We start from the raw sequence: 57,671 nt of genomic DNA on the forward strand, positions 1-57,671 counted from the left end.
CATTTCGTCTTGTCAAGAGCTTTTCGAAAATTTTTTGTTTTCTTTTCGCTCTTTATTGAGAAACGTAGCCTCTCAATAAAAAAAGCTTCCTGCCGGAAGCCTTTTGGATTTTGGTTGCGGAGGGAGGATTTGAACCTCCGACCTTCGGGTTATGAGCCCGACGAGCTACCGGACTGCTCCACCCCGCGATCCGTATTTCATCTCGCCATTGACTAGCGAGACTGTGGATATTAAAGAGGTTTCTTCTTGTTGTCAAGTCTTTTTCTCAAAAAACTTGAATTTCCTCTCGCCTCCTCTGGACCGTCCATATGTTTTTCCTTTCATTTCAGGCTGTTAGCTTCTGAGTCTTTTATTATCCCACCTCTTAGCACTCCTCCTTCAAGTCGGTTTTCTGCCGATTTTTTGCCCGATTTCAGCAGCCTCGGTAAAATTAAGGATTACGGTCGCGACCGATGCAATTGTTCGGCCTCTTATATAAGGAGGATGACGGAGAGCGGCGCGCCGCACACCTTTTTTCATCAACGGCAAATCTTCCAACAGGCAACAATGCTATACAAACTCGCCAAAAGCATCCTCTTTCAGATGCAGCCCGAGACCGCTCACCATGTCATCATGGCCAATCTCGATTGGATCACCACGCTCGGCTTGCACAAGCTTCTTACTCACACGCCTCCCGAAGATCCCGTTGAAGTCATGGGCATTCGCTTCCCGAACACCATCGGTCTGGCGGCTGGCATGGACAAGGATGGCGAACGCGTGAGCGCTTTCGGTGCGCTTGGCTTCGGTCACGTCGAAATCGGCACTATTACGCCCGTGGCTCAGCCCGGCAATCCCAAGCCCCGCTGCTTCCGAGTCATTCCTGCCGAAGGCATCGTCAACCGCATGGGCTTTAACAACGTAGGCTGTGAACAGGTTCTGCGCAACCTCAAGAGCGCCGACGCCTTCCACCTGCGCGGCGGTGTGTTGGGCATCAACATCGGCAAGAACGCCGTGACCCCCATTGAAAACGCAATCAGCGACTTCCGCATTTGTCTGGCAAAGTCCTACGACCGTGCCGACTACATTGCAGTCAACATTTCGAGCCCGAACACCAAGAATCTGCGCTCGCTGCAAGCCGAAGCCCCGCTGCGCGAACTGCTCGGCGCTCTGCGCGACGAACGCAACCGTATCATCGAAACGGAAGGAGCTCCCTACAAGCCCATCGCCGTGAAGCTTGCTCCCGACCTTGAAAACGACGCCATCCTGCGCGCCGTTGACATCATCGTCGAACACGAGATGGACGCCGTCATCGCCACCAACACCACAATCGATCACTCCTCCGTTCAGGGACTTCCCAACTGGAACGAAACGGGCGGTCTTTCCGGTCGTCCGCTGATGGCCCGCTCCACCGAGTGCCTCGCCATGATTACCGATCACCTCAAGGGCAAGCTCCCCGTGATCGCCTCGGGCGGCGTCATGTCGGGTGACGACGCCGTCGTGAAGATGCAGGCCGGTGCAAGTCTCGTCCAGCTCTATTCCGGCTTTGTCTACCGCGGTCCGGAACTCGTGACCGAATGCGTGGAAGCCATCGCACGCTGGCGCAAGCAACAGAACGCCTGATCAACTCGATTTTTCGTTCACAAAGCCGCTCTCTCGCAAGGGCGGCTTTTTTCATTCATTTTTTCACGCTGTGGAAATTGTTCAAAAATCGAGTTTGCCTTAACCGAGATCAAAAAAGTCGTTTCCGACCTCTGCAACTCATATTCTTGGCCGAAGACACGGGCTCTTTTTTGCGCTATCGTAGCGACCTTCGATTAAATCGCATCTCGCGCCTGATGAAAATTTTTAAAGCGACATGCGAATATAGCTAGCCATATAACAACAACTTTCAAACGTCATGCAAGACCTTACACCGCTGCGTCCCGCCTTCTGGAACGTTCCCCTGTGGGCGGAAATCGGCGTATACGTCATCGGCATTGCCGCCGTCGTGCTCTGCATCGCCGGCATCGTGCGCGCCGTCAAGCAACGTCAAGCCACAACTCAACCCGAACCCCTTGCCGATCGCAACGCCCGGCTTGGCCGCACTCTTCTTGAAGTGTTCTGGCAAAAACGCATTCGCGACACCGCCGCCGGTAAAAATCACTTCGTGCTGTTCTGGGGATTCATCTTTCTTTTCTTCGGTACCGCCATTGCTACCATCGATTGGGACATTGCCTGGCTTGTCTTCGGCAAACGCATCCTGTCGGGCAATATCTACCTTGCCTACAAATTCGTTCTTGATCTCGCAGGACTCCTTGCCCTCATTGCTCTTGGTTTTAGCTTTTGGCGCCGCTTTATTTCACACGACCCCAAAGTCGAAGCCAACTGGCGTTTCGCCCTGGTGCTTGGCAGCCTCGCCTTCATCATTCTCACGGGTTTTTTACTCGAAGCGCTGCGTCTTGCCGTTCAGCAGCCGCAATGGGCCGGCGTGAGCTTCGTGGGCAACGCCCTCGCACAGATTTTCATCGGCACTGACCCCGAAACGCTCAAGGTCTACCACACCTTCATCTGGGTTATTCACGGTCTGGCCTCCCTGGGATTTATCGCCTCCATTCCGCTGACCTATTACGCACACCTCTTCAAGACCCCGACTTCGATCTACGTCAAGAAACCCGAACCGCGCGGTGCGCTTGCCAAAATCGAAGACATTGAAGAACAGGAACGTTTCGGCATTTCCGAATTCAGCCAGTTCGGTCGCATTGATCGCATCCGCTTCGACGGCTGCACCGAATGCGGACGCTGCACCTCCGTGTGTCCGGCTGCCGCCTCGGGTGCACCTCTGGATCCCAAGGCTCTCATCTTATCGCTCAAGGCCCGCATGAACGGCATTGATGCCGACAAGCCTCTGATCGACGGCATTGTTTCCAAGGACGCCCTTTGGAGCTGCACCACTTGCGGCGCCTGCACCAAGGTCTGTCCGGCTCAGATTCCGACTCCCGACATCATCGTTCAGATGCGCCGTCATCTGGCGCTTGAAGAAGGCGACTTCCCCGAAGGTCTGGCTCAGGCTCTGGAAAACACTTCGAGCGTCGGCAATCCCTGGGGTATGGATCCCGGAAGCCGCCTGAAGTGGGCCAAGGGACTTGACGTTGAAATCGCCAAGCCCGGCGTCGAGTACGACGTGCTCTATTGGGTCGGCTGTTCGGCTAGTTACGATCGCCGTGCTCAGAAGATTGCGCGCGCTATGGTGGAAATTTTCCACGCCGCAGGCGTCAAGTTCGCCGTCATGAGTGAAGAGCGCTGCCACGGCGAATTCGCCCGACGAGCCGGCGAAGAATACTTGTTCCAAACGGCAGCGGCCGAAAACATCGAATCGCTTTCCAAGTACAACTTCAAGCAGATTGTGGCCGCCTGTCCGCACTGCTTCAACACGCTCAAAAACGAGTATCCGCAGTTTGAAGGCGGCACCTTCCCGGTCACGAGCCATGTGCAATTCATCGCCAAACTGCTCGAAGAAAAGCGCATTTCGCCCAAACTGGCGCAAGCCGGCAGCGTCACCTTCCACGACGCCTGTTATCTGGCGCGCCACAACGGAATCGGACGCGATCCTCGCACGATTCTCGAGACGATCGGCGTCAAGCTCAAGGACCCCGAAAAACGTGGCTGCAACGCTATGTGCTGCGGCGCAGGCGGAGCACAAATCTTCATGGACAAGCCTTCGCGCATCAACATCCTTCGTCTTGAGCAACTCAACAAAACCGGAACTGACGAAATTGCCGTTTCCTGCCCGCACTGCCTCACCATGCTCACGAGTGCACAGGCTCAAACCTGCGGACGGGACGAAACGCCCAAACCTGTACGTGACATCGCTGAAATCGTTGCGCAAGCTCTTACGCAATCGACCGTCAATCCCGAAAAGGAGTGCTAAGCCATGCCTTCCAAATCAGACAACGCTGAAGTTTCGAAAGCCTCCCCCAAGGACAAAATTAAGCAAGTGCAGGTGCTCGAGCGAGCACGCCGCATCCTGCGCACACTTGCCGATTGCCCGGCGCCGGTCAGTTTGCATGAAATTTCCGAGATGACCGAAATTCACATGTCGACCGTGCACCGTCTTCTGTGGAATCTCTGCCAGGACGGCCTCGTCGATCGCATGAACAACGGCCGTTGGCGCCTGGGGCTGACTTTCCTTGAATACGGCAGCCTCGTGCGCGATCGACTTGATATTCGCGAGAAAGCGATCGGCGTGATGCAGCTTTTGTTCGAGCGCACCGGTCAAACGATCAACCTCGCGATCCGCCGCAACGACTCGATCATGTACATTGAGCACGTTTATGCTCCCGGCACGGGCGTTCGTCTGGCGCGCCGCATCGGCGCCATGGCTCCCTTGCACTGCACAAGCGGCGGCAAGCTCTTTTTGAGCGATATGCCCCCCGAAGAAGTGAGCGCCTACATCAGCCGCACGGGACTGGCGCCGCGCACGCAGCACTCGATCTGCACACCCGAAAAGCTCATCATGGAAATCAACCGCGTCAAAGAGCTCGGCTGGGCCGACGACAAGGAAGAACTGGAAACAGGCATTCGCTGCATCGGCGCTCCGATTCGCGACAAGACCGGCCGCATTGTGGCCACCGTCACCGTCGCTTCGAGCATCGAAATGCGCCACAAGCCCGACTGGGTACGGCATCTTCTGAGCGCCGTCAACGCCGTTTCGGCTTCTCTGGGATGGCTTGCTCCGGACAACCGCATCTGACGTTCACAAAGACAAAACGGACGCCGGCTTTTCCGCTGCGTCCGTTCCACGATTTCAAACGGGAGTTTCTATGGCTCCCGTTTTCGTTTAAGCGTTCAGAGCACGCCGCGTTCGGCGGCTACTTCCTGCGCCACCTTCACCACGCGGCGGGCCAGAGCCGATGTCGGATCAATGATGAAGACTTCCTTGCCGGCAATCGTCATGAACCCCTCATCAAGGATAAGCGGCAGTTCGGTGCATCCCAGAATCAGCACATTGCAGCCATGCGTCTTAACGAGATACTCGGCCGCACTGCAGAGATCCTCGCGGCACACGCCGTCGGTAAAGCCCGCCTTGGCGCCCTGAGGTCCGTAAATGGCGGCCATCACGCGCGCCTGATGTTCGTCATCGGGCACGTACATGGGCATTCCCATGGCTTCGGCCTTCTGACCGTAGAGCCCGGAGCGCACCGTACCGGTCGTCGCCATCAAGCCGATCACAGCCTTGTCGCCGAACTTCTCCTGAATCTCCTGCATCGTCACCTGCTGCATATTGATGAAGGGAATGCCGACGAAGGGTTCGATCAAAGCCACAAAAGCGTGCGCAGTGTTGCACGGCACAATGATGCAGTCACAATCGTCTTCTTCAAGGCGCTTGGCACAGTTGTACATGGAAAGCGTCGGGTTGTCACCGCCTTCGAGCAAGCACTTCGTGCGATCCGGAATCTGAGGATTCTGTTCGACCACGAGCTTGAAGTGTTCCTGATCAGTCTTGGCGGGCGTCGCCTTGACAATCTTGTCGTACAGATCAACCGTCGCGGCAGGTCCCAGACCACCGATCATGCCCACTTTAAAGGGCTTGGGCAGCGGTGTGACGTCGGCGGTCAAAAGAGCCTGAGCGTACTCGGCGGCCGACAAGCGGCCCGAATCGCAGGCAGGGTCGATCAGACGCACAGTAAATTCCGTCTGCAGCTCCGCAAAGAAGCGATGAGGGCATCCGCAGGCAAAGCCGATCACGTCGGCGCCGGCTTTCTGCAGTCGCTTTACCGCATTGAAGTTGTTGATCTTGCGTGCCGCTTCCTTGAGCGCATCCGTCGCATCGGCGGGTGCCTCCACGAAGTCGCCTTCGTCGAGCAATACCGTTACGGATGCATCCTTGGCAAGAATCGCCGCCTTGATCTCAAGAGCCGTGTCGCAATGGTGGCCAACCACAAGACCGATGGTTTTCACTTTTTCTCTCCTCCAACTCTAAGAGCGCACAAACGCCGCCCGCACCCTCGTCGTCGGGCTTCGTCTGTATCCTACTGAAAGGATAACCGCTTCGCGCCGAACTGTCTTCAACGAGCTCTTCAAACTTAGAGCCTTCTTAGGGCTTCCCACTGTTTGGCGAGTCGCTTGACACTCACTGGCATCGGTGTGCGCAATTCTTGTGCAAACAACGACACGCGAAGTTCTTCAATCATCCAACGGAAATTTTCCAACCGCTCGTCGACGGAACCCTTACGGGCCGCCATCTCGCGAGCAAGGGGCACGGCAAGCTTTTGGATTTCGGCAGTGTGCCCCGCGTCACGCACCGGATCATTGCGCAGACGCTCCAGACGCACATTGATCGCCTTGACGTAACGCGGATAGTGCTTGAGGCGTTCAAACGGCATGTTCAGCAGGAAATGCGGCACAAAGAGTCCCTGCAACTGACTTTCGATGTCCTTGACCGCCTCCGGAAAGGCGCGCGCGGCCTGCAGTCTCTTGTTGAGTCCCGTGAGTTCGGCCGCCACGGTTTCCATCAGACGCAGGTACTCACCGCCGATGAGCGTCAGACGCGAGCGTGCCTCGTCCTTTTTCTGTTGAAACTGCAGCTCATTGACCGGCCAGTCGCCTTGCATCGCAGCGGTCTCGACGGCTGCTGCCGTCAAGTCCGAACGCAATTCTTCAAAGCTCTCAAAACGCTTGGCGATCGGCGCAATGACGGCACACTGCATCTGCACGCGCTGCAATCCGTTCAGATTGCGCTCCAAATAACGCACTTGTTCACGAAGTTGCAACTGAAAAAGCCGCCGCAAACCGGCGCGATGCGCCTTTCGAGCATCCTGCAAATCGTCAAACACGTCCAGAGCACACGAATCTCCCTTGTCCACCAAAGCCGGATGTCCTATCAGCGTGAGCCCCCGGCGGCGAATTTCCATGAGTTCCGGCAATTCCCCAAACGTCCAATTGGTAATGTTGTCTGTCAGGTCCGCCGAAACGGAAGCGTCGGCCTGAGCCACATTGCGGAAAGTCTCCTGCGCCTGAGTACCGAACTCGGCACGAAGCTCGGCCAAATTTCGGCCCATTCCGATCTGCCGCCCGTGTTCGTCAAGCACCTTGAAGTTCATAAACAGGTGCGGCTGCAACATTTCAAGCTTAAAGTCGGTGCGCTCGCAAGTCGTCCCGGTCTGTTCTCGAATGTCGGCAATCAACGCGTCCACTAGCGTTTTGGACTGTACCTGTACACCGCCCGTTCTCTCGAAAAATCCGTCGGCGTACTTGTCGATCGGCACACAATGGCGACGATAGCGCTGCGGCAGCGATTTGACGAGCGCTCTGACCTTTTCCTTAAGCATACCGGGCACCAGCCACTCGCAGCGCACAGCATCGATCTGATTGAGCGCGAAAATCGGCACGGCAAGCGTGACGCCGTCTCGGGGAGAACCTGGTTCGAAATGATAAGTGAGCGCCATTTCGATACCGGCAGCGCGGTAGGTCTTGGGATACCACTGCACGGTGACGCCGCTTGCGTCATGTCGCATCAGATCATCGCGCTTCATGAAGAGAACTTTCGGATTCTCTTTTTCCGCGACACGACGCCACTTTTCAAACGTGGAGCCACCCACGACCGATGCATCCAGAATCTTGTCGTAAAAGGCGTAGATCGTCTCGTCGTCAACGAGCACGTCCGGGCGACGCGTCTTGTTTTCGATCTCTTCGATTTCTCGCACCAAGCGCTTGTTGTGCGCAAAGAAAGGCGCACGCGTTTCGTACAATCCTTCGACCAGCGCCTGACGAATGAATATGTCGCGTGCCACGACCGGATCGTGCGGCGCAAATTGCACACGGCGATCGGTGTACACGGGCAAGCCGTAAAGCGTACCGCGCTCAAGCGCCACCACTTCGGCACGCGTCTTTTCCCAATGCGGCTCGCTCCAACTCTTTTTGATGAGGTGGCCGGCAGCCCTCTCAATCCATTCGGGTTCAATATCGGCCACACATCGCGCAAACAAGCGGCTTGTTTCCACCAACTCGGAAGCCATCAGCCATTTACCGGCCTTCTTTGCCAACGCAGAACCCGGCCAGACCCAAAAACGAATGCCGCGCGCTCCCAGATAGGGAGCCGCCCGCAGGTCGGCCGACAAATCACGCATACCGAGATTGCCCAAAAGCCCTGTCAGAAGAGAGGCATGCAAGGCCTCGTAGTCGGCCGGTTCCTCACTCGTCTTCCAGCCGATTTCTTCCGTGAGTTCCTTCAGTTGACGCCACACATCGCGCCACTCTCGCATACGACGAGGAGAAATGAAGTTGCGATGCAGCTTTTCGGTGAGCTCTCGATTGCTTGTCTTATTGGCGCGCTCGGTCTCGAACCAATTCCAAATGTTGATATAGCTCAGGAAGTCACTTGACTCATCGGCAAATCGTTTGTGCGCCTGATCGGCTTGCTGCTGCGCGGGAAGCGGACGTTCGCGCGGATCCTGCACGGCAAGCCCCGAAACCACCACCAATGCTTCCTTGAGTGCTCCGCGACGAGAGGCTTCGAGCAACATACGGGAAAGCTTCGGGTCAACAGGCAGGCGCGAGAGCATGCGACCGACGTCAGTAAGTTCTCCGTTTTTCTCCAACGCATGAAGTTCCGACAGAATGGCGTAACCGTCGGCAATAGCTTTGGGCGGAGGCGGCTGCACGAAATCGAAGTCACGTACGTCGCCCAACTTCAAAGCCTTCATGCGCAAAATGACGGCTGCCAGATTCGAACGCACGATTTCCGGATCGGTGTAGTCCGGGCGTCTGGCCCAATCGTTTTCGTCGTAGAGACGAATGCAGATGCCGTCGGCCACGCGTCCGCAACGGCCGGCGCGCTGATTGGCCGAAGCCTTGCTCACGGGTTCAACCAACAGCTGCTCGACCTTGTTGCGATAGCTATAGCGCTTGATGCGCGCAAGTCCCGTGTCAACCACATACCGAATGCCGGGAACCGTAATCGACGTTTCGGCCACGTTGGTAGCCAACACAATGCGCCGGACGCCGCCGCTTTTGAACACTCGTTCTTGCTCCTGCGCAGAAAGCCGCGCATACAGCGGCAATATTTCCACCAGTCCGGGGCGATTACGGGCACGAAGCACTTCGGCGGCTTCACGGATTTCGCGCTCTCCGGGCAAAAACACCAGAATGTCGCCGCGCCCGGCGATCTGCAGCTCATCACAAGCATCGGCCACGGCGTCCATCAGCGTCTTGTCGTCGGCCTCATCGGTATCGTCCACCGGACGCCAGCGAATCTGCACGGGATAGGTGCGCCCCGAGATCGTAAACACCGGTGCCGGTTTGCCGTTGATTTCAAAGTGCTTGGCAAAGCGTTCCGCATCAATTGTTGCCGAGGTGATGATGACCTTGAGATCCTTTCGCTTGGCAAGTACCCTCTTAAGGTAGCCCAAAAGAAAATCAATGTTGATGGATCGCTCGTGCGCTTCGTCGATGATGATCGTGTCGTAGCGCTTTAACAGAGGATCGGTCTGCGTTTCGGCCAGCAAAATGCCGTCGGTCATCAGTTTGATGGCCGCTCCCGGCATCGTCTTGTCGGTAAAGCGAACCTTGTATCCCACGATTTCGCCGACTTCGCTTTCAAGTTCAGCCGCAATGCGTTTGGCAATGGAACTCGCGGCAATGCGACGCGGCTGTGTGTGTCCGATCAAGCCTTTGGTTCCTCGTCCTGCCAAAAGACAGATTTTGGGCAACTGCGTCGTCTTGCCCGAACCGGTCTCGCCGCAAACGACGATGACCGGATTTTCCCGAATGGCTTTGACAAGTTCTTCTCCGTGCTCGCTCACAGGCAGACCGGGAGCAAGCGTCACGGGTTTCGTAATCGGATTGGGCGGCACAAAAGGTGAACGCCGCGTCTGGGCAACGGGCATCAATTCGCGGCGAGAGGATTCGTTCGCAGAGTCCGGCTGCACCGTTTTGAGTAGGCGCCTCTCCGATTTCATCCGCATCGGCTGTGCTTTAGATTGGTCCTTGACCTGCTGCGCTTTGCTGCTCGCACATTTCGATTCGTGTTTTCGCTCGATCAATTGTTTTTCCGGCATCTTCACAGCCTGCGGCTCACGACGCACGGCATGTGTGCGCTGCGCCGGCTTGGTTTCCGGCTTGGCAGCCGGCTTCTCGGACTCGGGTTCTTTACGGTTCTGCTGGCGTGTACTTTCTTCAAAAGCCTTCTTTACCGACGCGTCCGCGTATCGCAAGGCTGCTGCCGTAAGCTTTTTGCTGCCTGAGGAAGTGGGCACCCAAGCCTTAGTTTGAATCTGTCCTTTTTCAACAAGGCTTTTGAGTGCACCGAATGGATTGTCGTTTTGACTCATGTAGTTTGATTTTGACAGACCGCTTGAGGTCTCGTTTTTGCAATTGTTTTAGTGTGCAGACGAAGTCTACCGAAACGCCGATTCGCCTTACACCTCAACTTTAGATGCTCTTGTTTTTTTGTTAAACGTAAAACTTCGCTCAGCACTCTAAGTCTTTAGAATTTGGCAACCTAATTTCACCAATATGCTTTTTGGTTTTCACAAAAAGCGTTCGGAAACTGCCATGTCCGAAAAATACGAAACGATAGTCCCAAGCGAACCGGATGCCGGAGAGCGGCTGCAATGGGTTTCCTGGCTGCGAAGTGCAGCTCCTTATGTCCATCTGCATCACGGACGAACTTTTGTCATCAGTTTTGCCGGGGAAGTCGTTGCCGACAGGACGCTCCTCAATCATCTCGTGATGGACGTGAGCCTCATTGCCAGCATGGGAATGCGCGTTGTGCTCGTGCACGGTTCCCGCCCGCAGATTGAAGAGCTCATGAGTCTTCGCAAACTCGAAGGACAGTTTTATAAGGGTGTGCGCATCACCGGTCCTCAGGAACTTGAGTGCGTCAAGGAAGCGTGCGGCGAAACGCGCTTTGATATCGAAGCGGCCTTCTCTCAAGGTCTTCCCAATACTCCGATGCAGCACTCTCGAATCAAGGTGGTTTCGGGGAACTTTGTCACGGCTCGCCCCATGGGCATCATTGACGGGGTGGATTATCTGCACACAGGCGTTGTCCGCAAAGTGGATGCTGAGAGCATTCAGGATCTGCTCTCGCGCGGAAACATCGTTCTTGTAAGTCCGACGGGTTTTTCGCCCACAGGGGAAGCCTTCAATCTCACCACGGAAGACGTTGCTACGGCGATTGCCGTTGCAATACACGCCGACAAACTCATTTTGTCGGTCGGTGTCGACGGTGTGCGCATTCAAGGTGAAAAACAACAGGACCTCACGGCCCAGCAAGCGCAGGCCCTGATTCAGAGCAAACAAGTCGACGACGAAGACGTCTACAACCTCGGCTATGCTCTGCGGGCCATCAAGGGCGGCGTTGACCGCGTTCACATTGTGCCTTACGCCATGGACGGCGGCATTCTCACGGAACTCTTCACTCACGACGGCGTCGGCACCATGATTTCCACGGAAAACATGGAGTCGCTTCGCGAAGCCACCATTGACGACGTGGCAGCCATTGTCAAGCTGCTCGAGCCGTTTGAAGCCGAAGGCATTTTGGTAAAGCGCCCTCGCGAGAAAATCGAACGCGAAATCAGTCACTTCACGGTTCTCGAACACGACGGAATCATCTACGGCTCCGCCGCACTGTATCCTTACCCCGAAGCTGAAATCGGAGAGATGGCCGCCGTGGCCGTGCACCCGGACTATCAAGGGGCCGGAGACGGAGATCGATTACTGCGCCGTATCGAACAACGCGCTCGAGAAACCGGCCTCAAGCGCATTTTCGTACTCACCACGCGAACGGCGCATTGGTTCATTAAGCGAGGCTTTGAAGAGGCCACCGTAGAAAATCTTCCGATTGAAAAGCAACGGATGTATAACTGGCACCGCCGTTCTAAGATTTTTATAAAAACGCTTTAACAAAGAAGGAGCAAACGACTATGGCACGTACCGTGCATTGCGCAAAACTCAAAAAGGACCTCCCCGGCCTTGCCTATCCTCCCGTTCCTGGCGAACTCGGCAAGCGCATCTGGGCAAACATCAGCAAAGAAGCGTGGGACGAATGGGTAAAGCTTCAGACGATGATGATCAATGAATACGGTCTGAACTGCGCCGATCCCAATGTAAGAAAGCACCTTCTGAGCCAGTGCGAAAACTATCTTTTCGGCGACGGCGTGGATCCGATTCCCAACCACGTCCCTGTGGAATAAGCAAGACTCCGGCAAAAAGAGCGCCAGCCTGCACGGCGGCGCTCTTTTTTGCGTTCCGATTCGGATTGTTTCGATTAACGCGCCTTTTCGATCGTCTTGACGCCTTCGGACGTACCGAGCAGCAAAACGTCTGCACCGCGCGCAGCAAAAAGTCCCACGGTCACGACACCGGGCAAAGCGTTGATGGTTTGTTCCATCGCCTTGGGATTCTCAATCATGAACTGTCGGCAATCGAGAATACGGCAGCCGTTGTCGGTCGTGAAGTCACGTTCCACAGGATCGGCGCCGAGCTTACGAAGCGAACGGGCGACACTTGACACCGCCATCGGAATCACTTCCACAGGCAGCGGGAACTTACCGAGCATCTTGACGAGCTTGGATTCGTCGGCAATGCACACGAACATCTTGGCAACCGAGGCCACGATCTTTTCACGCGTGAGCGCTCCGCCGCCGCCCTTGATCATTTCGAAGTCATCGTTGATTTCATCGGCACCGTCCACATAAACGCCGATTTCCTCGACTTCGGAAAGGTCGATGACCTTGAAACCCAGTTCAAGGAGTTTCTTGGTGGAGCGCTCGGAGCTCGAAACACATGCGCTCGGGCGAATGTCGCTTTGCGCAAGCGCGTCGATGAAGCAGTCGACCGTCGAGCCGGTGCCGACACCGAGCACGTCGCCGTCCTTGACATAGTTGAGAGCCGCCTTGCCGACCAGGCGCTTGAGTTCGTTCTGATCCATTTGAAATTCTCTTTAGATGCTATGGGTGTGGATGCCGCCATTTTACCGTCCTCGAGCCTAGGTCTTTTACAATGGGAGCCTGCGGCAGCCGAAAGCAACCGGCACGTCCAATTTGTTGACAGCTTTTCTTCGTCCATGCTCAAGACCAGCAAAATCAAAGTCGACGACAAACTGCTTGAACTCATCAGCGCCGATAGTCTGCGCGTCAATCGCTTCGGCCTGTATGTGACGGTCGCGGCCATCGTCTTCATTCTGATCTTGTGCACGACGAGTCTTTGGTTTATCGACGACGAAAGCCGCAAGCTTGAAGCTTCCGCCCAGACTGCGGTCAACCAGTCGATCGCACGTCAGTTTGAAGAACGCACGCTCGCGCTTGCTCACAGCCTGGATGCACCCGCCAAACGCTTCTATCAAACAGAAGACTGCGAAGTGTTTGCCGTTGTCTTTGCGCTGCATCCGGCTCTCCGGGAAGTGGTCCTCGCACAACCCGACGGTTCCGTTCGTGCCGCCTGCCGAGGTCACCTCTACTCCGAAATGACGCCGCGCGCCGTAGGCACCAGCATTGCCGATCAGCGCGCCACTCAGGACGCCATTGCCTTCTCAATCATGAGCGAGCATCCGGTCTTCTCCGAACCGTACGTTCGACAGCACCGCATGACGACCTATGCTGACCTGGTGATTCCGATTTCAACCGGAGAAAGCGTCATCGCTTCGCTCTCGCTTACCCGTCTGCTGAGGGATCTCGTCGGCGAAGCCAATCTGCACACCGCTTACCGACTGGACATTCTGGTCGACGGCAGCAGTTTCCCGCCGAGCCTCTATGCGCCGATTCCCGAAGGCAGTGTCTCGGTCGAAACGCAGCTCTCGCCTTTACCCTACAACGTCTCCTTTATCACCACCAATACAGCGCCCAAAACCTTACTGGTGGATTCGACTCCCGCCAAAACCATCATCGTTCTCGCACTCGGACTCCTGTTTACACTCACGCTGCTCTTGCGCTATCAGATCCGTCAGATGCGCTCGGAAACGGAACTTCGCGCCCGAGTGGCCATTCAAAAAACTTTCAATGACTCGATTACGGATGGCCTGCTTGTTGTAGGGCTCACCTCGCGCGTGCTCTTTTCCAACACGGCCTTTGACAAGCTATTCGGCTACAAGGAAGAAAGTCCCGTGGGACTGTCGGTACGCGAAGCCATCGGCATATCGGTGGATGTAGTCGATCCGCAGCGCTTTCACGAGGGCAAAGTCGTTGAACTCGAATATACGGCTCGCCGCCGAGACGGCACCGAATTCGACTGCCATATTTCAGTGACGCCATTAAAACCCATTCAGGGCAGGACCAAATCCATGGGGTGGCTTGTTGCGGTAAGAGACGTTACCGAACAGCGCCGCGCTCGTCTGGCTTTAGCCACCGAGCACGAACGCACCGTGATGATGATCGAATCCATGAATGCAGCCGTAAGCGTCGTTCATCTGGAAGAAAACAACAACGAACTGTTGTACGCCAACGCGCTCTACTGCAAATACTGGGGGCAGAGTGTCGAAGGACACGTGCGCATCCGAGATCTCTTCAATCAGGCTTCCGCCGTCGGCCATACGGCCGAAATTCATGACAAGAAAAACGGTCGTTGGCTGTCGGTGACACGCAGCGTGCTGCCCTGGCCGGGCAAAGGCGCTTCGGAAATGCTCGCCGTCACGGATATCACCGACCGAAAGGAAGTCGAAAACCTGATGCAGGTACAGGCCAAGGCCGCCGAAAGCGCGTCTCACCTCATCACCATGGGCGAAATGGCAAGTTCTCTCGCCCACGAACTCAACCAGCCTTTGGCTGCGGTGCAGAACTACGCCTCCGCGACACTGACCATGATGCAAAAGGGCCGCACGAGCGAAGACCGCGTTGCCGAGGCGCTTACCAAGATCATCAACCAAACGCAGCGCGCCGCCTACATCATCCGCCGCATCCGAAGCTTTGCCAAAGCCAAAGGGGGTGAAGCCAACATCACGACCGTAACGGTCGACAAAATCGTTGCGGCCACCATGGAACTTGCCTTGATTCAGGCCAAGCGCTTCGGCATGAAAATCAAGGTTTGCGTCCTGTGTCCCGGTCACGAACTTGTGTGCGACGCCGTGATGATCGAGCAGGTTTTGCTCAATCTTCTCAAAAACGCGATGGAGGCCAGCCAGGAGACGGATTCCGAGACAGTGGAATTCACGGTGACGGCGACCGACACGCAAACCATCTTCGAAGTGGCCGATCACGGCTGCGGCATGCCGGTCGAACCCGATAAAGTCTTTACGCCATTTTTCACGACCAAGGTGACCGGCATGGGTATCGGTCTCAACATCTGCCGATCCGTAGTGGAAAGTCATCGCGGAAGAATAGTCATCTCTGAAAACGCGGGCGGCGGTACAATCTTCAGAGTGCTTTTGCCGAATTCCACCTTCGCCCCTGCCGAGACTGCGCAACAGAGCGGAGATTCAGGTACGGCAACCGATTCCAATTCGCAATAGCATATGACTGCAGCTATTGTTGCAGTCCCCGACATCAGAAACAGAAGTAAAAGAAGCATATGGCCTACTCCCCCTATCAATCCGATGCCGTCAAAACCCTGGGAACCGTTTACGTCGTTGATGACGATGAGGCGGTACGAGACTCCATCCGTTGGTTGTTGGAAGCAAGCGACTATCGCGTCGAACTCTACGACAGCGGCGAGAGCTTCATCGCAAAGTACGATCCGCGCGAAATCGCCGTGTTGCTGCTTGACGTCCGCATGAGCGGCATGAGCGGCCTGGAAGTGCAGGAACACCTCCTGGCACGTCGAGCCGATATTCCGATTATCTTCATCACCGGTCACGGCGACGTTCCGATGGCTGTCAACGCGCTCAAAAAGGGTGCCGTGGATTTCATCGAAAAGCCCTTTGATCCGGCCGCATTAAAGCAGCTCGTCGAACGCATGCTCAAGGAGGCGCATGATCGCCGTCGTGCTACCGAGCAGAAGAACCTCAACACGGCATTGCTGCGCAAGCTCACCACACGCGAACAGCAAGTGCTTGAGCGCATCACCGCCGGTCGACTCAATAAACAGATCGCCGATGACCTCGGCATCTCGATCAAGACCGTGGAAGCACACCGCGCTTCGATCATGGACAAGACCAATTCCGGCACCGTGGCCGACCTGATGCGCGTGGTGCTCGGTGCACAGACGGAAACCAGACAGGACTACTGATTTCCAGCGTAATCGACAACACAAGCAAACGGCGCAGCTCCAAACGGTTGCGCCGTTTTTGCGTCTCTCCGACAAACTCGAAATCCTCCTTCGGATTGCTAAAATGAAGCTCACTTACGAAACGCGCTTCAGAAACTGACTGCGCCTGCAACCCACGGTTTTCACCGCTTGCAGGCGTTTGTTTATCCATCTGTGAAGCGCTGATTTTTTTCGAGAAACACACGGAAGTCTGCGAGCGCAACACACAATGGCACAGGTCTACTTTTTAGTCCCCGGATTGATTCCCGGACCCGCAGCAAAAGACATAATTTCCGGCGCAACAATCGATCGCCTGCGCAAAACCATAGGCCGCTTGTCGGACGACCCCGTCCTGCAGCCGCTCGGATCCTCCGTCTTTGCCAAAAGCGTGCACCTGTCCTGGATGTGGTCGGTTTTGACACGTCGCGCCCTTCCCTTTACCTCCGCGCCTTATGCCTGGGCCGTCCAAAACGGTCCGATGCTCTCGGGCGACATCTGGTCCCTGACGCTTAGCAACCGACGCAAGGACGGTTCACTTGCCCCGGCAAATCTGTCTCACGACGACATGGAGGCCGCCTGTGCGGCGCTAACGCCTGTGTTGCTTGACATGGGCTTTGTGCTGCAACGTTGGGATCCGCACCTGTATCTGACCCGCAAGAAAAAGCTCGTGGCTGCCGCCGCTCCTTTTGACGTGGTTCAAACGCAAGACGCCAATCCCGAAACTTGGATTGAAGGGGCGGAAAAAAGCGAGTTGATCAAACTGCTTGGTGCCTGTGAAACGGCGCTTGCCGCCGTGGGCAGTCCCGCTGAGACGGTGTGGCTTTGCGGCGGAGGCGGCGCGTTTGACTACGTCTATCCGCCCACCAAGATCCGCTCGGTGCTCACCGACAACGAAGCTGTCAAAGGCTGGGCGTTAGCCGCAGGCATCCTTTTGCAGCGCATCGGCCATGTTACGGGAGCCGAATCGTGGCTCGAAGACGCTCCGCAGGGCGAATGTATCGCGCTCATCGAAAACCTTTACGAACCTTGGCTCAAGCAAGATTGGCAAACCTGGGAAGCGCGCATTCCCGAAGTCTGCGAACGCATTGATGTGCTGAGTGCCGCCTCCAAAAAGAAGGGATGCGACGCCGCGCTCATCGTTGGTACGGGCGACGGCTTTACCGTATCGTGTCCCAAGCGTCTTTCGTCTGCTCGCTCGCTTTTGGCGCGCCTTACCGGTTCGGACATGAATCCCGCTTCGATCCTCTTTCTGGAGAATGCTTCGTGAATACCCGCTTTTGTTTGCGTCCCTACGACAAAGTCGTCAGCGAGAAGCTTGAACACGCGGGCATTCTTCGCCCGATCGCACGCGCGCTTTCGGCGCGCGGCGTGAAGTCTTCCGACGATCTGCTCGAAGACTGGACCGCACTTTTGCCTCCTGCCTCGCTGCGGGGTACGCAGCAAGCCGCCGAGTTTCTGGCTGACGCCATTCAAAGCCACAAGCGCATCACGGTTGTTGCCGACTACGACTGCGACGGCGCCACAGCCTGCGCGATCGCCGTCCGAGGTCTTGCCATGATGGGCTGTCAGGCTCAATTCATCGTGCCCGATCGTTTCAAGCTCGGCTACGGTTTGACGCCCGCCATCGTGGATGCAGCCGCTCAAGCACACCACCCCGACATCATCATCACCGTCGACAACGGCATTGCCAGCGTCGAGGGCGTGGCACGCGCCACTGAGCTTGGCATCGACGTCGTCATCACCGATCATCACCTGCCGGGTGATCTCCTGCCCAAAGCCGCCTGTATCGTCAATCCCAATGTCAACGGATGCGATTTCCCAAGCAAGGCCCTCGCCGGCTGCGGCGTGATGTTTTATGTTCTCATGGCGCTTCGCACTGAGCTAAGAAACCGCGGCTTGTTCGATCGTGCGTCACAGCCTCGTCTGGACAAATTGAGCGATCTGGTTGCTCTCGGAACCGTCGCCGATGTCGTGCAACTTGACCACAACAACCGCGTCTTGGTCGCACAAGGTCTCAATCGTGTGCGGCGCGGTCAGGCCTGCCCCGGCATCAACGCGCTTTTTGAAGTCACCGGGCGTGATCCGGCCAATGCTACGGCGCGCGACTTCGCCTTCGGTATTGCTCCGCGCATCAACGCCGCAGGGCGACTCACCGAAATGGGCATCGGCATCGAATGTCTCCTCACGGACGACCCTGTCACGGCACAGGAACTGGCGCAAGAGCTCGATTCGCTCAACCGCGAACGCCGCGAGCTGGAGGACACCATGCAGCTTGATGCCAACGCTTTGGTAAGCCACATGGACTGGGAGCACCGCGCCACAGTCACGCTTTTTGAGCCTGATTGGCACCAGGGCGTAGTCGGTCTGGTCGCCAGCCGCGTCAAGGAAAAAATCAATCGTCCCGTCATCGCCTTTGCGCCGGACGATGAAGAAGGTTTACTAAAGGGTTCCGGCCGTTCGATCGAAGGCATTCACCTGCGCGACGCTTTGGATCATGTGAGCAAGATGCGCCCGGACATCATCGAGCGTTTCGGCGGTCACGCCATGGCAGCGGGCCTCACCATTAAACGTGACAACCTTGACGTCTTCATTGAACTTTTCGAAAAGGCCGTTTCAGAGTCCGTGTGTCCGGAGACGTTTGATCGCGTCATCTACACGGACGGTGCACTCGCTCCCGAGGAAATCACGTTCGGACTCGTTAATGCCCTTTCAGGCCGCATCTGGGGACAAGGTTTCGAGCGTCCGGTGTTTGCCAACGACTTCACCATTCTTTCGCAGCGCGTCCTAAAAGAAACGCACTTAAAGCTTGTGCTTGACATGGCCGGCAACCGCTTTGAAGGCATCTTCTTTCGGCGCAACGAACCGCTTGCCTCACATGTCAAGCTCGCTTACCGCCCCGAGATCAACGAATACCTAGGGCGGCGCTCCATTCAGCTTGTGATCGAAGCAGTGGAAGGCTAGGTTCTCATCCTTGCCGGAGCGTTCACTTTTTTACGTTCCGGTAAGGTGTTCGGCTACGGTCCCAAACTCGCAATGGGGACAACAAGGACACCGTCGTCACGTCGATAAGCAAAATCTCCCAACGCCGTCAAAACCATCAAAAATGACGGCTTTTGCATCTTTGTGGTATCCAGCTTATCTGCCAACGCTTTCAAGGTCCTGACACCGTCTGCAATGCCTTGTTCGCTTCCGAGCTTAATTTCTATGAGGCCATAGGTGCCGTTACGACGATGGATCACTGCATCGCATTCGAGACCGCTTTTATCTCGGTAGTGATATAGGTTACCGTCCAGAGCCTCGGCGTACACCCGTAGATCACGCACGCAAAGCGTTTCAAACACAAATCCGAACGTTTCCGGCGCCAACAGCAAATCCTGCGGTCCGATGCCCAACGCGCCTGCGGCGATGGAAGGATCAGAAAAGTAGCGGGTATCGGAGGTTCGAATGGCTGTTTTGGAACGCAGATTCGGATTCCATGCAGGCAAATCTTCGATGACAAAAATCTTCTTTAGAGCGTTCAAATAGCCGAGGATCGTTTTGTCCGATACGCCTCCTCCTTCGCCTCCTTCAATGTCTTTTGCCAATTCAGGCGCTGAAATCTGCTCTCCCTGATGCCTGGCATAGGCTCGTAACAGGCGACGTGTTGTTTCTTTATTACGCTTAACGTTGTCGGCTCGTGATATGTCAGCATGGATGATTGCCTCCACATAATTGAAAGCGTTGTCAAGCGCATACTCGGGTTCGAGCTGCAAGGCCGGCGGCCAGCCGCCGCGACAAGCACAAAAAGCCGTTTCTTCCAAAGAACCATTACTTGCGCATCCGATTCCATGCTTTCCGGCAAACAGTGCTGTCAGACTGACAGCTCCCGACGACTCTCCCGATTCGACCAATGTCATCGGCCGCATTTTGAGCCAGGCAAATCGACCTGTGCCACTGTGTTTCAGTAGAGCCACATCCACCGGCACAGCCGAACCCGTCAGCAGGAACTGACCTTTTTCTCCGTTTCGAGCATCCACCTCTCGGCGAATTGCATCCCAGAGATTCGGAGCAAGCTGCCACTCGTCAATCAATCGAGGGGTGTCCCCCTGCAAAATGAGCTTTGGGTCCAACCTTGCGAGCTCGAGTGTTCGCCCTGGCTCCATGTTGAGGACACTTGCAGCCTGCTGCATTGCCGTGGTTGATTTGCCGCACAATTTGGGTCCCTCAATCAGCACCGCTCCCATTGTCATGAGGCGACGTTTGAGCATCGTGTCGACAATGCGTTTTTTGTATTTAAATTTGCTCATTTTCCATTTGGCCGATTTTCATTTAACCAGTTGGCCAAATTTTACTTAACTATTTGGCCGATTTTCATTTAACCAGTTGACCAAAATTCATAGAAATCCGCGAGGAAACCTGCGGCTTTAGCCGCGGGTTGTTTACTTCAACTCATAGCGAAGCGGGATACGCAGGCGGACTGCATTTTGCGGCTGTCCCCAATGTGCCTGAGCCGACTCGACGGCCCGTTTGGCCATGTTGTCAAGCATCACCTGGCCTGAGCTCGTGTGGATTTCAAACGCATCCATCGACCCGTCTTTTCGCACGACAAACTGTACCGTCACCGTCCCCTCCAGACGCAGTTGTCGAGCTCGACGCGTGTAGCGCAACTCCGATTCGATGCAGCGCTTGACCTTGGCTAAAAACGGATCGTCTTTTTCACCAAAGACAAGCGTGGCAATGCCGCCCTGCGCAGAAGCCGTAGCAGCGCCTCGATCGGTTTGAATCGGCGCCGGGGCCAATGCTTTAGAGCTTTGCTGCACTTGACTCGATTCGGTCTGTTTGTCCGTCTTCGGAACAGTCTTCCGCACTTGCTTTTTGGGCTGCGACTTCGTCAGCGTATGCGGCTTTTTCTCCACCTTTTTTTGCTGCGCTTTTTTCAACGCAGGCTCGGGTTTGGGTTGAGGATTGACGATTTCCTTAGGCTTCGGTTCTGTTCGTACTTCCGGTTCAGGTTCCGGAAGCGATTCGGCAGCCGCTACTTCCGGTGTCGATACGCCTCCGCCGCTCATCTGCGCAAATGAAAGCGCAACCGTCTGCTCCTGTCCCGCCGCCTTAAACGTTGTCTCCGGTACGGAGTTCCAAGCAAACACAAACGCAGGCAGGTAGATGAAGCACGTCAGGAAAAACGAGCTTGTCAGGCGTTTTTTGTCTTTATGTTGCCTTGTGTTCTGTCGCAATTCGGAAGTTTTCATGGCGGTATTTCTTAAAAACATCAATCACCGTGATGAAATGCTCGAACTTGGAATCCTTATCGATGCGAAGAACCACGTTTTCCTGGCGAGACAGATTCTTAACGGCTTCGTCAAGTTCTTGCGCCGTCACGCTCTTGCCGTCCCAATAGAGAACTCCGGCGTTATCAACCTGCACCAGTCGGGAATTGTCGTTTGCCGTTACCTTCGCCCCTGCCTCGGAAGCAGGCAGTGAGATCTTGATTTCTCCCTTGGCGATGAAGGTCGAAATGGACAAAACCATCGCAAGCAGCACCAACATGATGTCGATGAAGGGCACGATGTTGAGCGGCTCCTTTTTGGGTATCTCGATCATTTGCCGTGCGCTTCCTTCCATTGTGTTGAAAGAACGTTGATCTTGCGCTGCAGCCCGTTGTAGACGATGAGCGTAGGAATAGCCACGGCCAAACCCAGAGCTGTCGCTTTGAGCGCAAGCGACAGACCGGTCATGATCTCGCCCGCGTTGATGTTCCCGGTCGTGCCCATGTCATAAAACGTGATCATGATGCCGAGCACGGTCCCGAGCAGCCCCACATAGGGTGCGTTGGAATAAATGATGTAGAGCGTTGTGAGATGGTCGGTGAGCGCCTTGTCGTACGAGTCCTGCGTGTCGTACTCTTTGGGATCGAGAGTGCGCAGGAAAATCAGGCGCTCGGCCGTAAGCCACACCGTGATGAACCCCATCAAACCGAGGATTCCGAAAACGAAGTAATCGACACTGTCTTTTAGAAATTCCACATCCAGCCTCGTGTGCGGCGGTGCGAACGGTCTTTCGGATACCGCTTCGCAACCAAAAACAGGTTATTGGCCAACTCCGAATGCGTTGGAGCCCTTATTTTACCTATCATCTCAATAAATGAGAACTATTCTCATTCTTAATTAAAGCATCTCCTTCCCGTCGGTTGACAGCTTATGCGGCACACTGCCGGCCTTGTGCTTCGGAAGCCTTGATTTTTCTGAAAAAAGCTTGGAAAGACGGCGCCGCTCAAGGTAAAATTGCGAGTTTTCAAATTTCTCTGAGGCGCCTGCCGACGACCGGATGTCTTCCGCACGGTTTCCGGCCGCGGGCTCTGTGCGCCCTTACAACGCAGACTTCAAAATGGAAGCCGAACGCATCAATCAAATTAACAATCTGTGCGACGACCTTGCTCACCGTCTTGCTGAGCTTAGGGGGTATCTTTGACGTCGACCGCAAGGAACGACGCTTAGAAGAAGTCAACCGCGAGGTTGAAAACCCGGCGCTCTGGGACGATCCCAAGCGCGCACAGGAAATCAGCAAAGAACAAAAACTTCTTGAAGACCTCGTCGGGAGCTTCAAGCGCTTGAGCGCGGGCATCACGGACGCCAAGGAGCTTTTCAACATGGCCATTGCCGACGAAGATTTCGACGGCGCCGAACTCGTGGCCGAGGAAGTCGAAACCTTCCGCCACGACGTGGAAAAGCTTGAATTCAAGCGCATGTTCAACAAGCCTCAGGACAGCGCAAACTGCTACATCGAAATCCAGGCCGGCGCCGGCGGCACCGAAGCTCAGGACTGGGCAAGCATGCTCGAGCGTATGTACTTGCGCTACGCCGAACGCGCCGGATTCTCCGCGAAGCTCACGGAAGAAACCGAAGGCGACGTCGCAGGCATCAAAGGCTGCACGATCTACGTTCAGGGCGAATGGGCCTACGGCACGCTTCGCACCGAAACGGGCATTCACCGTCTGGTGCGCAAGAGCCCCTTTGACGCCAACGCTCGCCGTCATACGTCGTTTGCCTCTGTGTACATCTACCCGGAAATCGACGACTCGATCGAAATCACGATCAATCCGGCCGATCTTCGCGTGGACGTCTTCCGCGCTTCGGGCGCCGGCGGCCAGCACGTGCAGAAGACCGAATCGGCCGTGCGCATCACGCACATTCCCACGGGTGTCGTGACGGTCTGCCAGGACGACCGCAGCCAGCACAACAACCGTGAACAGGCTATGCGTCAGTTGAAGGCCAAACTCTACGAGCTCGAACTTCGCAAACGTATGGCCGAGCAGGAAAAGCTCGAGGAAAGCAAGAGCGACATCGGCTGGGGTCACCAGATCCGCAGCTACGTGCTCGACCAGAGCCGCGTAAAAGATTTGCGCACCAACGTCGAAACCGGCAACACGGGTGCCGTGCTCGACGGCGACCTTGATCAATTCATTGAGGCAAGCCTCAAGATGGGCATCTGACCCGTCACAACAAGGATTAAAAAATGAGCGAAAACGAAAAGAAGCAGACGCCGGCAGCCGCTGCCGATACCGACGAAAACCACATCATCGCCGAGCGCCGCGCCAAGCTTGCCAAGCTGCGCGAAGAAGGCGTCGCCTACCCCAACGACTTCGTGCGCAAGGACCTCTTCGGGGATCTGCGCGCCGAACACGGAGAAAAGTCGCGCGAAGAGCTCGATGAAGCCGCCATCGAAGTGGCTGTCTCCGGCCGCATGATGCTCAAGCGCGTGATGGGCAAGGCAGCCTTTGCCACCGTGCGCGACTTCACGGGCGAAATGCAGTATTTCGTGACGCCGGCAGACGTCGGCGACGAAGCCTACGCGCTTTTCAAGAGCCTCGACTTGGGCGACATCGTTGCCGCCGAAGGCACGCTTTTCCGCACCAACAAGGGCGAGCTCTCGGTGCGCGTCAAGAAGCTTCGCCTGATGACGAAGTCCATCCGCCCGCTTCCCGACAAGCACAAGGGCCTCACCGACGTCGAAGCCTGCTGCCGCCAGCGCTATACCGACCTCATCATCAATGAAGAAAGCCGCAAGCGTTTTGCTACGCGCTTTAAGGCTGTAAGCGCCGTTCGCCGCTTCATGGAAGAGCACCGCTTCGTCGAAGTCGAAACGCCGATGCTCAACCCGATTCCGGGCGGCGCCAACGCCAAACCCTTCATCACGCATCACAACGCGCTCGATATCGATCAGTACCTGCGCATTGCGCCGGAACTCTATCTCAAGCGTCTTGTGGTGGGCGGTTTTGAACGCGTCTTCGAGCTGAACCGCTGCTTCCGCAACGAAGGCATCGACACACGTCACAACCCCGAATTCACGACGATCGAGTTCTACGCCACCTACTGGACGTACCGCGATCAGATCGAATTCACGGAAAACCTGTTGCGCTACGTTGCCCGCGAAGCCACCGGAAGCGAAGTGATCAACTATCAGGGCACCGAAATTGATCTCTCCAAGCCCTTCGATCAGCTCACCCCCGTTCAGGCGATCCTCAAGTACGCTCCGCAGTACACGGAAGAAAACCTCAAGGATGAAGCTTTCCTGCGTAAGGAACTCGCTCGCCTCGGCGCTCCGCAGCGCGATGACGTCGGAATCGGCGCTCTCGTAATGGCTCTCTTTGAAGAAACCGCCGAAAGCAAGCTCATCCAGCCGACCTTCATCGTCGACTACCCGGTGGAAATCAGCCCGCTTGCGCGCGCTTCCGACACCGATCCCACGATGACGGAACGTTTCGAGCTCTTCATCTTCGGTCGTGAAACCGCCAACGGCTTCTCCGAATTGAACGATCCGGAAGATCAGGCCCGCCGCTTTATGGCTCAGGCCGAAGCCAAGGCCCACGGCGACGACGAAGCCATGTTCTACGATGCCGACTACATCCGCGCTCTGGAATACGGTCTGCCCCCGACGGCCGGTTGCGGCATCGGTATCGACCGTTTCGTGATGTTGCTCACGAACGCTTCCACGATTCGTGAAGTGCTGCTCTTCCCTGCAATGCGTCCGGAAGGCTGCTAAAGAAAAACATCCGGCGACTCTTTTGAAGAATCGCCTTCAGTGACTGCCGACGGCAGACCCGGTTTTGTTGCCGTGGTCTGCCGTTTTCTTTCGAGAAGGATTTTCCCGTGCCCACCTCTCAGCAAATTGCCGAACTCAAGGCTAAGCTTCAAAACGTCATTTTTGAAAAAGAACCGGACGACACCGTTGTCGTCTTGACGGCACCGGGCAACCGTATCGGGCTGTTGCAACGCTCCGTTGCCGAACGCTTAACGAACGATGGGCGCTTTGCAGACGATTTCGCGCTACGGGGCGATTCACTTGTCGTTTTTCCGAAAATCAAAACGCCGGATCCCCAAGCATTAACCGAAGCCTTTGCCCGCGTGGCGCGTCCCTTGCACGACGCCGGTTACTTCGTGCAATGGCGCGATGAGCTCCTGAACGTATTCGATCTCGATTCAGGTCATTGCATAGCTTTGGCCGAACGAGGTCTTTTTCGCTTTCTGGGCATGCTCACGACATCTGTCTATGCCGTGGGTACCCGACGCGACGGCCGCGTATTCGTGAGTCTTCGAAGCCGAACGAAGCAAGTGGATCCGGGACTGTGGGATGCTCTTGCAGCCGGCATGATCTCCGCAAACGAATCGCGAGAAACGGCTGTGGAGCGGGAAATTGCCGAAGAAGCAGGATTGACCTGCGGCTACACGATTGACAGCGGTTGGACTTGTCTTAAAGTACGTCGTACCGTGCCTGAAGGCTGGATGGCCGAAGACGCTTATGTGTGCCGCGTAATCGTCGACGACACCGTGACTCCCCGCAACGTTGACGGTGAAGTAGAAGAAATTCAATGCGTCACCAAAGATGACCTCTTTGTCATGATTGAGCGCGGTCTAACGCCCGTTGATACGGGTCTCGTTTTTCTCAATTCGCTCTTGTGAGGATTTTGTCCCGTGAAAATCGCAACTTGGAACGTCAACAGCATTAAGGTGCGCCTCGAGCATCTCATCAAGTGGATGGATCTCGCCCGGATAGACGCCGTTGTTCTGCAGGAAACGAAAACCGTCGATGAGCTCTTTCCGCTTGCGGAACTTCAGGCGGCAGGGTTCGACGCCGTTTTTCTGGGACAAAAAACCTACAACGGTGTAGCGCTCGTCACGCGCAAGAACACGATCAGGTCAGTGTCCGACGTGGTCTACAACATCCCCGGCTATCCTGACGAACAAAAGCGCATGATCGCCGCCGACATCAAACACGTTTCCGGTACCAAATTGCGTTTTGCGGGCGTCTATGTGCCCAACGGCACCGAACTCGGCAGCAACCGCTACCTCTACAAGCTCGACTGGATGAGCGCACTGACGACCTGGGTGCGCGAGCAACTGCAGTCCAAGACGCCTCTGGTACTTGCGGGCGACTTCAACGTAGCGCCGACCGACGCCGACGTCTGGGATCCCGAGGCTTGGAAGGGCAATCTTCTGGTTTCTCCACCCGAACGCGAGGCATTTGAACGGCTGATCAAAGCCGGTCTTGTGGACACCTGGTCGCTCGGTCTGCACGCGCCCGAAACCTACAGCTGGTGGGATTATCGCCAGGCTGGTTTTGAAAAGAACCATGGCCTGCGCATTGACCACGTTCTCGCCTCCTTCGACATCGCCGAGCGTATCGGGGAAGTCACGATCGATACCGTGCCGCGCGCATGGGAAAAACCGAGCGATCATGCGCCGGTGGTCGTCGTCATTGATTAAGCTCTTAGTGCGCGAATTCCTTGAATACAATGGTCAACAGCCTCATTTTGTGCCGAAAAACGATATGTCCCAAGCGTTTCCCTCCCTTCCCCTGGGAACATCAACATTCTCCACACTTCAAGATCGACACTGGGGTTTTCGAAATCAAGTTTGCAAAAACACAATCCGAAATCCCAACTCTTCTCGACGAAGGCATCACCCAAATCCGAGACCGCCGTTATGGAAAATCGACACATGCTCCCATACTCAAACGCGCTGTTCTGGTCTTCGACCAATCCTCAAGACAATTTGCCGCATGGCAAGAAACTCCATAGCTTAGGAGCTCCCCTGATTGCCTTCTGTCTCGGTACAGTCGTCATCAGCGGCTGCAGCACTGTCGCAACCGAAACCGCACCGACGAGCAAGGCGTCTCAAGCGGCCATTGTGGCTTTAGAAAAGAAGTACGATGCCGCCATCGGCGTGTCACTTCGTGACGCAAAAGGCAAGGTGCTTTTGGAGTGGCGCAGTCGTGAGCGTTTCCCTCTCACCAGCACCGTCAAGGCTCTGGAATGTGCGCGCGTCTATGAACTGGGACTCGAAAACCACTACGCTCCGATCAAAACCACGCCCATCGTGCCGCATTCTCCCGTCTACGGAAAAGTAGATCCCGACACGCAGGTGACTTTGAAGGAAGCCTGCCGCGCCGCTCTGTCTCAGAGCGACAACCGTGCCGCCAACTTCATCTTTGTGCATACCGGCGGACCGAAGGCATTGACCGAGTGGCTGCGGCAAAAGGGCGACAACACCACCCGCAGCGATCGTCTGGAGCCGGATCTGAATCTGTCCGGCAAAAATGAATACCGCGACACAACGACACCGAGCAATGCATCGCTCAATTGGCAGCGGTTCGACTCAACATTGCCTCAGGCGGCTCGTGAGCAATGGCTGTCTGACCTTGCATCCAATCAGATGGCCGGCAATCTGTTCCGTTCGCGCCTCCCCGAAAACTGGACGCTTTACGACCGTTCCGGAGCAGGGTCCGATGAATACTGCGCGACCCGCGCCAATCATGCGATTTTGGTCACGGACAAAGGTGTTCGCTACTATGCCGCCGTGCATTTGAAAGCGCCTGCCGGAACCCCGATGGAAAAGCGCGACGCCATCCTGCAGCAGGCCATTGAGGTTGTCTACGCCCACTTGCAGAGCCGATAAGAATTGAGCGGCATCTCTGCCGCTCGCATTCGGTTTTAGCGCTCGTCGAGCCAGGCCTGGAGAATCGCCTCCAGAATCGGTTCATTGCTCTTTTCCGGATCGTCGTCGAAGTCGGGAAGAGCAAGCACGCGCTCGCGCAATTCGCTCAAGCGCAGCGTGACGGGATCCAGATCGGGCTCGTTGTCGTAGAGCTCTTCGGCGATGCGCTGCGCATCCTTCCACTTGAGCGTCATGGCCTAGTCCTCATGAACAAGATTTCGGTTGTTCTTCGGAATTTCTATCGTAATGTCTTCCGTACCCATCACCGTCTGGCAGGATAAACGAGACAGCGGCGTGCTGCCGAAAGCGTTGTCGAGCTGATCGTATTCGTCATCGTCGGGCTCGTTCAAAGAATTGAAGCCTTCCTTGACGATCACGTGGCACGTGGCGCAGGCGCAGTTGTATTCGCAGGCATGCGGAATCTTGATGCCGGCGGCGTTCAAAGCCTGAGCAAGCTTGGCGCCGGTCTTGACTTCGATGCGGGCGCCTTCGGGACAAAACGTTTCGTTGGGCAAAATAGTGACAATCGGCATTTTCTTATTTCCGAGTTTGCGTTACTGGCCGAGCACGTCGTCAACCGACTTGCCTTCGAGAGCGAGTCGAATCGAGCGGTCCATGCGTCGGGCGGCAAATTCTTCCGTGGACTTGGCAACGGCATCAATAGCCTGTTTGATCGCTTCGGTATCCGTTCCTTCACGCACCGTGTTGAGGTGACTCAAGGCATCGTCGACGACCTTGCGTTCTTCTTGAGACAGAAGATCGGCGTCGGCCGCCAAGGCCGAGTTGGTGGATTCGATGATGCGCAGCGCTTCGACTTTCTGTTCGCGCAGTTCGCGCTCGTGCATGTCCTCTTCGGCCGCACGATTGCCTTCCTGCAGCATACGGATCACATCCTCATCGGACAGACCGTAGCTCGGCTTGACCATAATCGAGCTTTCCACACCCGTTGTCATTTCGCGGGCGGAAACGGAAAGAAGTCCGTCGGCATCGATCTGAAACGTCACACGAATGCGTGCGGCACCGGCGGCCATCGGCGGGATACCACGCAGCTCGAACTTAGCCAAAGAGCGGCACTTGTCCACCACTTCGCGTTCGCCCTGGACCACATGAATGGCCATTGCGGTCTGACCGTCCTTGAAGGTCGTAAAGTCCTGCGCCATCGCCGTCGGAATGGCGGTATTGCGCGGAATCACCTTTTCAACCAGGCCGCCCATGGTTTCCAACCCCAGCGAAAGCGGCGTGACGTCAAGAAGCAGCCAGTCGTCACCCTCGGACGTGTTGCCCGCAAGCTTGTTGGCCTGCATCGAAGCACCGATCGCCACGACCTTGTCGGGATCAATGTCACAGAACGGTTCGCGGCCGAAGTAATCGCGAACGGCCTCGCGCACGCACGGCATGCGGGTCGAACCGCCCACGAGCACCACGCCCTTGACGTCGTCGGTGGAAAGCTGAGCGTCAGAAAGCACGTTTTTGACGGCGTCAATCGTCTTTTGCACCAAATGTGCCGTCATGGCGTCGAATTCGGAGCGAGTAAGCACTTCATCAAGCTTGCGGCCATCGGAAAGTTCCACCGTCACGCGAGTTTCCTGCACATCGGTGAGTGCTTCGCGTGCGGCCTTGACGGCAATCGTCAGGCGCTTTTTGTCCGAGGCCGTGAGAATGTCGGCATGCAGTCCCGCCCCCAGCTTCTCAATGGCCCAGCAAACCAGGCGATGGTCGAAATCGTCGCCACCAAGCGCCGAATTGCCCCCCGTAGCAAGCACTTCAAAGACACCCTTGGTAAGGTTCAAAAGCGAAACGTCAAACGTACCGCCACCGAGGTCGTAGACCAGATACTTGCCTTCGGCTCCGTTGTCCAGACCATATGCCAGTGCCGCAGCCGTAGGTTCGTTGAGAAGACGGAGTACGTTGAGGCCTGCCAGTTTTGCGGCGTCCTTCGTCGCCTGGCGCTGTGCGTCATCAAAATAGGCAGGGACCGTGATCACGGCGCCGACGAGCTCCGCACCGACGCGATGTTCGGCTCGTTCGCGCAGGACCTTCAGAATTTCCGCGGAGACCTCCACCGGGCTCTTGACGCCCTGGCGAGTCTGAATGCGCACCATGCCGGGCGCGTCTTCGAAGTGATACGGAACGATCACATTGCCCGTCACATCCTTCATGCCACGCCCCATCAGACGCTTGACAGAGCTGATGGTGTTCAGGGGATCTGACGCCAAATGCGGCACAGCGTCCCAGCCGACGGCGACGCCCTCTTCGGGCAAATAGCGCACAACGGAAGGCAAAAGGAAGTGCCCTTCTTCGTCGGGCAATACTTCAGGTGTTCCGTTTAAAACAAGCGCGACCAGAGAATTGGTGGTGCCCAGATCAATGCCGGCGGCAAAGCGCTCTTCGTGAGGCGCAGCCGACATGCCCGGTTCGGCAATCTGCAGAAGTCCCAGCATTTTGTTGTTCTTTTTAGAGCGCGGCAGCGGTGCTTCCCGCGCGGTGAATTTCTTTGAGAAGCTTTTCGATAAACATCAGACGGCGCACTTGACTGCGGGCGCCGTCGAAGTCGTGCTCGACGTCAATCAATCGCGTCAGCTGAGCAATGAGTTCGTCTCGGGAAGCTTGAACTTCCGTCGTCAAACGCTCGATCTTGTCCGTGTCGCCGTCGGCATCCTCGAGTGCCTCGCGCCACATCATCTGCTGCATCAAAAAATCGCCCGGCATGCGCGTGTCGGTTTCTCGGCCGACATCCACACCTGCGTTTTGCAGCAGAAGCGTTGCTCGAGACACCGGATCGATGAGTGCGTCGCGCGCTTCATTGATGCGACCGGCCCACTGCTCGGCCACACGCCGTTCGGCGGCAGGGCGAGAGGCAAACTTATCCGGATGCACCAGAGCGATTGCCCGGCGCCAGGCTTCCTCCACCTTGTCTTCGGAAAGCGCAAAGACAGCAGGCAGCGACAAAAGCGTAAACGCGTTTTGAGCCATTGCGACGCCTTAGACGTGGAAAGACTTGCCGCATCCGCAGCGTTCTTTTTCCTGCGGATTGTTGTACTTGAAGCCTTCCTGCAGACCTTCCTTGACGTAGTCAAGCTCGGTACCGTCAATGTAGGGCAGGCTCTTGGCATCTACCACGACCTTTACGCCGTGACTTTCCCAAACCTGATCGTCTTCGTTGACGACATCGGCAAACTCAAGCTTGTAGGCCATACCCGAGCAACCGCTCGTCTTGACACCAAGGCGCAAACCGATGCCCTTGCCACGCTTGGTCAAAAAAGCGGAAACGTGGCGGGCCGCCGCCTCGGTAAGAGTGACTGACATTGTGTTTTGTCCTCGTATAAAGCGTTGTGTTCGATTTACTTGGCGTGCTTGGCCTTGTAGTCGTCGATGGCGGCCTTGACGGCGTCTTCGGCCAAAATCGAGCAATGAATCTTCACCGGCGGCAGGGCGAGCTCTTCGGCAATTTCCGCATTGGAAATCTTGGCAGCTTCCTCAAGCGTCTTGCCCTTGACCCATTCGGACACGAGCGAGCTCGAAGCGATCGCCGAGCCGCAGCCGTAGGTCTTGAACTTCGCGTCCTCAATGACACCTTCGTCGTTGACCTTGATCTGAAGACGCATCACGTCGCCGCAGGCGGGAGCACCCACCATACCGGTGCCGACCGATTCGTCGTTCTTGTCGAGCGTGCCGACGTTTCGCGGATTTTCGTAGTGATCCATCAATTTTTCGCTGTAGGGCATTTTCCTGTCCTCAATGCAAACTTTTCAAAATTCGAGACAAATCAGTGAGCCGACCACTTCACTTCGGCGAGATCGATGCCTTCCTTGTGCATTTCCCAAAGTGGCGACAGTTCGCGCAGCTTGGCGACCTTTTCGGTGAGAAGCTTCACGGTGAAATCAATATCCTCTTCGGTCGTAAAGCGGCCAAGCGTGAAGCGAATCGAGCTGTGCGCGAGTTCGTCGTTGCGGCCGATGGCGCGCAACACGTAGCTCGGCTCAAGCGAAGCCGACGTGCAAGCCGATCCGGAGCTCACGGCGATGTCCTTGAGCGCCATCATGAGGCTTTCGCCTTCAATGTAGGCAAAAGAAATATTGAGATTCGTCGGAACACGGTGCTTGAGATCACCGTTGACGTACACATCAGGGATATTCTTCAAAATGCCGTCAAGCAGACGCTTGGAGAGCTTTTCGGCGTGTTCGCGATCCTTGTCGGCTTCAAGAAGCGCCAGTCGGTAGGCCTCCCCCATGCCAACGATCTGGTGTGTTGCAAGCGTGCCGGAGCGCATGCCGCGTTCGTGACCGCCGCCGTGAATCTGGGGCTCAATGCGCACGCGCGGCTTGCGGCGAACGTAGAGAGCGCCGATGCCCTTGGGGCCGTAGACCTTGTGCGACGACAGGCTCATCAAATCGATCTTGAGCTTTTGCGTGTCGATGATGAGCTTGCCCGGCGCCTGCGTTGCGTCGCAGTGAAAGAGCACGCCGCGTTCGCGGCAAATATTGCCGATGGCTTCGATGTCCTGCACAACGCCGATTTCGTTATTGACGGCCATCACGGACACGAGCGTCGTATCCGGGCGGATGGCTGCCTTGAGGTCTTCGAGGTCGATGAGGCCATTTTCCTGCACATCGAGGTAGGTGACTTCATACCCTTCGGTTTCAAGATGGCGCATGCTGTCCAAAACAGCCTTGTGTTCCGTCTTGACCGTGATGAGGTGCTTGCCCTTGTCGCGATAGAAATGCGCCGCGCCCTTAATGGCGAGGTTGTCGGATTCGGTTGCGCCCGACGTGAACACGATTTCGCGGGGATCGGCGTTAATGTAGGCCGCGATGTGGCCGCGGGCTTCCTCCACCGCCTTTTCGGCTTCCCAACCATAAGCGTGCGAGCGGCTTGCGGGATTACCGAACTTTTCGCACAGGTAGGGGATCATCTTTTCGGCCACGCGGGGATCGACAGGCGTGGTGGCCGAGTAGTCAAGATAAACAACGTGATGCTGCATTTTTGCGTCTCTTTACTGTTGTTGGCGCCCGCTCTCGACTCAAACAGCCCGAGAGCGCGCGCATTTTTAATTTGTTTCGTGCGGCAGTCCTTTTGTTCAGCTCTTCGGTTCGGTGATGTGCACAATGATCGGCTGTTCGCGCACTTCGCCGTGATGAGCGTGCTCCTTCAAACTTTTCTCCTTGATGGACTGCAGCGACTGGGCATTGAGAAATTCGGCCATCTTGGCGTTCAGGTCCGCCCACAGTCCGTGAGCCAAACACTGTGCACCTCCGCGGCATGCCGCACCGCCCTGGCACTGGGACATGTCCATGATGCCCTCGACGGCTTCGACAATTTCGCCGGCGCTGATTTCTGAGGCGTCGCGCCCGAGACGATAACCGCCGCCGGGACCGCGCACGCTTTTGACAAGCTCGGCACGACGTAGCTTCCCAAAGATCTGCTCCAAATAAGGAAGCGAAATCTTCTGCCGTTTGGCGATGTCAGCCAACCGCACCGGGCCGTTTTCGCTGTGCAGCGAAAGGTCAATCATGCTGGTGACCGCAAAGCGGCCTCGCGTGGTGAGTTTCACAGTCTTGCCTTCCGACGAAGTGGATTGCCCAACCGGCCCCAAAGGCCGATCTCTAGCGCTCTTCTCTAATAACCTAGTTTGCGAGTCAAGAATATTAATGAAAAATACCCAACAATAAAACATGGGTATTGGTCCAGTCGTCCGCTTGTATCTACACCATTGATCCGATCAATCGCAATACTCGACGCAACTGGCTTCATTTCAGATTTTTTTAAACTATACTTAATAAAAATCTAGATTTTTGTAAAGTACAACTAGCAATTATCTGAAATGGCATACATCGCACGTTCACTCACCGCTCTTCTTGAACGCACGCCAGCCGATAAAGCCATTGTGGTCTTCGGTGCTCGACAGACAGGCAAAACAACGCTGCTGGAGCACCTTTTCCAAGACCGGAAAGTGAAATGGCTCTCGGGCGACGAGCCTCAGGATCGAGAATTACTCACGTCGTTGTCTTCCAAAGCGGACATCTCGATTTTGCTTTCCGGTCTTGACGTTCTGGTGATTGACGAAGCCCAGCGCATCCAGGGCATCGGCATGCTTCTCAAACGTTTGGAGGACAGCAAACCTTCGTGCCTCATTTTTGCCACTGGTTCCAGTTCTTTGGAATTGGCCGGCGGTGTCATGGAGTCAGCCGCGGGACGTTTGTGGCCGATGACTCTTTTTCCATTGTCCGTGTCAGAACTGGCCGATCACAATAGTTGGCTTGACGTCATGGAGTCCTTGCCCATTCGATTGACAGTAGGCAGCTACCCGGAAATCGTGACTCACCCGCAAAGATCCAAGGCAACTTTAAGGTACCTCTTCGAGAGCATCGTTTTCAAAGACTTGTTTGCCATCGCCGGCATCCGCCGTTCAGAGCAGTTTCTGCATCTCGTTAGGCTTTTGGCGGCTAACATCGGCAATCCCTGCTCTTTCAGCAGTTTGGGTCAACAGTGCGGATTAAGTAGTCCCACCGTCGAGCGATGTGTAAGCCTTCTCGAGCAAAGCTTCATTGTGAAGACACTGCCGTGTTACTCCTCAAACTTCGCAACGGAACTAAAAAAATCCAAGAAGATTTACTTTTACGATCTGGGCATCCGAAACGCCGCTCTCGACAATTTCACGCCATTCTCATCTCGTAGTGATTTGGAACGCGGAGCTCTCTGGGAAAATTTTGTCATCATCGAGCGGCTCAAATGGCATCGTTATCGACAAGACGAAACACAACTCTACTTTTGGCGCGACCGCAACAAAAGCGAAGTGGATCTTTTGGAAGTCGACGAAGACGGTTCGCTTCACGCCTTTGAATGCAAATTGACGAATGCGCAAGCAAAAGCGCCGAAAAGTTTTGCGAGCAAATATCCCGATGCGTCGTTCGAGGTCATCACGATGCAAACGCTCCATCGTTTTTTCCAGTCTGAGACCTCGGACTTGTCTTAATTGGTCAAGTCCATAATGCACACCTTTCGAAGCAATTTTGCTCAATAGGTGCGGTTGCGCGAGTGCTTCGGTACAATGCGCAGAAATACGCGGCCGACGAGTGTTGAGACGCGCGTTTTTTCGCGCCCCTGCGTTCCCCCGTTAAAAGGATAAAAACACAATGGAATTTGATCTTTCCCTTATCACCAATTCTCTGCCTTTGTTGCTGCAGGGTGCCCTGGTGACTCTAGAGATCACGGCGATGGCCGTCGGTCTGGGTTTGGTGTTCGGCCTTTTAGCGGCTCTGGCTCAGTTGTCCAAGTTCACACCGTTGCGTCTGCTCGCCAAGATCTACGTCGACTTCATTCGCGGCACGCCGCTGCTGGTGCAGATCTTCATCATCTACTTTGCGCTTCCCGCGATCATCGGTCAGCGTATCGACCCGTTCGTTGCCGCTGTGGCCGCCTGCTCAATCAATTCGGGCGCCTACGTGGCGGAAATTTTCCGCGCCGGCATCCAGTCGATCGAAATCGGTCAGATGCGCGCCGGTCTGTCTCTGGGGATGACCTGGGGGCAGACGATGCGCTACATCATCCTGCCGCAGGCCTTCAAGCGCATTATTCCGCCTCTTGGCAACGAATTCATCGCGATGTTGAAGGACTCCTCCCTCGTGTCCGTCATCGGCTTTGAGGAACTCACCCGCACCGGTCAGCTCATCATTGCCGAAACCTACGGTTCGCTTGAAATCTGGACGTCGGTGGCCATTATCTACCTGGTGATGACGCTTACCATCACACGCTTGGTTTCCCGTCTGGAAAAGAAGTTCAAGGCAAGCGACGCCCGTTAGTCAGAACGCAGCTCCCAAGCCTTCGAAAAATGCCTCCCGCGCGGAGGCATTTTTCTTTTCAGCACAACTAAAGACGAGGTACAGCCGCCAGAAGCGTTTGGGTATAGGCGTGCTGCGGATGCGTGAGAACTTCTGCAGCTGTTCCGCTTTCAACGATGCGCCCGTGTTGCATCACCGCCACCTCGTGCGCCATAAATTCGACCACTGCAAAGTTGTGTGTAATGAACAAATACGACACGCCCTGCTCGGCCTGAATTTCCCGAAGCAAATTAAGAATCTGAGCCTGCACCGAAACATCCAGCGCGGAGGTCGGCTCGTCACAAACCACGATTTGCGGTTCAACGGCCAGCGCTCTGGCAATGGCAATGCGCTGACGTTGTCCGCCGGAAAATTCATGCGCCAGGCGATCGGCTGCCGCAGACGGCAGTCCCACACTGTCGAGAAGCTCGCTCACTTTCCTACGTGCATCTGCCTTGGAGAGCCCCGGACACAACGCCATGATTCCGTCGCTCACCAATTCCCCCACGCTCATGCGCGGATCAAGCGACGCAAACGGATCCTGAAACACGATCTGCGCGCAGCTTCTTAAATGCCGTTTAAAGCGTCCGCGTGCGTCAAAGGCCACCTCTCCGGCTATCTCCACGCTGCCGCTCACCGTAGCGTTTTCCAAAAGTCCCAAGGCGGCCTTGCCCAGCGTCGTTTTGCCGGACCCGGACTCTCCAACCAAAGCCAAGGTCTTTCCCCGGGCCAAAGACAGCGTTGCGTGACTGACCGCCTCAAAGGCCTTCTGTCGAGAAAAGAGACCGCCTCGGCTGCCGTACGTCACCGATACGTCCGTGAGCTTCAGTACCGTTTCTTCGGAACGCATCGTCTTTTGCAAGTGCGTTGTACTGCTTGTTACCGGCGAATCAGGATAGAAGCATCGAACCAAACGACCGGGAACCGTCGGCCGCATTGCCGGACACTTCTGCAAGCACGCCTCTTTGGCAGCCGGACAGCGCGGTGCAAAACGGCAACCTGAGGGCATCGCCGAGAGTTCCGGAACACTTCCCGCGATTCCGGTAAGGGTCTGCGCACTTTTATCGGCACTCGGCACCGCACTCAAAAGAAGACAGGCATACGGATGACTCGGGTTTTCAAAAAAATCGGAAACTTTGCTCTGTTCCACGATCTGCCCGGCGTACATCAGCGCCACCCGATCGGCATACTGACGCACCAGCGCCAGATCGTGTGTAATCAGCAACAGGGCTATACCGTGCTCTTTCTGCAGTTCCTTGAGCAAATCCAAAATCTGCGCCTGACGCGTTACGTCAAGCGCCGTCGTGGGTTCGTCAGCCACCACGACATCGGGACGACAAGCCAGCGCCATGGCGATCATGACACGTTGCTTCTGGCCCCCCGAAAGTTCGTGCGCAAACGCATCGAAACGCTTTTGCGGCTCGTCCAGGCCGACGCGGGCGAGCCACTGCAGCGCCCTTTGCCTGGCCTCTTCCTTGCTGACACGCTCATGCAGTCGAACCGCTTCAACAATCTGCTCACCCACCGTCATCACGGGATTAAGGCTCGTGGCAGGCTCCTGAAAAATCATCGCGATGCGATCGCCTCTTACGGCCTGCATCTCGCGCTCGGTGAGTTCCAGCAAATCCGTTCCGTTGAGGCGCACCTCGCCGCGATCGATATATAAGCCGTCGGGCAGAAGACGCATCAGGGAAAGCGCCGTAAGCGACTTGCCGCAGCCCGATTCGCCCACAAGCGCAAAGCATTCCCCCGAGCGGATCGAAAACGACACGTCGTCAACGGCCGTCAGAGAAGTTTGGCCTCCGATCCGTACGCTCAGATTCTTGACGTTGAGAATTTCTGCCATCGCCGTTCCTTACGCTTTGCCGCCTGCGTTTCGCGGATCAAACGCATCGCGCACGCCGGAAGCAAACAAGTTTGCCGAAAGCACCAGCGTCACCATAAAGACAAAACTTGCCGCCAGATTCCACCAAATCACAGGCGAGCGGCTCATTTCGGAAGCCGCCGCATTGATCATCGAACCAAACGAATCGGTCACCGGATCCACACCCACGCCCACATAGCTGAGCACGGCTTCGTACAGAACAATGCCCGAGAAGTCGAGTACGGCGACAATGAGGACGATGTGTGCGACGTTGGGAAAAACGTGTCTAGCCATGATGCGCGTTGACGACACGCCGAAGGCCTTGGCAGCCGTCACGAAATCCATGGCGCTCACTTTCATCGTTTCGGCTCGCAGCAATCGGGCCAAACCCGCCCAGCTGGTGAGTCCGATGATCACCGCCAAGAGGAAAAGCCGCACATCGGCTCTCTCAAGCCCCGTGGCATACATCTCCGGATGCTTGTCGATGAAAACCTGAATCATCAGTACGGAAGCCGCAATCAAAAGTACCGACGGAATGGAGGATATAGTCGTGTAGACGTACTGAATCACATCATCGACCTTGCCCTTGAAGTAGCCGGCAGCAATGCCCAACGTCACGGCAAAGGGAAGCGTAGAAAAAGTCGCCAGCAACCCGATTGCAAAGGCCGTGCGGATGCTCTTTACCGCACTGTACAGCACGTCGTTGCCCGTGGCATCCGTTCCGAACGGATGCCAAACGGGCCAGACGAACACCAAAACGCAGCCCAGGAAAATAGCCAGCAGCCAAACCAAAATGGCCGGCCTCCACGGATTGCTTCGTGCCGTCACGGCAATCATCGCCCGCCCAAAGCCTTCCCGTCGCACACAGGCGGCAACCGCACCGATCAGAAGCCATGTTGTCAAGACCCCGACGGCTCCGGTCATCACTCCCATCTCAATCTTTCGAAAAAGCGACTGCAACGGCTTGTCTTCATTGACGCCTGCCCCCGCTCCCTTGAGTTTGGCGTGTACGCGCTTGGGCCCCTCTTCGGTCACCACGGTCGTCTTATCAAAGTCGTAAAGAGAAAACGGAGCCGAGTAGCTTCTTTCGCGCCCGGCGATCTTTTCACCCACCAATGCGTCCAAAAGCGACACGGTTTTGGTGTCCCAAGCGGCAACGGCTGCACCGTCGGTTGCGGGCAGAGCACGGCGATAGTGCACACTATCGGCTAAGGCCGCCGCAAAGAAAACCGAAAGAACTGCCGCGGCCGCCACCGCGGTTTTATTGTTGAGAACCTTGCGCCACTTGCGAGCAAGCTCCTCTGTTCGCAGCACGTAAACAACGTAGCCGATGAGGCCCAGCACCAAGAGCCACAACACGGCGTCCGTCCAGAGAAAAACAAACTTCACGTCAAACATGTCTTATTTCAACCGAATGCGCGGATCGGCAATCGTGTAGGCAATGTCCGTCAACAGCAGCCCCAGCACATAAGCCGCGGTACCCAAAAAAACCATGGCGCGGACAATGGAAAAGTCCTGCGCGTTGATGGCATCGATCGTGTATGAGCCCAGCCCCGGAATGCCGAAAAAGCTCTCCATGATGAGGCTTCCCATGAAAAGCATCGGAAACACTGCCACGGTACTCGTCAAAATCGGCAGCATAGCGTTTCTGAGCACATGCACGAACATGACGCGGGCGTGCGACGCCCCCTTGGCGCGGGCTGTTCTGACGTAATCTTTGCCAACTTCCTCAAGGAACATGGCGCGATACAGCAAAGTGTCGCTGCCCAGTCGCGAGAAGATGCCAATAGCCACCGGAAGAATCAAAAAGACCGCCATGCGCCAGCCGTCCATAAAACCAGAAACGGGCACAAGCCTGAGCGTTTTGGCAAAAAGCCACTGTCCGAGAATGATGTAAAAAAGGCTCGAAACGCTCATCACCGTGACCGCAAAGGCCACCGCCGCCCACTCAAGTTTGGTACGTCGCACCAGCACCACCATAAGGGAGAAGACGAGCATCACGAAAACGCCCAGCACAAATGTGGGTACGGCAAGTGCCAGCGACGGGCCTACGCGTTCGGCAATTTCCCGATTGATGCTTCGACCGGCATCCGACAGTCCCAGATCGCCCGTCAAAAGCGGAGCCGATCGCGTGTAAAAAACGGTCTTGGTAATCTTTTCGATGCCCTGCGCCTCATCGTTATAGACAAGCGGCAAATCGTAGCCGTGCGCCGTCTTCCAGTTTTCGATCGCTTCGGACGTGACGTATCGCCCGCCGATGGCCAAACGCGCCATGTCGTCGGGCGTGTTGACGGCAAAAAAGAGAGCGAAAGTGAGCGCGTTGACGCCAAGCAAAATCAAAAAGCCGTAGGCGATGCGTCGAAGGATGTAGCCGATCATGCACGATCCTCCCTATGAATTCCGCGCTGCAGACTGCGTTTGATCAGATGTCGCCGCACAAACCAAACAAGCGCCAAAATGGCCACCAGAATCAGAATTACAGGCCAGACAACGGGCGAATTCCACGCTTGAATCTGCGCCATACGCTCCTTACTGTCGATGCGGATGTACTGCACATTGTTGCGAATCATTTGAGTGGGTTTGGCGTTTTTCACCCAATGATGAAGCGCTGCTGCCGAAGTGGGAAAGTAGCCGAAACTCCAGGGGGCATCCTCCTGCACGATACGGATCATTTCGTCGATCACGTCGGCCTTGCGCGGACCGTTTTCAAGATTGCGAAGCGATTCAAACAATGCGTCAAACCGTGCGTTTTGATAGTTGCTTGCGTTTTCTCCCGCGCCGTTGACGGCTTTGCTGTTGGGACCGTACAAAAGCGTGAAGAAGTTTTCAGCGTCCGGATAGTCCGCCAGCCACCCCCAGTAGTAAATCTGCGCCGATCCCTTGGCCATCTTATCCTGGAAACGGTTGTAGTCGGTGGCTCGAATCTCAAGCTGAATACCGATCTTGGCAAACTGCCGCGCCGTCCAGTCCAAAAACGACTTGGAGCCGGCACTCGTTCCCTGCCAATCGAAATTCAACACCAATGGGCGTCCTGTTTGGGCATCCCGTCCGTCCGGATAGCCAGCTTCGGCCATGAGCTTTTTCGCCTCTTCTATCGAGCGGCGCTTGACGCGCCCGTCGCCGTCCTTTTTGTAAACGACGGGATTAAAGGCCGAAGGTCCGTCGTCACGCCATCCGAAAAGCCCCGGAGGCAGCGGACCGTGAGCAGTCTGCCCCTGCCCTTTTTCAAAAATCGCTATCTGTTCTTCCCAATCGAGCGCAATGGAAATCGCCTGGCGCAGCAGCTTGTTGCGGCGCGCTTCTTGCGGCGTCTTGCCGGCGCCGACCACAGGATCAAGCCAATTAAAGCCGATGTACCAAAGGTTGGCTTCGACAGCGGTCGGAAACTGCAGACGCTTTTCCTTGTAGAGCTTTTCCTTGTCGGGATCGTCCCCCATCGCCACAATGTAGCCCTGCCCCACGTCAAGACGCGTGATCTGAGGGCTGTCGTAATAGCCCTGCAGGAATTTCGACGTGGTCGGCACCGCCTCCTTTTCCATCGTCAGAACAATTCGGTCCACGAAAGGTGTCATTTTGCCGCAGTCGGCCAAAAAGCCGTTTCGGCGGTCTTCTTCGGAACCTTCACACGGATAGATCAGTCCGCGATAGTTGGGATTGCGCTCGAGCACATGCTCTCGGTTTTGCCGCGACACGGTGAGCATGTATGGGCCCGTTCCCACCGGCCAGGTGTCCAGGGAAATATTGTTTTCTGCAAAACCGGGATTGGCGTAAAACGCCTCGGCCTCCCAAGGCATCGGCGCAAAGAAGGCCATTGCCATCCAATTGTCGAATTGCGGGTATTTGCCGCGAATGGTGATCTGCAGCGTGTGCTCGTCGAGCGCCTTGAGTCCCTCGCAGTCAAACTTCGTGAGATCAATGCGCGAGGCGGAATCTCCTGCCTCTCTGGCCTTTTTCCATGCATTGCCGATCGCCTCACTGAGTTCGTCGAAACCGACGATATAGGCCCGCAGAATACCGAAAGCGGGACTGACGACGGCCGGCGACGCAATGCGCTTGATGCCGTAAACATAGTCATGCGCAGTAAGCTCTCGCGTACCGCGCTCGGTCAGCTCCAGGGGGCTGGAGAGCGCCTTGGCGCGTTCGGGATTGAGCGTCAGGCAAAGAGGTTCGCCCTTTTCATCCTTGGCAAACGCCGGATGCGGGGCAAATTGAATGCCTTTTCGGATCGGAATCGTGTAGACGGAGTACGCAATGTCCTTGCTGTCGGCCTCTCCGGACAGGACTTTTTTATCCGCATCAAGATACACGGGCTTGACAACTTTTTCGGCCGTCAGCGGCATCAGCGTATAGGGGCGCTTTAAGTATTCGTAGCCGTAAAGCGGTTCGTAGACGCCGTAGGTGTATATCGTCTCGTCGCTTGAGTAAGACACCTGCGGATCAAGCGTTTTGGGACTGCGTCCCGAAAAGGAGGTAAAAAGCGTGTTGGATACATAGTCCGAAAGCGCCCGAGGCGCGTTGACAGGATCCGTACAGCCCGAGGACAATGCCGCCGCAAGGAGTGTTGCAGCGCACAAAATCGGCCGTAATAGCGGCGTGAATTTTTCAACAGAAAGAAACACTTAAGTCCTTCTCAAAAAAGGCAATCCGTCTTTCGCGCACGATTGCAATCCAATATACTTTCGACTCGATGATTGCGCCCGCCCGAAACAGGGCTTTTGCCCGGAGGCGCAATGCCTAATTCTGACCGATTTTCGGCGTCCGCACCGAGCCGAGCGCGGACGCTTTGTTATATGACTGAAAAAATCTTTTCTTTTCCTGTTCGCATCTACTGGGAAGACACCGACGCGGGCGGCATCGTGTACCACGCCAATTATTTGCGTTACATGGAGCGCGCACGCACGGAATTTTTGCGCACGCTCGGTCTCGAGCAACGCAAGATGCACCTCGAAGGCGCTCCCGTCATTGTGGTGAGCACCATCGAGATGAAGTTCGTGCGTCCGGCCGTGCTTGACGATGCACTCACCGTGAAGACCCGCATCAAGCTTTTGCGCCGCGCTTCCGTGATTTTCGAGCAGACCATCGTGCGCGGTGAAGAAACCATCTGCACGGCCCAGGTGCGCTGCGCTTCCGTTGATATGAAGCTTGGCGTCCCCACGCAGGCCGATCCGCGCATTCTGGCCGCTTTGAAGTCCTACGCCCCCGACGATTCGATCTGATTGACCGTTTTTGCGAATTAAGACTATCCGAACATGACTTCCGCCGATCTTTCCATCATCACGCTCGTCATGAACGCTTCCATCGTTGTGAAGTGCGTCATGGGAATTCTTCTGATCGCCTCGCTTTCGAGCTGGGCCACGATCTTTTCCAAAATGCTCGTGCTCTCCCGAAGCCGCCGTCAAACCGACGACTTCGAAAAGCGTTTCTGGTCGGGCCTTGATCTTGCCAAGCTCTACGAGACGGCAAGCACGCGCCCGGAGCGCATCGGCGCTCAGGAACGCATGTTCGTGGCCGGCATGAACGAATTTCTGAAGATGCCCGATCGCCCCGCCGATGATGTTTTGTCGGGCGTACGCCGCAGTATGAACGCCACTTTTCAGCGTGAAATGGATGCACTCGAGCGCGGACTTCCGATGCTCGCTTCGATCGGCTCCGTTTCTCCCTATATCGGTCTGTTCGGCACCGTCTGGGGCATCATGGATGCTTTCACCGGTCTGTCAAGCCTTGAAAACGTGTCTCTGGCCGTCGTTGCTCCCGGCATTGCCGAAGCACTCGTTGCCACCGCCGTAGGCCTTTTTGCCGCCATTCCGGCAACGGCTGCCTACAACCTCTTTGCCAACCGCATTGAGCGCCTGAGCAACCGCTTTGACAGCTTCAGCGAAGAGTTCCTGAACATCCTCGCGCACCAGCGCTAAGAAGCACTCTTTGACAAGGAGAGTCGCTATGGCTTTGCGTAACCAATCCAGCCGAGGAAAGCGTCGCCTGATGAGCGACATGAACGTCGTTCCCTACATTGACGTCATGCTGGTGCTCGTTGTGATTCTGATGGTGGCCGCGCCCTTCGTGAATCCGTCCGTGGTCAATCTGCCGTCCGTGAAGAAGGCCGGCAAGGCCCCCACGGAAAACATCCAAGTGGTCGTGCACGCCGACAGCCGTCTGTCGATCAAGACCAAGTCCGGTCTGCACCCGGTCGACATGCCGCAGCTTGTCAACAACGTCAAGACCGCGCAGGCCGGTCTTAACACCCCGGTGGTGATCGCCGCTGACCGCGATGTGCGCTACGAACAGGTCATTGACGTCATGAAAGCTCTTCAGGGAGCCAATGTCGAGCGCGTCGGCCTGGCCCTTCAGATTGAGGGTGGCCGTCAATGAGCGAGAGCGAGAACCGAGGCCCGGTTCGTCCCGGCAACCAGAAGCCCTTTGACCTCCCGGCCGGCCTGGTAGCGGCCGTCGGGGTGCATGCGCTTTTGTTTGTGGGGCTATTTACCGTTTTTCAGTGGCGAACCGAACCCGAGTCGTTCTACGCCGAACTCTGGGCACCTGAAGACGCCTCCGGCGAAAGCGTTGCGGGCAAAGCACCCGAAACGCCCGACAAACCGTTGCCGAAAGACACCGAAGCCGCTCCTCAACCCGATCCTCAGGAGGAGGAAGCTAAACGTCTGGAAGAGGAACGTCTGGCTCAAGAAAAACTCGAGCAGGAGAAGCTGGAGCAACAGCGCCTGGAGCAGGAACGCCTCGAACAAGAGCGACTGGCTGAACAAAAGCGGCTTGAAGAGGAGCGTCTGGAACAACAGCGCCTCGAACAGGAGCGTCTGGAACAGGAGCGAATAGCCGAGCAAAAACGGCTTGAAGAGGAGCGAGCCGCGGAAGAAGCTCGCCGCGCCGAGGAGATTCGTCTGGCGGAAGAACGCCGCTTAGCAGAAGAAAAGCGTTTGGCAGAAGAGCGACAAAGACTCGAGGAAGAACGCAAACGCCTTGAGGAAGAAAAGCGGCTGGCAGAAGAACAGAAGCGCTTGGAAGAAGAACGACGCCTGGAAGAGGAACGCAAGGCTGAGGAAGCCCGGAAAGCCGAAGAGGCTCGAAAGGCTGAAGAAGCACGCAAAGCCGAAGAAGCCCGAAAGGCGAAGGAAGCGCGTCTGGCCGAGGAAAAGCGCCTCGAAGAAGAGAAAAAACGCAAGGAAGCCGAACGTAAAGAACGCATTCGCCGTGAGCGTGCCGAACAGAAGCGCATTGCCGATGAAATGCGGCGTGCGGAGCTGGCCCGCATCACGGGTGCGCCGCAAGTGCAGTCCGGTCAAGTGGGCAAAACCACCGGTACACCCGGAACGCGCGTGCGTAACGTTACCGGTACGGCTTCGGCAGAGTACGCGGCAAGCGTCATTGCCTGCATTCGCCCGCACATCTTCTATGCAGTGCCTCCAGGCATTGAGCGCGGCCAACATCAGGCCGTCTATCGCGTCAATCTGCTGCCCAATGGCGAACAAGCCGGCAACCCGGTGCAGCTCAAGAGCTCGGGACTGCCGGCATACGACCACGCGGTTGAAACGGCAATCCGTCGCTGCAAGCCGTTCCCGCGTCCGAAGGATCAAACGGCTACCGTACCGCGTTCCATGCAGATCACCTTCGATCCCGTGGACGACAACGCCAACAATTGACGCCAAAAGCTTTCGATGCCTCACCGCTTCGAAAGCTTTTTTCTTGTCCGCGGCCTAAACTCGGCTGTATCTCAACAAGCGCATCTCGGAGAAGTCGTATGCAGCTTACCGTCGTCGTGGAAAATCAAACGAGTTCGCAAAGCCTGCTTGCCGAATGGGGCTACAGCGCGTGGCTGCAAACCGAAGACGCCGTTGTTTTGCTAGATACGGGCGGCATTCAGCACACGCTGCAACACAATTTGACAGCACTGGGACTGGAAGCCAAGTGCATCACCGACCTGGTGCTCTCGCACGGTCATTTTGACCACACTTCCGGCGTCATGGACGTGCTGCGAATGGCACCTGACGTTCGTGTGTGGGCCGCTCCCGGCATAGGACGCGAACGACTCGGCGACGCAGACGCCAAACGGGCTTCAGGCGGCGGTTCAATGCTCACAGGTCTTGCCTTTTCGCCGATTGATCCGTTCGTTGAAATCGTGCCCGGCGTCATTGCGTTTACCGTCCCCGCCTCAGCACGCGACCCCCGATGGGTGTGCACTCATCATATGTTTGAACGCACCGATGCCGGTGAAATCGTTCCCGATACGTTTGCCGATGATGTTTCGCTCTTGGTGCAAACAGAAAACGGCGCCTCCGTGCTTTTGGGCTGCGCGCATGCCGGTCTTCCCAACATCCTGCGCTACGCAAGCCGCACCTTCGACATCGATCACTTCCACACTGTGCTCGGCGGCACGCATCTGAGCGGCGTCGCGCCGGCCGACTATCCCCTGTGGATGCAGGAACTGACACAGTACAAAGTCGAACATTGGCGTCCGTGCCACTGCACGGGCTTTAAGGCCGCCGCGCAGCTCGCATGTTGCTTTGACGACGTCGACTGGGCCTCCGCCGGAACTCGTCACCGTCTTTAGCGGTCCAGCTTTTCGAGCGAAATTGGCGCTTCGCGGGCGGCACTCAGATGGCGGGCTCGCAACTGCCCGCATCCCCCTTCTATATCCTGCGCCGCGCTGTCACGAAGCGTTGCCACGATGCCCTTGCGCCGCAAGAAAGTGATGAGATCTTCAATGTGATCCTGCGAGGGACGCTTGAAGTCGCTTCCTTCCGTCGGATTGACGGCAATGAAATTGACCATCGCATAGCGTCCGGCCACAAGTTCGGCCAGTCGCTCGACCTCTTGGAAAGTGTCATTGATGCCGGCCAGCAGCGTCCACTCGATCTGCGCCGGATACTTGGTCTGTTCGGCGTAGTCCAACGTACGCTGCAGCAGGTATTCGGGTGTCAGTGCAGGAGCGTTTTTCAAAAGCTTTTGCCGTTTCTCGAAATCGGTCGTGTGAAGCGACAAAGCCAAAGCGGGCTTTACCGACCAAGTGGGCAGCGCATCGAAAAGACGCTCGTCGCCTACGGTGGACACCACAATCTGCTTGTGCGCCAGCCCCGCTACGTCGCCAATGAACTCCACAGCTTCCTCAACTGCAGCCAAGTTGTGGGAAGGCTCGCCCATTCCCATCAGGACCACTTTTTTAATGTCAGGCTTTATGCGAGTGGCCGCCACGTACTGAGCTGCGATTTCTGCGCTTGAAAGCTGACGTTCAAGCCCGCCCTTGCCGGTCATACAGAAAGCGCACCCCACGGCACAGCCCACCTGCGTGGAGATGCAAAGCGCCTGTCGCGGCAAAAGAACCGCTTCCACGCACGCGCCGTCGGGCAACATCACCAGAAGCTTGCTGCTTTCAGCCTGCCGGCTCTCCTTAACGTTAAACCGAGCCAACGACTCGAGTTGACTTTGGATCTCCGGCAACTTTTCCTGCAGCGCCTTCGGATAGCTGGCATGTCCCTGCGACTGCCAGGATGCCAAGCCGAGCCATGCACGCCACAGGCGCCGGATATGCGTGGGTTTGGCGCCAAGTTCAGCGAAATCTCGTTCAAATTCACTTAAATGCAATGATCTGGGCATGACAAGCGTCAGAAGAAAAACAAAAAACTCAAATAAAAGTTGCTACAAAATAGGAATAGCAACTGCCCAGCGGCACGAAATCCTACCAAAATCTCCATTTCGATCTCTTCGCTTTCCGAACGATTTGTTGCATTTTCGATTGAGATCTCAGCCTGAGCCAAGTTTTTCCTGTCAAAATGCCGGAACTTTTCTTTGCGCCCTTTGTTCTGGCGACGCTTTTTCCCCAATCAACCGTAACGCAAAACATTCTTTAGAAATGGAACGCATGTTTGAACGTACTTTCTACGCCGCCCGATGGTTTCTAGCCCCCGTCTTTTTGGGACTATCGCTGGCGCTTATTGCTCTGGCAATCAAATTTTTTCAGGAAATCTTTCATGTCCTGCCGCACGTTCTGTCCCTCAGCGAAGGCGATTTGATCCTCTCTCTGCTGTCCTTGATTGACATGGGACTGGTGGGCGGCCTAATCGTCATGGTGATGTACTCGTCCTACGAAAACTTCGTCTCGCGCATGGACCTTGACGACGGCAAAGACGAAAAGTTGGGCTGGCTCGGAAAGATGGACGCGGGCTCTCTCAAAAACAAGGTGGCGGCAAGCATCGTTGCCATTTCTTCGATCCACCTGCTGCGCATCTTCATGGACATTCAGTCGATCGCCAACGATAAGCTCCTTTGGTATGTCGTCCTGCACCTGACATTCGTGCTTTCGGCCTTCGTGATGTGCTGCATCGACATCATCACGAAAAAGTCTCACTGATTTTTCAGCGCAGACCGAGTTCCTGAAGCTTGCGCGTGAGCGTGTTTCTGCCCACGCCAAGCTTCTGAGCCGCTTCAATCTTCTTGCCGTGCGTAAACGCCAGTGCTGTCTTGTAAACCGTCGTTTCAAACACGCGGTTGAGCTCTTCCATCGTTTTCGGCGTTCCGCGGTTTAGTAGCTCTCTCACCACCTCAGCCAACTGATCCGTCCAGCCTCCTGCACCCGTCGCCATGACATCGGAGGCCGTCTCGCCCGATGTCTGTCCGTTTCCCGTCTTGAATTCAAACGGCAGATCATCCGGCCGAATCCACTGCGAAGGCGCCATCACGGTGAGCCAATTGCAAAGATTTTCCAACTGACGGACATTGCCAGGGAACGGAAACCGTCGAATCACTTGCAACGCTTCGGGAGTCAGACGCTTGCGCTCGGTCTTCAGATTGGATGCCGCGGCACTCAAAAAGTGATCGGCGAGTGCCTCAATGTCTTCGGTTCGCTCGCGCAACGGCGGCAGCTGCAAATGAATCACGTTGAGGCGATGGTAGAGGTCTTCTCTGAAAAGTCCCTGTCGCACGCGTTCTTCCAAATTTTGATTCGTTGCGGCAATCACGCGCACGTCGGCTTTGATTGACTGCGTGCCTCCCACTCGATAGAAATAACCGTCGCTTAAAACGCGCAAAAGACGCGTCTGCAGATCGGCGGGCATGTCGCCGATTTCGTCCAGGAAAAGAGTGCCGCCCTTGGCTTGTTCGAAACGACCGTATTGCAGCTGATTTGCGCCCGTAAACGCCCCGCGCTCGTGGCCGAAAAGTTCGCTTTCAAGTAACTCTCGGGGAATGGCCGCCGTGTTGATCGCCACAAAAGGCGCTCGACTGCGCAGACTGTGCTGATGCAGGGCTCGTGCCACCACTTCCTTGCCGGTACCCGATTCTCCGGTCAGAAGCACCGTAACGTGGCTGTGCGACAAACGACCGATCGCACGAAACACCTCCTGCATGGCTCGCGACTGACCGATGATTTCCGTGCGACGTACTTCACCCTTTTCGTCAAGTTCGCTTGCGTCCGTGCTTTCGGCCACGGCGCTTTCTTCACGTGCACGGCGCAGCAGATCAATCGCACTGTTGATGTCAAAAGGCTTGGCGAGATACTCGTAGGCACCGCCCTGAAAGGCACTCACTGCGCTGTCCAAATCGCTGAAGGCCGTCATGATGATGACGGGCAGTCCGGGATACTTGTTCTTGACGAACGCCAAAAGATCGAGCCCGCTCATGTCGTGCATGCGAATATCACTCAGCAGCACCGACGGCGTGTCACGCTCAAAGGCCTTAACCACATCGGCAGCCGATTCGAACAGGCGAAACGGCATCTGAGCACGCGTGAGCGCCTTTTCCAGCACCCAGCGAATCGAACGATCATCGTCAACAACCCAAATCTGTCGCATCTTTCTTCTTTTTGTCCAGTTAATTGATCGGTTCGCCCAACGGGAAAAGCAGACTGAAGTCCGTGCAGCCGGGCCGACTGTCGACTTCAATCGCTCCGCCGTGCCGCTCCACATATGTCTGCACTATGGAAAGCCCCAAGCCCGTGCCGCCGTCGTGTCCCGTGACCAGCGGATAGAAAATCTTTTCGCGAATACGCTTATCAATGCCCGGGCCGTTGTCGATCACATGCACATTGACGGCAAGCCGATATCGCTTGCGCTGAATCGTGCATTGGCGAGCAATACGCGTCTTGATAGTGAGTTCCGCACGGCCTTCGGCTATCAAGGACTTTCCGGCCTCGGCCGCATTGCGCATGAGATTGAGAAAAACTTGAATGAGCTGCTCGCGATCACCCAGAATGGGAGGCACAGAGACGTCGTAATCGCGAAGCACGGAAAGTCCCGAACCGAATTCAGCGCTCACCAGATTACGCACGCGTTCGAGCACTTCGTGCAGATTGACTTCAGCCAGATGAGACTCTCGGCGATAGGGTTGCAACAGTCGATCAACCAGCCCCTGCAGTCTATCGGCTTCGGAAATAATGACTTCGGTATATTCGCGTTGCTCACGATTGTCGAGCTCGGCTTCCAGAAGCTGCGCGGCGCCTCGAATGCCGCCGAGCGGATTTTTCACTTCGTGGGCCAGATTGCGCAGGAGCGAACGCGTAGCCTCCCCCATGCCAGCTTCCTGTTCCTGGCGAACACAGTCCATGGCCTTTTGTACGGGCACAATTTCAAGCAGTACGCTGCTTTCGCTCTCGGCAATGCTCGAGAGCATGATTTGTACAGGTTCGGGTTCAGCCAAAGGCCGGCGTAGCTCGGTAACGGCTGTATAGGGAACAAGCTTTTTGTCTTTGTCGGAAAAGCGTTCGGCCCATTCGCGCACATGGGTGATCAAAAGCCCGATGTCCGTGCCTTTGAGATTTCGTCTCGAGCAACCGATCAGCATTTCGGCAGCCGTATTGCACCACAACACGCGTGCGTAACGATCGAGCACCACGACACCCGTGGATAACAAATCCGCCGCAGCTTGAAGCCGGGCGTAAAAACTGCTGCTGCCTCGGCTCATATTTGGCGACTCCTGCTGATGCTCGTCTCTTCAAAAGGAAAAGAAACCGTCGCACGGACATCCCGATATGAATTTGCCTCGGGATGCCGTACAGACAAACCTCACCGATGCCGACCAAAGCTCCTGCTCTCCGTCGGCATCCGGTGTTTACGGCATCAGCTCGCGAAATACAACTCGTATTCGAGCGGATGCACGGCGCAACGATAGCGATCGACTTCCTGGGCCTTGAGATTCAGGTAGGCGTCGATCAAATCGTCGCTGAAGACGCCGCCGCGGGTCAGGAACTCACGATCCTTGTCAAGGTATTCGAGAGCCTGGTTCAGTTCGGAGCAGACCGTCGGGATCTTGGCATTTTCTTCCGGCGGCAGGTCGTACAGATTCTTGTCGGCGGGTTCGCCCGGATGAATCTTGTTCTGGATGCCGTCGAGACCGGCCATCAGCATCGCCGAGAAAGCGAGATAAGGATTGGCCGTCGGATCGGGGAAGCGGACTTCGACACGGCGAGCCTTGGGACTGGCCACGTGCGGAATGCGCAGAGAAGCCGAACGGTTGCGAGCCGAATAGGCAAGCTTCACGGGTGCTTCGTAGCCCGGCACCAAACGCTTGTAGGAGTTGGTAGTCGGGTTGGTGAAGGCGTTCAAAGCGCGAGCGTGCTTGATGATGCCGCCGATGTAGTACAGAGCCAATTCGGAAAGACCGGCGTAGCCGTTGCCTGCAAAGAGGTTCTGATCCTCCTTCCAGATGGACTGGTGCACGTGCATGCCGGAACCATTGTCACCGAACATGGGCTTGGGCATGAAGGTGGCGGTCTTACCGTAGGCAGCTGCCACGTTCCAGATCGTGTACTTCATGATCTGCAGCCAGTCGGCGCGCTGCACGAGCGTGGAAAAGCGTGTACCGATTTCGCACTGACCGGCGGCGCCCACTTCGTGATGATGAACTTCGCAGGGAACGCCCTGCTGTTCGAGCAACGTCACCATTTCGGCGCGGATGTCGGCGAGCGTGTCAACCGGCGGAACAGGGAAATAGCCGCCCTTGAACGGAGCGCGATGGCCGAGGTTGCCGCCTTCGTACTCGATCTTGCTGGCCCAAGGACCTTCTTCGGAGAAAATCTTGAAGAAGGTGTTCTGGGGTTCGTTGGCGAACGTCACGCCGTCAAAAATGAAGAATTCGGGTTCGGGACCGAAGAAAGCTTTGTCACCGATGCCCGTGCTCTTGAGGTAGTTTTCGGCACGGCGGGCAAGAGAGCGGGGATCGCGCGCATAGCCCTTGCCGGTATCAGGCTCAAGAACGTCGCAAGTCAAAATGAGAGTGTTCTGTTCACGGAACGGATCCATGCGAGCCGTTTCGGGATCGGGCATCAGAATCATGTCGCTCGCTTCAATGCCTTTCCACCCGGCCATAGACGAGCCGTCAAAGGCTTGCCCGTCTTCGAAAGTGTCTTCGGTAAGTTGATGGGCAGGCACGGACATGTGCTGTTCTTTGCCGCGGGTGTCGGTCAAACGATAGTCAACGAACTTGACATCGTTATCTTTAACCATCTGCAGGACGTCTGCGGGCGAGGTCATGATTGGTTTCTCCTAGATTCGGAAAAGGTTTGTCTGTTGATGTTGGCGGTCCCTTTCGCCGCCCAACCACACAAAAGCAAAATTTATGCCAGTTTTCACACTCCAGTAAAACGGCCCCTGAGAACGTAATTCACGGCATATTCGCACCAAATTGTACGGCCTTGCGCCCTCATTTGGTGCATTAATGCTCGGTCGTGTTACAAAACGGTGCACCGAGACATACACACTTCGCGCATTTTTTCCTGCCTTTTCATGGCCTTTTTCCGTGGAAACGAATACAATGGCACTCCCTTTATGGGGGTGTTCCGGTTTCGACGGGGTGTAGGACGCCGTACGGTGCATGCCGAGGTCTAGTCTCCTCGATAAACAACTAGAAAAAAATAAACGCCAACAACGAGCGTTTCGCTCTCGCCGCTTAATGCCGCGAGCGATGCACTGAGTGGTCACAGGCTCAGGTCGGGTAAAACCGGCAGCATCGTCATTTCACTGTGACTGGAAGCGCACGGAGCCGTGACGTGCACTTCGAGATCCAAGCGGCTGGCCGTCTGGAGGCCCGTTTAACGGCAGGACAGACGGTGAGAACTCAAAATTGTTGAACTAAGCATGTAGATCCGACGGAAAAATCGCTTCGGACGCGGGTTCAATTCCCGCCACCTCCACCAAATTCAAATCCCGGACGCAAAAAACGTCTGGGATTTTTTTCATTGTTTGATTTGATATCAAACTAAATTCGAATTTTAGTGCTCCGCCTTCTCCAGTTGTGCACTGATTTTCCGCATAAGATCTTCCAAAGTCTCTATCTCATCAACCGACAGAGCGCCCCGGACAGCTTGATCCATGCGTTTGGAAATGGCCTCAAATTTCTGCCGGCAAGCGTTCCCTTTATCTGTCAGATCAACCAGACAGGAACGGCCATCGAGCGTATTGGCGCAACGCAGGACATAACCGAGACTTTCTAGTTTCTTGACCAGTACGGTGACGGTTGCTTTCGTACGATGCGAGCGACGAGCCAAGTCCGTCATGCTGGTCGACCCCTGCCGGTAGAGCACATTGAGAATATCGCCGTGCGCCGAATCGATGTCGTCAAACCCTTCCTGTTTCATTGCCTCAGTCAGTCGAGCTTTCAGAGCTCGAGACAATCGCGCGGTCAACTGCCCGACGTTGGTTGGTTCAGATGATTCAAGTGGAATCTCGTGCACTTCAGGCTCATCACCTGCCTGAAGTCCCGTTAATTTAGTTAGATATCGAAGGATTGCCATAAAATCATCTCCTCGAGTACCGCATCTTCGTGTCGTCTTAGTTTACCGAAAGAGAAAAACGTGCATTCATGTTCCATCCATTCCTGAACCGCCATTTAGCACTTCAGGATTTTTGCGGGCACAATTCATCCTGTGTCGTCGTTTCTTAAGCCTCTGAGGTCGCAGCGTGTCGTATCGGTCAATGCGGGTTGTTGCCAAACAGGTTGTCGGCTCTCCGTACAACCCGCGACTTCATGCTGTCTTCATCAAGACGACGCTTTCGGTAATGGCCTTCGCATGTGCACTGTCGGCCTGGGCGTTTGATGTCAGAGTCGACGGTCTGCAAGGAGAGCCCAAGGACAATGTTGAAGCACTTCTGACACCGATTCGTGAAAAAGCCTCTCCTCCGCGCAAGCACACTTATCGTTCTCAGGTCGATAAGGCCATCCGCCGAGGACTTGAAGCGTTGGGCTATTACCAGTACGAAATCCGTTACCGCTGGGTCAAACCCGATTCCGCGCAGACTCAGGCACAAGCATCTTCCAATAAACCGTCGATAACTGCTGACAATACTCCGCAGCCTCAACCCAATGTCGATCCGACCTCCGACAAAGCGAGCAAAAATGCCGAGCGCAAAGAAAAGACGTTACTCATTGCCCGCGTCAAACTCGGCGAACCCGTTCGCATCACGAAAGCGACGCTGACCATTGAAGGTGAAAAGAACTCGCGCCGATCGCACTTTCGCCGTCTGCAACGTCAGCTTCCCAAACCCGGCACGCAACTCAACCACGGGGAATACACGGATTTCAAAGCTGCCGTAGAACGCACCGCCATGCGCTACGGCCACTTTGACGGAACCTTTATTCAAAGCGAACTTCAGGTCGATGCCGAAAAGAATGAAGGCCAATGGCTGTTGGTGTTCGATCCCAAAGAACGCTATACGTTCGGTCCGGTCGATTTTTCAGGAAGCCAAATCCGCGAACCGATCCTGCAAAATCTCGTCCCCTTCAAGGAGGGCGAACCTTATTTCTCCGATAACATCGCCGAACTCAACCGCAGGCTGTCGGCAAGCGGCTGGTTCAATTCGATCGTCGTCACGCCCGACATAGTTGCCGGCCGCAAGAGTGAGTCCAAACAGTTGCCGGTTCACACTCGCGTTTCGCCCAAAATCAAAAATTCTGTGGAAACGGGACTCGGGTACTCCACCGACGTCGGGCCTCGAGGGCGTCTCATCTGGAAAAAGCCATGGTTAAACGATTCGGGTCATAGTCTTGAGGCTGCAGGTGACATCTCCAAGCTTGAGCAAATGCTTGACCTCACCTACAAACTGCCGCTTGAGGAAAATGCACTGGAGCAGTTCTGGATGTTCGGCGGAGGATACAAGCACGAAGACTTGAACGACACCAAGGCGGACTCTCTGACTTTTGCCGCCACTCGGCGTTGGGATCTCTACGAAGGCTGGCAAAAGGGCATTGCGCTGAAGTTCCGACTCGACGACTTCACGCAGGGGTCGCTTGACAACAAGACAATGATGGTCTACCCCGAGTTTTCACTCTCGCGTACGCGAAGCCGCGGAGGCCTGATGCCCAAGTGGGGCGACTCGCAACGTTACACCATCGGCTATGCCAACCAAATGTGGGGTTCGGACATTGACGCGCTGATGCTTGAAGCGCAATACACATTGATTCGTACGTTCGCCCGCAAGCATCGCTTCGTGCTGCGCTCTCACCTCGGATGGATTGAAACGGGCGACTTCAACGACGTTCCGCCGGATCTGCGCTACTTTGCCGGCGGTGACAGAAGCATTCGCGGCTACGACTACGAATCAATTTCGCCCAAGGATGAGAGCGGCGATCTGACGGGTGCTTCAAAAATGATCACCGGCAGCATCGAGTACCAACTGCGCGTCAAGGGCAAATGGTGGGGAGCCGTCTTCTTCGACATCGGCCGAGCTGACACAAACGTTGAGTTTTCCAACCTGAAAAAAGGCGCAGGCATCGGCGTGCGCTGGGAATCGCCTCTCGGTCCGATCAAGCTTGACATTGCAAAACCGGTGGGCGACTCCGAGGAAAACGGTATCCAGTTCTACATCGGTTTGGGGCCTGAACTATGACGTGGGCCAAAAGACTTTTCATCGGTGCAACCTCTGTGCTGGTCGTGCTTGCAGCCGTCCCCGGATTTCTGCTCGGCACTGAAACGGGCCTTCAAATCATCAAAGGCGCGCTCGAAAAAGCCGTACCTGGCCTGAGAATCGAATCGCTGAGCGGCTCTGTCTTCTCGCTTAAAGCCGACAATTTGCAGTACGACGTCCCCGGCCTGGCATTTCACGGAAATCTTTCATGGGACTTGAGTGTCGCCAAGCTCCTGTCTCGGCGCGTGGCTCTCCATGACTTTGAGATTTCAGACGCCTCACTCCTCGTTCGAACGCAGGAAATGGCGTCGTCGGCTTCAACGCCTGTCCCGAAATCGCCTACTCAAAAGCTTGACGAAACTCAGACCTCGCGGTTTAAAACACCGGTTGCCGTGATTGTCGAGCGCGTGGCAATCAAAAACCTGCAGGCTGACATTGACGGTAATGTTGTTAACGTTGGGCTTTTTCAGACACAGGCTGTTTGGACGAAAGATCGCCTCGACATTGACTCCGTGCGTCTGGAAGATTCAAGCCTTGCATCGGCCCAAACACCACCCTCCGACGAACCGCTCGGTGCCATGCTCAAGCGCACCTTCTCGCAACCCGTTGTGCCGGAAATCCCCACCGTCGACCTGCCGCTGGATGTTAATCTCAAACACTTTGAGCTTTCTCGCTTTGCCATCAAAGGCAATCCCGATCAAATCATCGAATCGGCTACATTTGCGCTCACCGCTCAAAACGGCGTCGCGACACTGGAAAACATAGCCGTCCGAGCCATGAACGCGGAGCTCACGGGACGCATGACGATGGGACTCGATGCCCCTCATGAAGTCAATCTTGAACTTGACGTCTCATCTCTCGTGCCCCGCGAAGCAATCCCAACCGGCACTGTGCCGCCGGTTGCCGAACCGACAACGGAAGACATTGAAAACTTCTACGAGCGACTCAAAGAGGTACGTGCCGAACGACTCAAGGCTGCCCAGGAACGTCGTGCCAAACATCGGGCTCAGGGTCAGGCCAGAAAACAGGTCGACATTAAAACTTTGTCGCGAGAAGAGCGTCGCGAACTCCGACGAAAAGCAAATGCTCGGCTCAAGCGCCGCATAGAACAATGGCGTGACAGCGTGCGCGGCCTATTGCCCAAACGGGAACCGCAGCCTCCCGTGACCGTAACGGCAAAAATCTCAGCTCGAGGCGCTCTTGCCGACACTGTCACTCTCAGCGGCCGTGTCAATAACGTCCCAGGCGTCGAAGGCGCTTCGTTTGTGCTGAAAGCTTCGCCCACGACAGTCGGTCTGCCGATGTCTGCGGAAATCAAAGCCGATAAGGTTGAAATTTCCGGTTCGGAAATCAGCGGCGTTTCCGTCAATCTCTCGGGCAAGGCCGTTGATTATGCGCTGCAAGTCTCCGCCAAGGCGACCTATCCCGTTGACGATAATCACAGCTTTACGGCTGACGTTCTCATCCGCGGCAAAGGATCGGAAGTCGCCGCGCATCTGACGGACTTCTCCGTGCAGTCCAACGTCGGACGCATTCAGATAGACGGGCAGGCCAACTGGGAGAAAAACGCCCGTTTCGCCGCTTCACTGAATCTTTCGGGTATCGATACCAAAGCCGTGCTGCCGCAAACGCCTCTGAAAATCGACGGCAGCTTCATCGTCTGGGGTTCTCGTCAGAACGGACGCTGGAAAGCCAAATTGCAGGACCTGACGGTTCTTGGGGAATTGCGCGGGCAATCGTTGGCGCTCACAGGCGCTGTCGAATCACACGGCAACGGAATTGTGGAAGCCCCTGAACTCTACTTTGCCGTCGGCGACAACACCTTTGAATTCTCAGGAAAGGCTGACTTTGCCAAAGACATCCCGGAACTGGACTTCAAGACCAAAATTGATGCTCCCGATTTCGGTTTGGTCGATCCCAACCTGCTGGGATCGGTCAAAGGCACATTGGCCGTAACGGGAACCACGAGGCTGCCCGTCATCAACGCCGATCTGACGGCACGCAATATTGACTATCTCGGCACAACACTTAAGCGCGGCCATCT

Annotated in this window: 48 protein-coding genes, 1 tRNA gene and 1 other RNA gene (1 of these 50 running past the window's edge); 25 read left to right on the forward strand and 25 right to left on the reverse strand. The window is 55.8% G+C overall.

Annotation, left to right across the window (positions count from 1 at the left end; all coding sequences use genetic code 11):
• Window positions 1–111 precede the first annotated feature (111 nt).
• A tRNA-Met gene (locus DW133_RS01840) sits at window positions 112–188 on the reverse strand.
• A gap of 358 nt (window positions 189–546) precedes the next feature.
• Here DW133_RS01840 and DW133_RS01845 point away from each other — a divergent pair.
• From DW133_RS01845 to DW133_RS01855, 3 genes are all read left to right on the forward strand, one after another.
• Window positions 547–1,599: a quinone-dependent dihydroorotate dehydrogenase gene (locus DW133_RS01845; RefSeq protein WP_118274696.1), complete on the forward strand. Its 1,053-nt coding sequence runs from the start codon at window positions 547–549 to the stop codon at window positions 1,597–1,599.
• A 277-nt stretch (window positions 1,600–1,876) separates the two neighbouring features.
• Window positions 1,877–3,886 carry a (Fe-S)-binding protein gene (locus DW133_RS01850; protein WP_118274698.1) on the forward strand — a complete coding sequence of 670 codons (2,010 nt, stop codon included), beginning with the start codon at window positions 1,877–1,879 and terminating at the stop codon, window positions 3,884–3,886.
• Window positions 3,887–3,889: 3 nt separating this feature from the next.
• Complete coding sequence (locus DW133_RS01855; protein WP_118274700.1) at window positions 3,890–4,708, forward strand: IclR family transcriptional regulator; 819 nt, start codon at window positions 3,890–3,892, stop codon at window positions 4,706–4,708.
• A gap of 95 nt (window positions 4,709–4,803) precedes the next feature.
• Here the strand turns inward: DW133_RS01855 and DW133_RS01860 are convergent, their stop codons facing one another.
• Window positions 4,804–5,916 (reverse strand): amino acid racemase, encoded by a 1,113-nt coding sequence (locus tag DW133_RS01860; protein ID WP_233542077.1) that lies wholly within the window; start codon window positions 5,914–5,916, stop codon window positions 4,804–4,806.
• 125 nt (window positions 5,917–6,041) lie between these two features.
• Window positions 6,042–10,286 (reverse strand): ATP-dependent RNA helicase HrpA, encoded by a 4,245-nt coding sequence (gene hrpA, locus DW133_RS01865; protein ID WP_118274702.1) that lies wholly within the window; start codon window positions 10,284–10,286, stop codon window positions 6,042–6,044.
• Window positions 10,287–10,509: 223 nt separating this feature from the next.
• Between hrpA and argA the strand changes: the two genes are divergently transcribed.
• Both argA and DW133_RS01875 read left to right on the forward strand, forming a co-directional pair.
• Window positions 10,510–11,862, forward strand: a complete 1,353-nt coding sequence (argA, locus tag DW133_RS01870; protein WP_118275172.1) for an amino-acid N-acetyltransferase — start codon at window positions 10,510–10,512, stop codon at window positions 11,860–11,862.
• Window positions 11,863–11,882: 20 nt separating this feature from the next.
• The gene (locus DW133_RS01875) at window positions 11,883–12,152 is read left to right on the forward strand and encodes an oxidative damage protection protein (protein ID WP_118274704.1); all 270 of its coding nucleotides are present in this window, start codon (window positions 11,883–11,885) and stop codon (window positions 12,150–12,152) included.
• A 74-nt stretch (window positions 12,153–12,226) separates the two neighbouring features.
• Here the strand turns inward: DW133_RS01875 and rpiA are convergent, their stop codons facing one another.
• Window positions 12,227–12,889 (reverse strand): ribose-5-phosphate isomerase RpiA, encoded by a 663-nt coding sequence (gene rpiA / locus DW133_RS01880; RefSeq protein ID WP_118274706.1) that lies wholly within the window; start codon window positions 12,887–12,889, stop codon window positions 12,227–12,229.
• A 135-nt stretch (window positions 12,890–13,024) separates the two neighbouring features.
• On the opposite strand from rpiA, the gene DW133_RS01885 reads away from it, so the two are divergent.
• From DW133_RS01885 to recJ, 4 genes are all read left to right on the forward strand, one after another.
• A complete protein-coding gene (locus DW133_RS01885; RefSeq protein WP_158571088.1) occupies window positions 13,025–15,400 on the forward strand; it encodes a PAS domain-containing sensor histidine kinase in 2,376 nt (791 codons plus the stop codon).
• 59 nt (window positions 15,401–15,459) lie between these two features.
• Window positions 15,460–16,116 (forward strand): response regulator transcription factor, encoded by a 657-nt coding sequence (locus DW133_RS01890; protein ID WP_118274709.1) that lies wholly within the window; start codon window positions 15,460–15,462, stop codon window positions 16,114–16,116.
• A 247-nt stretch (window positions 16,117–16,363) separates the two neighbouring features.
• Complete coding sequence (locus DW133_RS10155; RefSeq protein ID WP_233542078.1) at window positions 16,364–17,401, forward strand: hypothetical protein; 1,038 nt, start codon at window positions 16,364–16,366, stop codon at window positions 17,399–17,401.
• The gene (gene recJ / locus DW133_RS01895; protein WP_233542079.1) at window positions 17,398–19,095 is read left to right on the forward strand and encodes a single-stranded-DNA-specific exonuclease RecJ; all 1,698 of its coding nucleotides are present in this window, start codon (window positions 17,398–17,400) and stop codon (window positions 19,093–19,095) included. Before DW133_RS10155 ends, recJ begins: the two co-directional genes overlap by 4 nt.
• 53 nt (window positions 19,096–19,148) lie before the next feature.
• On the opposite strand, the gene DW133_RS01900 is transcribed toward recJ, so the two are convergent.
• The 4 genes from DW133_RS01900 to exbB all read right to left on the reverse strand — a co-directional run bounded on the left by DW133_RS01900 (window position 19,149) and on the right by exbB (window position 22,139).
• Window positions 19,149–20,420, reverse strand: a complete 1,272-nt coding sequence (locus DW133_RS01900) for an ATP-binding protein (protein WP_118274713.1) — start codon at window positions 20,418–20,420, stop codon at window positions 19,149–19,151.
• 132 nt (window positions 20,421–20,552) lie between these two features.
• Window positions 20,553–21,365: an energy transducer TonB gene (locus DW133_RS01905; protein WP_158571089.1), complete on the reverse strand. Its 813-nt coding sequence runs from the start codon at window positions 21,363–21,365 to the stop codon at window positions 20,553–20,555.
• On the reverse strand, window positions 21,325–21,717 hold the full coding sequence (gene exbD / locus DW133_RS01910) for a TonB system transport protein ExbD (RefSeq protein ID WP_118274717.1): 393 nt from the start codon (window positions 21,715–21,717) through the stop codon (window positions 21,325–21,327). Before exbD ends, DW133_RS01905 begins: the two co-directional genes overlap by 41 nt.
• Window positions 21,714–22,139, reverse strand: a complete 426-nt coding sequence (gene exbB, locus DW133_RS01915) for a TonB-system energizer ExbB (RefSeq protein WP_118274719.1) — start codon at window positions 22,137–22,139, stop codon at window positions 21,714–21,716. Before exbB ends, exbD begins: the two co-directional genes overlap by 4 nt.
• Before the next feature lie 361 nt (window positions 22,140–22,500).
• Here exbB and prfB point away from each other — a divergent pair.
• From prfB to DW133_RS01945, 5 genes are all read left to right on the forward strand, one after another.
• Window positions 22,501–23,605, forward strand: a protein-coding gene (prfB, locus tag DW133_RS01920; RefSeq protein WP_118275174.1) for a peptide chain release factor 2 whose coding sequence is annotated in 2 segments (ribosomal slippage) — window positions 22,501–22,581 and window positions 22,583–23,605 — 1,104 coding nt in all. Because the reading frame shifts where the segments join, the coding sequence is not laid out codon by codon here.
• A 23-nt stretch (window positions 23,606–23,628) separates the two neighbouring features.
• Window positions 23,629–25,155, forward strand: coding sequence for a lysine--tRNA ligase (lysS, locus tag DW133_RS01925; RefSeq protein ID WP_118274721.1), 1,527 nt, complete (start codon window positions 23,629–23,631; stop codon window positions 25,153–25,155).
• Between the two features lie 107 nt (window positions 25,156–25,262).
• Window positions 25,263–26,072, forward strand: a complete 810-nt coding sequence (locus DW133_RS01930; RefSeq protein ID WP_118274723.1) for an NUDIX domain-containing protein — start codon at window positions 25,263–25,265, stop codon at window positions 26,070–26,072.
• Window positions 26,073–26,084: 12 nt separating this feature from the next.
• The gene (xth, locus tag DW133_RS01935) at window positions 26,085–26,876 is read left to right on the forward strand and encodes an exodeoxyribonuclease III (RefSeq protein WP_118274725.1); all 792 of its coding nucleotides are present in this window, start codon (window positions 26,085–26,087) and stop codon (window positions 26,874–26,876) included.
• Window positions 26,877–27,110: 234 nt separating this feature from the next.
• Window positions 27,111–28,067, forward strand: a complete 957-nt coding sequence (locus DW133_RS01945) for a serine hydrolase (protein ID WP_233542080.1) — start codon at window positions 27,111–27,113, stop codon at window positions 28,065–28,067.
• 35 nt (window positions 28,068–28,102) lie between these two features.
• Here DW133_RS01945 and iscX read toward each other — a convergent pair whose 3' ends face one another.
• From iscX to DW133_RS01985, 8 genes are all read right to left on the reverse strand, one after another.
• On the reverse strand, window positions 28,103–28,300 hold the full coding sequence (gene iscX / locus DW133_RS01950; protein ID WP_118274731.1) for a Fe-S cluster assembly protein IscX: 198 nt from the start codon (window positions 28,298–28,300) through the stop codon (window positions 28,103–28,105).
• Between the two features lie 3 nt (window positions 28,301–28,303).
• Window positions 28,304–28,639, reverse strand: a complete 336-nt coding sequence (gene fdx, locus DW133_RS01955) for an ISC system 2Fe-2S type ferredoxin (RefSeq protein ID WP_118274733.1) — start codon at window positions 28,637–28,639, stop codon at window positions 28,304–28,306.
• 21 nt (window positions 28,640–28,660) lie between these two features.
• Window positions 28,661–30,544 (reverse strand): Fe-S protein assembly chaperone HscA, encoded by a 1,884-nt coding sequence (hscA, locus tag DW133_RS01960; protein ID WP_118275176.1) that lies wholly within the window; start codon window positions 30,542–30,544, stop codon window positions 28,661–28,663.
• 16 nt (window positions 30,545–30,560) lie between these two features.
• Entirely contained in the window at window positions 30,561–31,079 is a 519-nt protein-coding gene (gene hscB / locus DW133_RS01965) for a Fe-S protein assembly co-chaperone HscB (RefSeq protein ID WP_118274735.1), read from the reverse strand.
• A 9-nt stretch (window positions 31,080–31,088) separates the two neighbouring features.
• Window positions 31,089–31,412, reverse strand: coding sequence for an iron-sulfur cluster assembly protein IscA (gene iscA, locus DW133_RS01970; RefSeq protein ID WP_118274737.1), 324 nt, complete (start codon window positions 31,410–31,412; stop codon window positions 31,089–31,091).
• Window positions 31,413–31,447: 35 nt separating this feature from the next.
• Complete coding sequence (gene iscU, locus DW133_RS01975) at window positions 31,448–31,831, reverse strand: Fe-S cluster assembly scaffold IscU (RefSeq protein ID WP_118274739.1); 384 nt, start codon at window positions 31,829–31,831, stop codon at window positions 31,448–31,450.
• A 41-nt stretch (window positions 31,832–31,872) separates the two neighbouring features.
• The gene (locus tag DW133_RS01980) at window positions 31,873–33,087 is read right to left on the reverse strand and encodes an IscS subfamily cysteine desulfurase (RefSeq protein WP_118274741.1); all 1,215 of its coding nucleotides are present in this window, start codon (window positions 33,085–33,087) and stop codon (window positions 31,873–31,875) included.
• Window positions 33,088–33,183: 96 nt separating this feature from the next.
• Window positions 33,184–33,657: an Rrf2 family transcriptional regulator gene (locus tag DW133_RS01985; RefSeq protein ID WP_118274743.1), complete on the reverse strand. Its 474-nt coding sequence runs from the start codon at window positions 33,655–33,657 to the stop codon at window positions 33,184–33,186.
• Between the two features lie 270 nt (window positions 33,658–33,927).
• On the opposite strand from DW133_RS01985, the gene DW133_RS01990 reads away from it, so the two are divergent.
• Together DW133_RS01990 and DW133_RS01995 are read left to right on the forward strand one after the other, a co-directional pair.
• On the forward strand, window positions 33,928–35,079 hold the full coding sequence (locus tag DW133_RS01990) for an ATP-binding protein (RefSeq protein ID WP_118274745.1): 1,152 nt from the start codon (window positions 33,928–33,930) through the stop codon (window positions 35,077–35,079).
• A 160-nt stretch (window positions 35,080–35,239) separates the two neighbouring features.
• Entirely contained in the window at window positions 35,240–35,905 is a 666-nt protein-coding gene (locus DW133_RS01995; protein ID WP_118274747.1) for an amino acid ABC transporter permease, read from the forward strand.
• 67 nt (window positions 35,906–35,972) lie between these two features.
• Here the strand turns inward: DW133_RS01995 and DW133_RS02000 are convergent, their stop codons facing one another.
• From DW133_RS02000 to DW133_RS02015, 4 genes are read right to left on the reverse strand one after another with little or no spacing between them, the layout of a single operon-like run.
• A complete protein-coding gene (locus DW133_RS02000; protein WP_118274749.1) occupies window positions 35,973–37,769 on the reverse strand; it encodes an ABC transporter ATP-binding protein in 1,797 nt (598 codons plus the stop codon).
• Between the two features lie 9 nt (window positions 37,770–37,778).
• Entirely contained in the window at window positions 37,779–39,176 is a 1,398-nt protein-coding gene (locus tag DW133_RS02005) for an ABC transporter permease (RefSeq protein WP_369907906.1), read from the reverse strand.
• Window positions 39,177–39,188: 12 nt separating this feature from the next.
• Window positions 39,189–40,166, reverse strand: a complete 978-nt coding sequence (locus DW133_RS02010) for an ABC transporter permease (protein ID WP_118274753.1) — start codon at window positions 40,164–40,166, stop codon at window positions 39,189–39,191.
• Window positions 40,163–42,406 carry an ABC transporter substrate-binding protein gene (locus tag DW133_RS02015; protein WP_118274755.1) on the reverse strand — a complete coding sequence of 748 codons (2,244 nt, stop codon included), beginning with the start codon at window positions 42,404–42,406 and terminating at the stop codon, window positions 40,163–40,165. The genes DW133_RS02010 and DW133_RS02015 overlap by 4 nt, the downstream gene beginning before the upstream one ends.
• Before the next feature lie 171 nt (window positions 42,407–42,577).
• Here DW133_RS02015 and ybgC point away from each other — a divergent pair, with 171 nt between their 5' ends.
• The 5 genes from ybgC (at window position 42,578) to DW133_RS02040 (ending at window position 46,347) form a co-directional block, all read left to right on the forward strand.
• Window positions 42,578–43,003: a tol-pal system-associated acyl-CoA thioesterase gene (ybgC, locus tag DW133_RS02020; RefSeq protein WP_118274757.1), complete on the forward strand. Its 426-nt coding sequence runs from the start codon at window positions 42,578–42,580 to the stop codon at window positions 43,001–43,003.
• 33 nt (window positions 43,004–43,036) lie between these two features.
• On the forward strand, window positions 43,037–43,699 hold the full coding sequence (gene tolQ / locus DW133_RS02025; protein WP_118274759.1) for a protein TolQ: 663 nt from the start codon (window positions 43,037–43,039) through the stop codon (window positions 43,697–43,699).
• 28 nt (window positions 43,700–43,727) lie between these two features.
• Window positions 43,728–44,156 carry a biopolymer transporter ExbD gene (locus tag DW133_RS02030; protein WP_118274761.1) on the forward strand — a complete coding sequence of 143 codons (429 nt, stop codon included), beginning with the start codon at window positions 43,728–43,730 and terminating at the stop codon, window positions 44,154–44,156.
• Entirely contained in the window at window positions 44,153–45,439 is a 1,287-nt protein-coding gene (gene tolA / locus DW133_RS02035; protein ID WP_118274762.1) for a cell envelope integrity protein TolA, read from the forward strand. The genes DW133_RS02030 and tolA overlap by 4 nt, the downstream gene beginning before the upstream one ends.
• 98 nt (window positions 45,440–45,537) lie before the next feature.
• Window positions 45,538–46,347, forward strand: a complete 810-nt coding sequence (locus DW133_RS02040) for an MBL fold metallo-hydrolase (protein WP_118274764.1) — start codon at window positions 45,538–45,540, stop codon at window positions 46,345–46,347.
• On the opposite strand, the gene DW133_RS02045 is transcribed toward DW133_RS02040, so the two are convergent.
• Window positions 46,344–47,390, reverse strand: a complete 1,047-nt coding sequence (locus tag DW133_RS02045; RefSeq protein ID WP_118274766.1) for a radical SAM protein — start codon at window positions 47,388–47,390, stop codon at window positions 46,344–46,346. The two genes, DW133_RS02040 and DW133_RS02045, sit on opposite strands and share 4 nt — an antisense overlap.
• Window positions 47,391–47,646: 256 nt before the next feature.
• On the opposite strand from DW133_RS02045, the gene DW133_RS02055 reads away from it, so the two are divergent.
• Window positions 47,647–48,144: a TIGR00645 family protein gene (locus DW133_RS02055; protein ID WP_118274770.1), complete on the forward strand. Its 498-nt coding sequence runs from the start codon at window positions 47,647–47,649 to the stop codon at window positions 48,142–48,144.
• 4 nt (window positions 48,145–48,148) lie between these two features.
• Here the strand turns inward: DW133_RS02055 and ntrC are convergent, their stop codons facing one another.
• From ntrC to glnA, 3 genes are all read right to left on the reverse strand, one after another.
• Window positions 48,149–49,582: a nitrogen regulation protein NR(I) gene (ntrC, locus tag DW133_RS02060; RefSeq protein ID WP_118274772.1), complete on the reverse strand. Its 1,434-nt coding sequence runs from the start codon at window positions 49,580–49,582 to the stop codon at window positions 48,149–48,151.
• A 19-nt stretch (window positions 49,583–49,601) separates the two neighbouring features.
• The gene (glnL, locus tag DW133_RS02065; RefSeq protein ID WP_118274774.1) at window positions 49,602–50,690 is read right to left on the reverse strand and encodes a nitrogen regulation protein NR(II); all 1,089 of its coding nucleotides are present in this window, start codon (window positions 50,688–50,690) and stop codon (window positions 49,602–49,604) included.
• Window positions 50,691–50,845: 155 nt separating this feature from the next.
• The gene (gene glnA, locus DW133_RS02070) at window positions 50,846–52,261 is read right to left on the reverse strand and encodes a type I glutamate--ammonia ligase (RefSeq protein WP_199588782.1); all 1,416 of its coding nucleotides are present in this window, start codon (window positions 52,259–52,261) and stop codon (window positions 50,846–50,848) included.
• A gap of 293 nt (window positions 52,262–52,554) precedes the next feature.
• Between glnA and ssrA the strand changes: the two genes are divergently transcribed.
• Window positions 52,555–52,920: a transfer-messenger RNA gene (gene ssrA / locus DW133_RS02075) on the forward strand.
• Window positions 52,921–52,995: 75 nt separating this feature from the next.
• On the opposite strand, the gene DW133_RS02080 is transcribed toward ssrA, so the two are convergent.
• On the reverse strand, window positions 52,996–53,517 hold the full coding sequence (locus DW133_RS02080; RefSeq protein ID WP_118274778.1) for a MarR family winged helix-turn-helix transcriptional regulator: 522 nt from the start codon (window positions 53,515–53,517) through the stop codon (window positions 52,996–52,998).
• 181 nt (window positions 53,518–53,698) lie between these two features.
• Here DW133_RS02080 and DW133_RS02085 point away from each other — a divergent pair, with 181 nt between their 5' ends.
• Both DW133_RS02085 and DW133_RS02090 read left to right on the forward strand, forming a co-directional pair.
• Window positions 53,699–55,609 (forward strand): autotransporter assembly complex family protein, encoded by a 1,911-nt coding sequence (locus DW133_RS02085; protein WP_118274780.1) that lies wholly within the window; start codon window positions 53,699–53,701, stop codon window positions 55,607–55,609.
• Window positions 55,606–57,671, forward strand: the 5' portion of a protein-coding gene (locus tag DW133_RS02090; RefSeq protein ID WP_118274782.1) for a translocation/assembly module TamB domain-containing protein. The gene runs 2,008 nt beyond the window's last position; 2,066 of the gene's 4,074 nt are visible here — the first part of the coding sequence; its start codon is at window positions 55,606–55,608; the stop codon falls past the right edge of the window. The genes DW133_RS02085 and DW133_RS02090 overlap by 4 nt, the downstream gene beginning before the upstream one ends.

This window comes from Sutterella sp. AM11-39 (genome assembly GCF_003472385.1).
In the GTDB taxonomy this organism is placed as follows: Bacteria; Pseudomonadota; Gammaproteobacteria; order Burkholderiales; family Burkholderiaceae_F; genus Duodenibacillus; species Duodenibacillus intestinigallinarum.

Coding starts and splice junctions, on each gene's coding strand:
- DW133_RS01990 (WP_118274745.1), top strand. CDS start 33,928: ATGGCATACATCGCACGTTCACTCACCGCTCTTCTTGAACGCACGCCA.
- DW133_RS01995 (WP_118274747.1), top strand. CDS start 35,240: ATGGAATTTGATCTTTCCCTTATCACCAATTCTCTGCCTTTGTTGCTG.
- rpiA (WP_118274706.1), bottom strand. CDS start 12,889: ATGGATCAGAACGAACTCAAGCGCCTGGTCGGCAAGGCGGCTCTCAAC.
- DW133_RS01885 (WP_158571088.1), top strand. CDS start 13,025: ATGCTCAAGACCAGCAAAATCAAAGTCGACGACAAACTGCTTGAACTC.
- ntrC (WP_118274772.1), bottom strand. CDS start 49,582: ATGCGACAGATTTGGGTTGTTGACGATGATCGTTCGATTCGCTGGGTG.
- tolA (WP_118274762.1), top strand. CDS start 44,153: ATGAGCGAGAGCGAGAACCGAGGCCCGGTTCGTCCCGGCAACCAGAAG.
- DW133_RS01945 (WP_233542080.1), top strand. CDS start 27,111: ATGCTCCCATACTCAAACGCGCTGTTCTGGTCTTCGACCAATCCTCAA.
- hrpA (WP_118274702.1), bottom strand. CDS start 10,286: ATGAGTCAAAACGACAATCCATTCGGTGCACTCAAAAGCCTTGTTGAA.
- tolQ (WP_118274759.1), top strand. CDS start 43,037: ATGACTTCCGCCGATCTTTCCATCATCACGCTCGTCATGAACGCTTCC.
- DW133_RS02085 (WP_118274780.1), top strand. CDS start 53,699: ATGCGGGTTGTTGCCAAACAGGTTGTCGGCTCTCCGTACAACCCGCGA.
- glnL (WP_118274774.1), bottom strand. CDS start 50,690: ATGAGCCGAGGCAGCAGCAGTTTTTACGCCCGGCTTCAAGCTGCGGCG.
- exbD (WP_118274717.1), bottom strand. CDS start 21,717: ATGATCGAGATACCCAAAAAGGAGCCGCTCAACATCGTGCCCTTCATC.
- DW133_RS02045 (WP_118274766.1), bottom strand. CDS start 47,390: ATGCCCAGATCATTGCATTTAAGTGAATTTGAACGAGATTTCGCTGAA.
- lysS (WP_118274721.1), top strand. CDS start 23,629: ATGAGCGAAAACGAAAAGAAGCAGACGCCGGCAGCCGCTGCCGATACC.
- DW133_RS01850 (WP_118274698.1), top strand. CDS start 1,877: ATGCAAGACCTTACACCGCTGCGTCCCGCCTTCTGGAACGTTCCCCTG.
- DW133_RS01875 (WP_118274704.1), top strand. CDS start 11,883: ATGGCACGTACCGTGCATTGCGCAAAACTCAAAAAGGACCTCCCCGGC.
- DW133_RS10155 (WP_233542078.1), top strand. CDS start 16,364: ATGGCACAGGTCTACTTTTTAGTCCCCGGATTGATTCCCGGACCCGCA.
- iscU (WP_118274739.1), bottom strand. CDS start 31,831: ATGCCCTACAGCGAAAAATTGATGGATCACTACGAAAATCCGCGAAAC.
- DW133_RS02010 (WP_118274753.1), bottom strand. CDS start 40,166: ATGATCGGCTACATCCTTCGACGCATCGCCTACGGCTTTTTGATTTTG.
- DW133_RS01890 (WP_118274709.1), top strand. CDS start 15,460: ATGGCCTACTCCCCCTATCAATCCGATGCCGTCAAAACCCTGGGAACC.
- ybgC (WP_118274757.1), top strand. CDS start 42,578: ATGACTGAAAAAATCTTTTCTTTTCCTGTTCGCATCTACTGGGAAGAC.
- DW133_RS02080 (WP_118274778.1), bottom strand. CDS start 53,517: ATGGCAATCCTTCGATATCTAACTAAATTAACGGGACTTCAGGCAGGT.
- hscB (WP_118274735.1), bottom strand. CDS start 31,079: ATGGCTCAAAACGCGTTTACGCTTTTGTCGCTGCCTGCTGTCTTTGCG.
- fdx (WP_118274733.1), bottom strand. CDS start 28,639: ATGCCGATTGTCACTATTTTGCCCAACGAAACGTTTTGTCCCGAAGGC.
- DW133_RS01845 (WP_118274696.1), top strand. CDS start 547: ATGCTATACAAACTCGCCAAAAGCATCCTCTTTCAGATGCAGCCCGAG.
- DW133_RS01980 (WP_118274741.1), bottom strand. CDS start 33,087: ATGCAGCATCACGTTGTTTATCTTGACTACTCGGCCACCACGCCTGTC.
- argA (WP_118275172.1), top strand. CDS start 10,510: ATGTCCGAAAAATACGAAACGATAGTCCCAAGCGAACCGGATGCCGGA.
- DW133_RS02030 (WP_118274761.1), top strand. CDS start 43,728: ATGGCTTTGCGTAACCAATCCAGCCGAGGAAAGCGTCGCCTGATGAGC.
- iscA (WP_118274737.1), bottom strand. CDS start 31,412: ATGTCAGTCACTCTTACCGAGGCGGCGGCCCGCCACGTTTCCGCTTTT.
- DW133_RS01905 (WP_158571089.1), bottom strand. CDS start 21,365: ATGAAAACTTCCGAATTGCGACAGAACACAAGGCAACATAAAGACAAA.
- DW133_RS01900 (WP_118274713.1), bottom strand. CDS start 20,420: ATGAGCAAATTTAAATACAAAAAACGCATTGTCGACACGATGCTCAAA.
- DW133_RS01855 (WP_118274700.1), top strand. CDS start 3,890: ATGCCTTCCAAATCAGACAACGCTGAAGTTTCGAAAGCCTCCCCCAAG.
- DW133_RS02000 (WP_118274749.1), bottom strand. CDS start 37,769: ATGGCAGAAATTCTCAACGTCAAGAATCTGAGCGTACGGATCGGAGGC.
- DW133_RS02055 (WP_118274770.1), top strand. CDS start 47,647: ATGGAACGCATGTTTGAACGTACTTTCTACGCCGCCCGATGGTTTCTA.
- iscX (WP_118274731.1), bottom strand. CDS start 28,300: ATGACGCTCAAGTGGAAGGATGCGCAGCGCATCGCCGAAGAGCTCTAC.
- DW133_RS02040 (WP_118274764.1), top strand. CDS start 45,538: ATGCAGCTTACCGTCGTCGTGGAAAATCAAACGAGTTCGCAAAGCCTG.